Source organism: Laspinema sp. D2d (assembly GCF_025370755.1).
Classification (GTDB): Bacteria; Cyanobacteriota; Cyanobacteriia; order Cyanobacteriales; family Laspinemataceae; genus Laspinema.
Window position 1 is genome coordinate 1 of the sequence record NZ_JAMXFC010000034.1, and the last position, 57671, is coordinate 57671.

A 57671-nucleotide genomic window follows, 5' to 3' on the forward strand; every position below is an offset into this window, starting at 1 on the left:
TGCCAAGGGGAGCCTAGATGCAAGTCGGGCTCCCCTCTTTATTGCTTTCGTGTCACTGGCTTAGTCTAAACTCCAGTCGTCCCCTTACTCGTGGATATTCAAGGCATCGCCAGCACAATCACCCTGTCTGGATTCGCCCAATCCCTAGCGACTGCCATCCAGAAAGCAGCATGGAACGCGCGCCGACTGCAATTACCTCACCCGGATTTGGAGCAACTGCAAACCGATCCGTTTTTGGCATTGCAAACCTGGTTTACTCAAATTGAGCGCATGGCATCGGGTAAGCGGTTTCTCCTCTGTTTGGATGAATTTGAACGTCTCAGCGAACTGATTGACGCCACAAACAGTCGCGCCCCCCTAAACTTCCTCCGTCACCTGATGCAGCATTGTCCCCAGTGGATTCTGTTATTTAGCGGTTCCCATACTCCAGATGAATTAGACCCCTATTGGAGTGATTATCTGATTAATACTCAATCCCTGCACCTCACCTATTTGGAAGAACCGGAAGCGCGAGAGTTGATTCTCAAACCTGTAGAAAAATTTCCCGAGATTTACCATCCGCAAGCCGTTGATCGCATTGTCGAATTAACCGCCTGTCAACCCTATTTAGTTCAGTTAACTTGTTTGCTGGTCGTCGATCGCCTCAATCAGAAATCCCGAGAACTCACCGGGAAGCGAGGGACAGCGATTCCCGAGTTCCAAGCGACGCGGGAAGATATCGATGGGTTGATTTCCAAGGTATTAGAGGTGGGGGGAATGTATTTTAGAGAATTATGGACAAAAACCCTTTCTGACAGGGAACGGGACTTTATCCAGGATTTGATGGCGGGAACCGTGGACCCGGGTAATCAACGGCTGATTAAAAAACTGATTAAAAAACAGGTAATCGCCGAGGTAGAACCGGGAAATTATCAAATCAAAGTGCCATTAGTCCAGCACTATTTTCAATCTGTATTAACCGATGACTATCCCAGTTCGTAGTAACGACTTCAGTCGTTCTCTTGTGTTCGTAGTAACGACTTCAGTCGTTCTCTTCCTTAGTTCGTAGTTGCAACAACTGGGGGGGTTAAGCTAAGAACTAAAGTAGGTTAAAACCCCATTAAACTGTTTATCAGGTAAGGTTTTCAGTCGGATTTATCCGACTTTAGCTATTAGGCGGGGGTTTGAACCCCCGCCGTTGTGTCGGGAAGAACTAAGACAAGAGAACGACTGAAGTCGTTACTACGAACATAAGAGAACGACTGAAGTCGTTACTACGAACTTGGAATGCAAAAAAAAGGACAGTGCATTGCACTACCCTTTTTTTTATTGATGAAAATGGCCGATAAGAGTTACAATCGTTGGCTCTTACCTATGCCAATTTTTACAATTTAGGCGGTGACGGCCTTTTTGATCGTGGCGCTGAGTTCGCCTTTGGCGTACTTGGCGGCGAAGTCATCGAGGTTGACTTGCTTGATCTTGGAGGCGTTACCGGCGGTACCAAAGGCTTGATAGCGTTCGGCACAGACTTTTTGCATATATTGGATGGAGGGTTTCAGGAAGTGACGGGGGTCAAATTCCTTGGTATTTTGGGCCAGGGCCTCACGGACAGCGGCAGTGATTGCCAAACGGTTATCGGTGTCGATGTTCACTTTACGGACACCGCACTTGATTCCTTTTTGGATTTCTTCGATGGGCACGCCGTAGGTTTCGGGGATGGTTCCGCCGTATTTGTTGATCAGTTCGATCAAGTCTTGGGGTACGGAGGAAGAACCGTGCATGACCAGGTGGGTGTTCGGCAAGCGACGGTGAATTTCTTCGATCCGGCTGATTGCTAAGATTTCCCCAGTGGGTTTACGGGTGAATTTGTAGGCACCGTGGCTGGTTCCGATCGCCACTGCCAAAGCATCCACTTGGGTTTGCTCAACGAAGTCAACGGCTTGATCTGGGTCGGTCAGCAGTTGATCATGGGAGAGTTTTCCTTCAAACCCGTGACCATCTTCTGCTTCACCCATGCCGGTTTCCAAAGAACCCAAGCAACCGAGTTCGCCTTCGACGCTGACGCCGATGGAGTGAGCCACTCTCACGACTTCGCGGGTAACTTCAACGTTATACTCGTAGCTTGCCGGGGTTTTGGCATCTGCTTCCAAGGAGCCATCCATCATGACGCTGGTGAACCCTTGTTTCATGGCCGAGTAGCAGGTGGAAGGTGCGTTGCCATGATCTTGGTGCATGGCAATGGGGATATGGGGGTAGGTTTCCACTGCGGCTAAGATCAAGTGACGGAGGAAGTTTTCTCCTGCATATTTGCGTGCACCACGAGAAGCTTGTAGAATCACGGGGCTGTTGGTTTCGTCAGCAGCCTGCATGATTGCTTGGATCTGCTCCATGTTGTTGACGTTGTAGGCCGGAATGCCGTACTCGTTCTCTGCTGCATGATCCAGCATTAACCGCATAGGTACAAGCGCCATAGATGGTCCTCCTAATTACTTTTTTTTCAGCGATGGGGTATGGACAAGCTGAAATTGTTACAACAAGTTTAAGACAAATTTCAGATTTTTACGAATTATATCTAAAAATGAGAACTTTATAACGTTTTGATCTCAGAATTGCCAATTTTGACTCTCAAAGCCAAATCAATAAAGGGGCAACGGGAAGAAACGCAGGAAAAACAAGCTGAATTTTTAGCCTTCAGCCTTCTTCTTCAATGGCTTTGAGACTATAAAAGATATGATGTTTTGAATTTATGGGTCGCCCGGGATTCGAACCCGGAACTAGTCGGTTAAAAGCCGAATACTCTACCGTTGAGTTAGCGACCCGCGTGCTTTCTTTTTCAGCACCTTAGCTACATTAGCACAGCCTGTTAAAAAAAAGCAAGGGGTTTTTTAAAAAAAATCTACGCTTAGGCGAACTTGGGTTTCCCACTTGTCTCCGGGTTCCAAATTCATCAGATGTAGCCCGGTGTTGAGGGCGTTTCGAGGGGCGGTCCAAGGTTCGAGACAGTAGAAGTCTTTGTCTTTGAGGGTCCAAAAGACGACGTTGGAATAACTGGCTTTAAAGAGTAACCGGACTTGCAAGCGGCGACTGTGGTCGATCGCCGTGGCAGCAAGTCCGGTAATTTTGGTAAAGGCGGCATCGATTTCATCGACATTGAGATCGAAGCTACCGTTGAAGGGATGTTGAGTTTGGGTTTGTTGGTCCGTGTATTGGACGGCAGGAATTTTAAATTGGAGTTTGGACTTATCCGGGGCCCAAAAGTAGGGATGGAGTCCGGTAGAAAAGGGCATGGACCGATCGCCGGTGTTGGTGTAGCGTTGGTCGATTTCTAGGCTATTGCCTTTGAGCTTGTAGGTAAAGGCCAGTTCAAAATCAAAGGGATAAACGGCACGGGTGCGATCGCTACTATTGAGAATTAGGGTAATACTCGCCAGGTCCTTGGTCACTCCCTCCGTGACTTCCCAAGGTAAATCCCGGGCGAACCCATGTTGTTTAAGCTGGTACTCTTTGCCTTGATAGCTATAGGTGTTATTCGGCAAGTTGCCACAGATGGGAAACAAGATGGGGATGCCGCCACGGACACTTAAATCGGGGTTGGCAAAGCGTTCAGCATCCAGATAGAGGAGGTCATGACCTTGAACTTGCCAACTGGTGATGATGCCACCCCGTTCGGGAACGACTTTGACCCGGGATTGAGCGGGTTGGTCGGAGAGGATGTAGGTCTTGTATTGTTCTTCTTTTACTGCGATCGCAAACACTGTTTATCCTTTGTCCTTGAGTCGAATGATCGGGGGCGGCAATTATCTCAGTCTTTACGGTTGTAACGGACGGCGATCGGATAGTCAAGGGGAATTTGCCACGGGGTTGATTCAGAACCCTATTTTCAGACCCTTCTCCCCCTGGGGCGATCGCCGTTGCACTAGCTGGAAACCGTGCTTTTGGCGAACTGCGGCAGTTTGATTTTCTTGTTCCGACCCGCTACCCCAATGGCACCCCCTGCGGCTGCGGCTGCCAGGGCCATCCCCACGGCCCGAGAGGTCCCATTGGAGGGAGGTGGGGAGGGCGGTTCCACCTCGCTCAATTTATCAGCTTCTCCAAAAGTAAGAGGCGCGCCTAACTCATCGGTAAATGGGGAAGCATTAAACGCCTCATCTTCAGTACCGGGTAACTCTTCTGGAAGTGTCGGATTAGACTGACTTTCAGTCGCTTTTTGGGAGTCAAAGAGGGTCTCTCCGGAGGTGACTACTTTAGATTGGCGAGCATCCAGAATCATGGGGGAAGTCATGGGTTCTTCAAACACCCCAGAGATCATATCGATGTGTTCGAGGATGCGATCGCCCCTTTCCCCTTTGACCACTTTGGGTTGATACTTCCGGACCTCAACGGGTAAAAATTCCACCTTCATTTGTTCTTCTCGCAAGGACACTTTCAGAACGGCAGTATCGTAATCGCTGCGAGCATTCCCTCCAAAAATAAAATTCCCTAGAGAGTAAGCGATAGGCCGTCCCTTATAAATCTCTGCCCCCTGCAATACATGAGGATGATGACCTACGATCACATCCGCTCCTTGGTCAATCGTAAAATAGGCCAATTCGCTTTGCCAAATTTCGGGATAATTTGCCAGTTCTACGCCCCAGTGAAAATTCACCACCACCCAATCGACTTCATCCCGAACGGCCTTAATATCCTCAGCAATCCGCTGTTCCATGCCGTGATTAGTTCCCGGTACGCCTGCGGCTGCGGCATGATAATCCGCCGTATAGTAACCAAAATAAGCAATTCGCTGACCTTTAACATCAATAATTTTAGGACGTCGGGCTTCCGTCATCTCCATCCCGGATCCGATCGCATGAATCCCGGCTTTTTCTAAAGTTTTTAGGGTTTCCTGGAGTCCGGGACCCTGGTAGTCCATCGCGTGATTATTTGCCAGATTGACGATATCCACGCCTCCCGAGGTGAGAACCTCCACGGAGGAGGGGTCGGCTTTAAAATTAAAGGTTTTTTCCAGTTTGGTGTCGGCGGTGGTCAAGGTGCCTTCTAGGTTGACCATTGCCATATCTGCCTCGCGGTATTCCGGCATTTGGTCAAAGGCCCAGGTATAATCACTTCCGATGAGGTCTTCAAACCCATGACCGAGGGTGACATCTCCGCTCATCATCAGGGTAACCGTTGGGTCATTGGGGTTAATCACATCGGTATGTTCAATGACGGGAACGGTTTCTAAGGCGGCTTGGACCATTTTAGGACGTTCCTGCTCCCCGTTGACCGGATTGGAGGCAGTTTGGGGGGAAACAATGGCGTTGGGTTGGGATTGGTCGCGTAGTTGCAGGTAGCCGATCGCGCTGCCCATGATAAAGGCACTGACGGAGACGCCCGCTACTAAAAATAATCGGAAAACTTTATAGTTGATCCAAGAAGCGGCGCGGGAGACCCCATCAAGCAACTTCTGTAAATATTGATTTCTGCGTTGTTGGTTGGCTGGGGTGACAATGCGGATGGACTGCTGCCACAATAAGTCAGGATTTCCCACGGGGTTAGCACCTGTAGCAATGATGCGAACACCATCAATGACTTCTGAATTGAGCCGCCAGATTTGGTGACAAATAAATTTATTTAAGCCGGAACGCAGTTGCTGGTAAAGATCCGGTTGATGGTTTAAGCCATTGATTTCCAGGCGGATCGGCAGACATCCTTTTTGGACGGGTTCGACCCTAGCGTAAATACCTTGGGGGGCCAGGTATGAGTTAATCAGGTAGGCGATCGCCCGAAAATTTCCCGCCCGTGCTAAGTCGAGCATTGAGGGTTCGGCAAAGGTGCTGAAACTGGTCATCCTGTTCACTCCTATTTCTTGCTGGCAAGTCTAAATTTTAAATCAGGGATATCCCTGGAGAATTGATGTTTAGGGTTTATTTTGGGGAATTAATCCCTTTTGAACGATTCCCTCTGGGTTTCCAGAAGGGGTTTGAGTGTTAAAGGCGTTGTGATTTAACCGCTACTCCCAGTGAGCTTGTTTAAATTTGTCCTTTAATTGGGGAACGGATTGTTGTTTAAGGAACAATCTTTCACCCCTGCCTCATTGCGGTTGAGGTCTGAATGACCAAGACTGAGAGTCACCCTCTTTTAAGTTAGTTTACGGTGAGAAACCGCCAGAATCAGACGGGCTGGGGTGATTAAACGGGCGATCGCCCCAGAACTAAATTCTTCCCTTCTGCCGCCTGCATTGTTCACTCAACTCTGTTCCCGCCGATTTTCATCGATTTTCCCCGATTTTTCTAAGTCATCTTCAAGACGGAAATCGGGGAATTTCTTGGAAGGGATTGGCTTGACGATTGTAGCCCAAAACTTGTATGTTTTCAGTCTTTGACTTGACAAAATTATCTCAGATATGCATTCGCTCACTTTTGGGGGTCAAGGCGATCGCGTTGGGGGGTTTAATGTGAGCCAAAACCTGAAAAGGCGATCGCCTTGACCCCCCTTGCATCATCTCTTCAGGGTTTACCCTACGCTAAAACTGATAAGTTACGCCCACTTGCAAAACAGGGTAAAATCGGAAACGCCCTAACGACTCTTCCAAGTCTTCTTGCTCTCGCTGAAGTGCATTGTTTAGTACAGGATTGGATGCAGCACCAGGAGCGCTTAACGACACATCGGGCGATCGCTGAAACATCACCCCCAGGTCCATAAAAAAGCCCCATCGCTTTCCAAAAGCCACCGGATTACCCCAACCCAGCCCAATATAAGGTGCAAAATCTGGAAAATCAACCTCAGCTTCTAACGTACCTACTTCCGTCACATCAAAGCTAGTGCCACCAATCTCATAGGACGGAAGTCCGTCGTCATTGAAATCAGACTGACCGATTCCTGTTGCCTTATTCCCGTTATAAACTAGACCCCCGGTGATCCGAAATCCCGAGTCTTCGTCGGGAAAATAATCGACAAAAGCCGGTATGGTCCGCAAATCGACATCCGTATCGTAAGTAATGTCGTTTTCTGTAAATTCGCGGTTGAAGGATACGCCATTAAATCCAATTCTTGCGTTTAAATTGGGAAAAATCCGACCCGTAACCTGAGCGCCAATCCCCGGGGTTCCCACGCTACCTGAAACGGCAATCCCACTGCGTTCTTCCAGCAAGCGCAAGGTACGCGGTGGCAAGGGCGCAGGTTGAGATGGGGGAACGGGACGCGGTGCAGGGGGAAGCGTTTGAGTGGGGGGAAGGGGTTGAGTTGGGGGCAGGGGTGCCGGGGCCGGTGGGACCGGGGTTGGTCCAGGGACTTGTTGACAGCGAGAATTCAGCGGAAACAACCGACACAGGGTTTCTAAATCGGTATCTTGCGCTTGTAGAGGTTGGGAGAGAGTGGCATCGATCGCCAAAGTGGTTAAAATGCCAACCACCCCATAAAAAATTTTTATAGAAAGACCAATGTTTTGAGCCATGAGCTTTTATGTTCGGCTGGTGTTGGGCTGTTTGCGTTTGCCATCGCATCATATCCCATCCCACTGATGCCGGGGTAATGATTTTGTCTGGGACTGGGCGATCGCCCTTGGGCCCAGGATTGCCCTGGGTGCTTTGCCTTTCCCATCCCTTATCTCTATACTGGGTAAAATACTGTTTAAACTTTTAATAACTTTTTTAACGATTCTTAACTCATCCTGGAGTCGGCGATCGCGCCTGAACACCGCACTCCATCGCAATCTTGAGGCCCAACCATGACCGTTCGTAAAGACACCATTTTTGAGCAGTTTTTAGCACCCGTCGTCTGGCTATTCGTCGATCAAAAGGCGATGCAGCAAGTAAGTCGTAGCATCGACTGGGAAACCGAGAGCGATCGCCTCAGACGGCCAGATTTGGAGTACCCCGACTATTACATCACTCAAAATTTTCACGGCATTGAACGCGGTTATCTCAATCCAGGTGCGGCAGTCAGTTATGACCCGATTACCCAATATGCGCTTCCTCCCCATGAAGGCTGGATCCGTCAAGGGTTAATTGATGAAATTCGCACCCATCCGCGCCGAATTCTGGACCTGGGTTGTGGTACGGGTTCGACCACAATCCGGCTTAAGCAAGCCTTTCCTGATGCTGAAGTCATTGGGTTAGATTTATCCCCCTATATGCTGGTGATGGCGGAATACAAGGCTAAACAAGCGGGTTTAGAGATTCAGTGGGTGCATGGTCCTGCGGAACAGACGGGATTTGCCCCCAATTCTTTCGACTTGGTGACGGCTTCGTTATTATTCCACGAGACCCCTACAGAAATTGCCTCGGCGATCGCGCAAGAAAGCTTCCGACTGTTGCAACCTGGGGGACAGTTTTTGATTCTTGATGGCAATCAAAAAACCCTACGCCAGACAGAGTGGCTGACCCAAATTTTTGAAGAACCTTATATTCAAGAGTACGCCGGTGGCAGTGTAGATGCCTGGATGGGTGCGGCAGGATTTGAGGCGGTACAGACGAGGGAAGTTTGGTTACTCAATCAGGTAACCAGTGGGATCAAACCTTTGCCTCAATCTCCGATGGAGTCATCGAGGTGGACGGAACAACAGGAGTCCTGGGTTGTGGCTCCCAGTTACTAAGGAGAGAGGGACCATGAGTTTAAAGGCGATTTTATTTGATTTCAATGGGGTCATTATTAATGATGAGTCGATTCACGAAGAGTTAATCAATGAGTTGCTGCTGTCGGAGAACTTGCGCCCGAAAAAGGGGGAGTTCTGGCAAATCTGTTTAGGACGCAGCGATCGCGCCTGTATTGCGGAGTTATTTGCCACTCGGGGTCGGTTCCTGACGGATGCGGCGCTGGATGCCTTGGTTGCTCGCAAGGCGATCGCCTATCAGGAACGACTCGCTACCCTGGATAAACTGCCGATTTTTATGGGGGTGGAAGACTTGATCTATAAACTGCGCGGCGCTCAGTTAAAATTGGCGGTGGTCTCGGGTGCTTTGCGATCGGAGGTGGAACTGGTGTTAAATCGGGCAAATATGGCCCAATATTTCTCGGCGATCGTCGCGGGAGATGACATCACCGCCAGCAAACCAGAACCCGATGGCTATCTATTGGCGGTGGAACGGCTGAATCAGCAATATCCGGAACTCGACCTGACCCCCAGAGATTGTTTAGCGATCGAAGATACTCCAGCGGGGATTCAGGCGGCTCAACGGGCTGGAATTCAAGTGGTTGGGATTGCCAATACTTACCCGTTTCATATGCTCCAACGGCAGGCAGATTGGACGGTAGATTATCTACGCGATGTGGAACTCGATCGCCTCCGGGAGTTCTTTCAGCGTTGTTGGTCTCAACCTGTACCGGGTTAAGGAAACTCTCAATGCCAGAGGAGTTTGAGCCATTCTGAACCCACCCAAAATTTATCTGGGATTGCCTCTTCCCTTTCGGCATGGGTTCATGTTATGATGGTTCTACGAATGACCGGGGAATTAGCTCAGTTGGTAGAGCGCTGCGATCGCACCGCAGAGGTCAGCGGTTCGAATCCGCTATTCTCCATTTTTAGGGAAAAACTTAGAGATCGCGATTAAGTTGGGTTCAGAATTGCCGGGGTGGGATAACGTTACAATTCCGCGCTAGATGACTGGTTCAACATCGTTGATAAGCTTTATTTACAAAATCTTTACCGATTAGCACCCAATCTGGGGCAGAAACGGGGTGGGTTGTCCTGGGGATCTAATCCGATGCCGATAAGCTAGGCGATCGCGATTCGGGTTACAAAACGTTACTCGAAATTTGGGGAAATCCCTCAACTTCAATGAACTCAATCTTTGGGAGAATTCAGAGTGGGTTCGATGAGGTAACGAAGTCCCTTTTTAAGAAGAGGAACTCTTGATGAGCGCGATATAATCAATTGAGCATCCCATGAATGGGTGCATTTTTCAATCGCAACATAACGAGATATTGCTTGGTTTACCTTCAAAAAACTTAATATGTAGTCTCAACTACCAAAAACAGCCTGATTCGGTGAAAAATCACGGATTCAAGACTGAACAAGGGGTGAAAAGGTAAAGTTTGTAACAAACGAATTGTAAGGTTTTGGTAACTATTGTTGCATCTTATGTTGTGTCGATCCAATCCCGGATAAATACGGTATGGTGTAAATATAAAGGAATTATTAAGCTTACTGGAAGAACGGCGAGAGTCGTTTTTCGGGTAGTCGCGAAGTAAATCCGCATTTAGCCAATCCCCGACAAGAGATTGGTTTTTGTTGGCAGGAGGAAAGATGAATCCCTTAATGCTACGTCAAATTTGGTCCTTGATAGAAAAAACTCAGGTTAACGTTTTGTTAAGCCTAGATGATGCAAGCTTGGTGCAGTGGTTGCTAAAACAGTTCAAACAAGAGCAACCCCTCGATCCCGATCAAGTGAATGTGTTGAATGCATACTTGCGATCGCGTCTGTCTCTGATTCGTGATATCGCCAGCGAACGAATTGCCACGGAGATGGGATAACCCCTTGCTCAAGTTCAGGGTTCCCTTGGCCCTAATCTTTATTTCCCGCAATGGATGACCGATCGCGGTCCAGTTTGTCTGCCGCTTTCTTGGGGGAGAGGCACGCAATGGCGCAACCCACTCAACGGTTGAAACGGTTGATGAAATATCTACTGCGATCGCCACAGCAGTAGGGATTTTCAGTGGTCGAACCCGCAGGCTTTCCCCAGTCGTGTAAGATAAAGCACAGCCTTTAATTAGGATAATGGCACTGCAACCGGCCAATTCAATATAAGAAATTCATAGAGATGGGTAAAAAGGGATTATTGAAACTGGCGAGTCTAGGTTTGGCGATCGCCGTGACTGCTTGTGGGGGGACATCGGGTCAACCCAATGGAAATGTTGCCACGGGTTCGCAGAAGTTGGCTCAACTTCAAAATCAGGGTCAGATTGTCTGTGGAGTAAGTGGCGAGTTACCGGGATTTAGTTTTGTCGATGCCACGGGCAAATATGCGGGACTCGATGTGGATATCTGTCGGGCGATCGCCGCCGCTATTTTTGACGACCCCAATGCAGTGGAATTCCGCAATCTCAACGCTAAAGAACGCTTTACCGCTGTGAAAAGTGGGGAAGTTGATATCTTGAGTCGGAACACCACCTGGACCCTCAGCCGGGATACAGGGGCTGTCGGGATGGCATTTGCCCCCGTCGTCTTCTATGACGGACAGGGGATTATGGTTCAGAAAAATAGCGGGATTACCAACCTAGCCGGACTGAAGGATAAAGCAATTTGCACCCAAACGGGGACGACTAACGAGCAAAATGTCGCCGATCGCATGGCAAGTCTCGGTGTCAAGTATCAACTTGTGGTATTTGATGATATTAATGTTGCCTATGCCACCTATCTACAGGGTCGCTGTCAAGCGGTGACGTCCGATCGCTCTCAATTAGTCTCAAGGCGATCGCGCTTTCCTGACCCTGACCAACATTTAATTTTAGAAGAAACCATTTCTAAAGAACCCCTCGCCCCTGCCGTCGCCCCAGGAGACCCGAACTGGTCCGATATGGTGAATTGGATTATTTATACCACCATCTATGCCGAAGAACTGGGGATTACTTCCAAAAATGTCCAGGAAATGGTTAATAGTACCAATCCCGAAATTAGGCGCTTTTTGGGAACGGAAGGCAATTTAGGCCAAGATTTAGGATTAACCAATGATTTTGCAGCGCGAGTGATTCGCCATGTGGGCAACTATGGAGAAATTTATAATCGCAATTTAGGACCAGAAACCCCTCTCAATCTGGAGCGAGGATTAAATCGATTATGGACCGATGGTGGGTTGATGTATTCACCTCCCTTCCGCTAAAAGATGTCCATTTTTTAGCTAAATTTTTTAACAATTAGGAGAAGAAAAACGATGGGGCTAGGTTTATTAATTGATGGAAAATGGGTAACGGAACGGGAACAGGAAGATAGTGGCGGTCGATTTATTCGCCCTTCTACCACCTTTCGGAATGGGATTACTGCGGATAAGTCTGGTCAATATCCGGCAGTGGCTGGACGGTATCATCTCTATGTATCGTTAGCTTGTCCTTGGGCCCATCGGACGCTGATTATGCGATCGTTGAAAGGCTTAGAACAAGCGATTAGTCTCTCGGTAGTTTCCCCGGTGATTGACCAAAATAGTTGGGAATTTGCGGAGTATCCCGGGATGATTCCCGATACCGTGAATGACTGCGCTTATTTATGGCAACTGTATCTTAAAGCGGATGATAATTACAGTGGACGAGTAACCGTGCCGGTTTTGTGGGATAAAGAAACTCATCAAATTGTCAACAATGAATCTCGGGAAATTATCCGAATGTTGGATACGCAATTTGAGGGGATTTCAGAAAATTCTATTGACTTATATCCAGAGGATTTGCAAGAGGTCATTGATAAAACCCTGGACGAGATTTATCAACCGATTAATAATGGGGTATATCGGGCTGGATTTGCCACAACTCAGGGGGCGTATGAGGAAGGGGTTACAGATTTATTTGATGCTTTGGATCACTGGGAAAAGGTTCTGGAAAAACAGCGTTATTTATGTGGCGATCGCCTGACAGAAGCTGACATTTGTATGTTTACCACCCTGGTGCGGTTTGACCCGGTTTATTATGTGCATTTCAAATGTAATATCCGGCGAATTGTAGATTATCCTAATTTATGGAATTATCTCAAGGAATTGTATCAACATCCGGGGATTAAACCTACCTGCAATTTTGACCATATTAAGCAGCATTATTATCGGAGTCATCCGAAAGTCAATCCCACAGGAATTGTGCCTAAAGGACCGATGATTAATTGGGATGAACCCCACGATCGCAGTCGGTTTGGGTAAAGTTTCGGGAGGAGTTGAGGGGAACCATACATGAGAAGATTGTGGCGCGATCGCCGATTTTGGTTTATTGCCATCCAAGCTGTTGCCGTTGTCTTGATTGCGATATTAGGGGTAACCCTTTGGCAAAACTTGCAGCGCAATTTACAGCAACAAGGCATGACTTTGGGATTTAATTTTTTAGACTCTCAAGCGGCTTTTGATATTGGCGAAACCCTGATTCCCTACGATAGAAGTTCGACTTATGCTAGAGCTTTATTGGTAGGATTACTCAACTCCTTACGAGTGATGGCGGTGGGAATTATCCTGGCAACGGTAGTCGGGGTTACTGTGGGAATCGGGCGATTGTGGGATAATTGGCTATTAAGAAAACTTTCATTACTGTATGTGGAAATTATCCGCAATACGCCTTTATTGCTGCAATTATTCTTCTGGTATTCGGCAGTTTTCTTAAGTTTGCCGGGGTTAAAAGATGTCATAAAATTGCCGGGAATAATTTATTTAAGTCAGCAAGTTGTTGCTGTTCCCCTGCCTTGGACGATACCGGAAGTGCTAGAGAGTGGGCAAATTGTGGGGGGATTACAACTGTCTCCAGAATTATCCGCCTTGGTGCTAGGATTGAGTCTTTATACGGCAGCATTTATTGCAGAAATTGTGCGCGCCGGGATTGAATCCGTGCCAAAAGGACAGTGGGAAGCGGCAAAATCCCTAGGATTAAATCCGAGTTTAATGTTGCGTTTGGTGATTTTTCCCCAAGCGTTGCGAACGATGATTCCCCCCCTGACGAGTCAATATCTGAATTTAGCGAAAAATACCAGTTTAGCCATTGCGATCGGTTATCCGGATATTTATTTCGTCGCCTCCACCACGTTTAATCAAACAGGACGGGCGGTAGAAGTGATGATTTTGTTGATGGCAACCTATTTGACTATTAGTTTATTAATTTCCCTGTTTCTGAATTTTTATAACAAAAAAGTTCAACTGAAAGAACGCTAAAATTATAATTAATAATCTAGCTTTTCTCTGGTCAATGACGTACATTAAGGATCCCCCTAAGTCCCCCTTAAAAATGGGGACTTTTACTCGGTCCCCCCCTTTTTAAGGGGGGCTAGGGGGGATCAATTATAGATGTACTTCGTGAACATGAAAATTCCTATAACTGCCTAAATCTATTAAAAATGGTAATGAATGTATGGATAGCAAAGCCGAACTTCCACCTGTTACGCCAAAACTTTCTCCCTGGATCTGGGCCAGAAAAAATCTGTTTAATACATGGTACAACAGTATTCTGACGGTGATTTGTCTGGGGTTGATTTATCAACTTGTGGGGGGATTGTTGCATTGGGCGATCGCCTTAGCAGATTGGCAAGTCATTGGGGTCAACTGGCGGTTATTTTTAGTCGGAAGATATCCCCCCCAACTCTATTGGCGCGTCGGCATAGCAACCGGGGTAATTGTTGCCGCTGCTGCCTTTTCATTTGGGACAATTCGCTGGCGTTCCCGGTGGGTTCAATGGATTCCTTTAGCTTGGATTTTAGCATTTCCCGTGATTCTTTGGTTCATTGGCGGGGGATTCGGACTGCGACAGGTTCAAACTCAGTTATGGAATGGATTATTACTCACCCTGGTGACAGCAATTGTAAGTATTGTTTTGTCATTTCCCGCAGGTGTTTTGTTAGCATTAGGACGGCAAAGTTCTCTTCCCGTGTTGCGCTGGTTGTGCATCCTGTATATTGAAATTGTCCGGGGATTGCCGTTAATTGGGATTTTGTTTATGGCGCAGGTAATGTTGCCCTTGTTTTTGCCAGTAGAGATGCGTCTTGATCGCGTCATGCGGGCGATCGCCGGGTTGAGTCTGTTTAGTGCCGCTTACATGGCAGAAAATGTCCGAGGAGGGTTGCAATCTGTCCCTCGGGGACAAATTGAAGCAGCGAAAGCGTTGGGATTGGCAACCCCTTGGGTAATTTTACTGATTGTATTACCCCAAGCATTACGCGCTGTGATTCCTGCCATTGTGGGGCAGTTTATTGGATTATTTAAAGATACCTCTTTACTGGCGCTGGTGGGTTTAGTAGAATTAACAGGGATGGCGCGATCGATTCTGGCTCAACCTGAATTTATCGGGGACTACGCTGAGGTTTACATTTTTGTGGGCTTAATTTACTGGATTTTCTGCTATGGAATGTCCCTTGCCAGTCGCCGGTTAGAGCAAAAATTAGCGGGGGGAAAATCTTAAAGGCGATCGCCTCCTCAAAACCGCTAAATTTCTTTATGATAAAGAAATAAGCAAGTTTTGGATAAATCTCTTGCTTCACCCATTTAAACCCTATTTTTTTATTTATGTCTGATTGGAGTTTGCGAAAGGTTGCTGACCGTTTAGCGAAAACCCTAAACCAGGATTTATTAATTCAACAAACGACGTCTGAATTACGAGAAGTCCTTAATGTTAATCGGATTTTATTATATTACTTTTATTCCCCTTGGAAAGGACAAGTTACCTTTGAGTCCGTAAGTAAACCTGAATTTTCTATTATGGGACAAAGTGGACCCGACAAATGTTTCGGGGAGGAATATGCCGCTTTATATTTGCAAGGAAGAGTCCGGGCAATTTCTAACATTGAAACTGAACCCATTAACGAATGTCATCGGGAGTTTCTGCGAACCCTTCAAGTTCAAGCTAATTTAGTGGTTCCGGTTCTTTCCCCGATCGGACTGTGGGGATTGCTTGTAGCGCATCACTGCGAGGATACTCGACTTTGGTCCTTAGATGATATCAAACGGATGAAAAATGCCGCAGCCACTTTGGGAACTGCTGCCACCATTCGAGATAGTTAAAAATGCCCGGAATAAATGAACAATGACCCCAGATAAACGGCCTATTATTATTGCAGAAAATGTCCAAAAATGGTATGGACAATATCACGCCCTGCGGGGCGTGAGTCTAACCATTGACCCCGGAGAAGTGGTGGTCATTATGGGTCCATCAGGGTCCGGGAAATCAACCTTTATCCGGACTTTTAATGCCCTAGAAGACTATCAAAAAGGAAGGATTGAAATTGATAGCATTGAACTCTCCAATGACTTGAAGAATATTGATCATATTCGCCGGGAAGTGGGGATGGTTTTTCAGCAGTTTAATCTATTCCCTCACCTGAGTGTTTTGGAAAATGTGACCTTAGCGCCCAAATGGGTGCGCCGATGGTCTAAGGTTAAGGCAGAGGAAGTGGGGATGCAGTTATTGGAACGGGTGGGAATCCTGGAACAAGCGCGGAAGTATCCCGGACAGCTATCCGGGGGACAACAGCAACGAGTGGCGATCGCCCGCGCCTTGGCAATGCAACCGAAAATCATGCTATTTGATGAACCCACCTCCGCTTTAGACCCAGAAATGGTCCGGGAAGTCCTAGAAGTCATGCGGGATTTAGCAACCTCGGGGATGACAATGGTTGTGGTTACCCATGAGGTCGGATTTGCCCGAGAAGTGGCCGATCGCGTCGTGTTTATGGATGCTGGAACCGTCATCGAAGTGGCAACACCAACAGACTTTTTCCAAAATCCCCAAGAAGAACGAACCCGTCAATTTTTATCCCAAATTTTATAGGCAGTTGTGGACCGAATACAGAATTTATGAAGGAAAATATCATTACCGTTTTAGGATTGCTGGCTGGAACATTAACAACATTGGCTTTTGTCCCTCAAGTGCTTCACACTTGGAAATCTAAATCCACAAAAGATGTTTCATTAAATACATTTTTAATGTTCTGTACGGGAATTTTACTGTGGCTGATTTATGGTCTCTTTAAACAAGATATTGCGATAATTTTAGCCAATTTTATCACGTTTATTTTGGCTTCAATTATTTTAGGGCTTAAACTAAAATATAAATAGGCGAACCCCCGACGGATTTTGCTTTCAAATTATCCTCATTAAACCCCCTGCCTGTGACTCCTTCTATCTTTGATGCTGAACATCTGTTATTTACTCCGGCGACTGCGGATGCTGATGCAATTCCAGTGATTTATGCCTTTCCCAATGAGTACACGGTTGGGATTACTAGCTTAGGTTATCAAATCGTCTGGGCGACCCTGGCAACAAGGGGAGATTTGCAAGTGTCTCGCTTGTTTACAGATTTACATGAACCCTTACCTGGAGAGCCCGAATTGTTGGGATTTTCCGTATCTTGGGAATTGGATTATGTGAATATTCTGGGATTATTAGAGTCTCTGGATATTCCGATTCGCGCATCCGATCGCCAAGAATCACACCCCTTGATTTTTGGCGGGGGTCCGGTTTTGACGGCGAATCCTGAACCCTTTGCGGACTTCTTTGATGTGATTTTACTCGGGGATGGGGAAAATCTCCTGGGTGAATTTGTGGACGGGTATCAGCAGGTACGCAAGGCAGGGCGACTGCAACAATTGCGGCATCTGGCGCAAATTCCTGGGGTGTATGTCCCGAGTTTGTATGAAGTCACCTATAACAGTCCCGAGGGGGCGATCGCCTCTATTCACCCCATTGATTCAGACATTCCCCAAACTGTTACTAAACAAACCTATCGCGGTAATGTTTTATCCACCTCATCTGTGGTCACAGAAAAAGCCGCTTGGCCGGATATTTTCATGGTCGAAGTGGTTAGAAGTTGCCCAGAAATGTGCCGGTTTTGTTTAGCGAGTTATCTAACTTTACCCTTTAGAACCGCCAGCTTAGAAAACTCCTTAATTCCGGCCATTGAACGGGGTTTAAAAGTCACCCGGCGGATTGGATTATTAGGCGCTTCGGTAACTCAGCATCCGGAATTCAATCAATTATTAGATTACCTGAATCAACCGCAATTTGAGGATGTGCGTCTGAGTATTGCCTCAGTTAGAACTAATACCGTCACCCCAGAATTAGCCCAAACCCTGGCAAGTCGCGGGACCAAATCCCTAACCATTGCGATCGAAAGCGGTTCGGAACGGGTGCGGAAAATTGTGAATAAAAAGCTGGAAAATCAGGAAATTACCCAAGCGGCAGTCAATGCCAAAGCGGGGGGATTAACTGGGTTAAAACTGTATGGAATGTCTGGAGTTCCTGGGGAGGAACTGGAGGATTTGGAGGCAACGGTGCAACTGTTACAGTCATTGAAAAAATCTGCACCGGGTTTACGCCTGACCTTTGGTTGTAGCACCTTTGTCCCGAAAGCGCATACCCCATTTCAGTGGTTTGGGGTGAATCCGCAAGCGGAAAAACGGTTGAAAAAGTTACAGAAAGAATTAGGAAAATCGGGGATAGAGTTTCGGCCAGAAAGTTATAATTGGTCCGTGATTCAAGCCTTAATTTCCCGAGGCGATCGCCGCTTGTCTTCCCTACTAGAATTAGTCCGCCATTATGGCGAAACCCTTGGCAGCTACCGTCGCGCCTTTAAAGAATTGCGGGGAACATTACCAGACTTAGACTTTTACGTGCACGACAATTGGGAATCCACCCAAATTTTACCCTGGAATCATATTTTAGGACCCTTACCTGTCACCACATTGCAAAAGCATTTGGCGGAGGCAACAAGTTATTTTCCTACTGCGGAAAAAATCATGTCTCCGGTGAGTTAGTCTAGGGAGTGCGAGCATCTTGCTCGCTATCTATATGACCAATTCATTTAGAGGCGCGATATATCGATATCATTAGGGGGTCGGGGGTTTTCAAATTATGGATCACCCTGATTTTGCATTATGTTGAATATGTGGAGATTGTAAGTTATTTCTGCAATGAAAGTATCGATTCCCTCTAGTAAAGGAATATTTCTAGTGCTTCTTTCTGTCAACTCTTTAAGTATTAAATAATTACGCTGAACATTTATTTTGGTAAAATTCCAATGCTCTAAACTAGGTAAAATAGAGTATGAACTCCAAGAGTTGTCAATATGAGGTATCCACTCTTTTGGATAACTACTATCTTTTCTTTTTGATGTTTCACGAAAGACAAAAGCAAAAGCACCTGAAAAAATATCAGCAATTTGTATTCCAGGATAAGTTTTGGAACTAACTAATTGAGGTAAATTCACAAGATTAAACGTCAGTGGATACTGTGTCCCATTTATTTCAATAAAATTTTTTTCTGGGTTGTTAAGTATTGAATCAAAAAATTCTAATTGTTCTTTTAACGGCTTGGAGTCGTCACAGAATACCTCTAATTGGTTAAACTCTTGCCCCCATTCTGTTAAAAGTGAAACAATTGAAGTCACAGTAAGCTCCAAAATCCATTTGCCTACGCCTGTCCCCTTTAGCGACTCTAGCTCTTCGTTAATGACATCTCGTTGATGAATACAAAAAGTTCTAATTAGATCTAACTCATTTAATTCATCTAGCACCTCTCCAGAAGAATTAAAGAGACATGATAAACCTTGGTCGTCATATGTTTTCATAAAACGATAAAAATCCTGAAAAATCTCTTCTGCATTGTCCTTTTTTGCTTGAAAATAATAGTAAAGAAAATTGGAAATAAATTGATTAAAATTAAGTTTATAAAAAACAGAGTTGTGACTAGCCACAGTAGGTTCAACAATATATTCATAAAATTTGCAGGCCAGCGCATATTTTTTGTCATGGATAGAAACTTTAGCCCTTTCGCTAAAGTTTTCTAAAATATGACTAATAGCTTGTTTTCCTCTGGTAGACTTTATGAGATTTTTAAATTTTAGTTCAGAAGATTGTATTTTGTAATCTTTGATTAGCTTTTCCACAAATTCCTTGGCTTCTTCATGACTTACTGCTACTGCTGCGTAAGCAAAAAATGGGGTTTCCTGGTTCAGGAGATCATTTCCAGTAAATCCTGACTCATCACAATAAATTTGTTGTACTTTTTTTTGGGAAGTATTCATTTTTTTGCTATTAATTGGCTAGAGAATCGTAAAAAAGGATGTAATTGATTTATTTTCCTGAATGCCTGAGTAATAGAACCTATCCCTGTTGTAAATTGATAGCTTTTTTGGATAAATAAATTTTAACATTGTTCCATTTTAAAATTGTACAAAATAATCCTGTTAGAAACCGGCTTAAACCTTGTCAAGAAACCCGGTTTCTAACTTTTTCAATGCCATTCCCAAATCTTAATTGTCCCATCATCGCCGCCAGTGGCGAGGGTTTGTCCATCGGGACTGAAGGCGACTGCACAAGTGGCGCGGGTGTGACCCGGGAGGGTGCGAATTTCTCGGCCTGTTTTGACGTGCCATAATTTTACCGTGTTGTCGCGACTGCAACTGGCGAGGGTTTGTCCATCGGGACTAAAGGCGATCGCATAGACCCAATGGGTATGACCGAAGAGGGTGCAAATATGGCGTCCGGTATGGACTTGCCAGAGGTTGATGGTTTGGTCAAAGCTGCTGCTGGCAAGGATTTGGCCGTCGGGACTGAAGGCGATCGCACAGACTTGTTCTCCATGTCCCGTGAGGGTATAGAGTTCTCTGCCGGTTTCTCGATGCCAGAGTTTGATGGTTTTGTCACTGCTGCCACTGGCAACGAGTTGGTTATTGGGACTAAATGCCACTGCCATTGCATATCCCTGATGTCCGACAAGGGTTCTAACTTGCTGTTTTTTGGCGATATCAATCAGTTTGATGGTTTTATCCCCACTGCCACCGGCGATAAATTCTCCGTCGGGACTGATGGCGATCGCATAAATTTCGCTGTCTCCCGGGAAACTATGAAGTTCGCTTTCCCCCAAACGTTGCCAAAGTTTGATGGTGTAATCCCAACTGCCACTCACCAGAATCGGCGATCGCGGACTATATGCCACTGCGGAAACCCAATGACTATGACCCTTGAGGGTGTACAATTTTCGTCCCGTATCCCTCACCCACAATTTAATCGTTTTATCCTTACTGGCGCTGGCAATTTGCCGTCCGGTAGGACTAAAAGCAAGAGATAAAACCCAACTGCGATGCGCTTGAATGGTATGAACACATTCAAAAAAGCGATAGGCATTAAACTTTTTTAAAGCTGCGATCGCCGTCGGTTCTCTCCGATGTTTCAGCAACAAAAAGGCTGATCGCCGCACAGTATGAGAGTCATCTTTTAACGCATCAATGACTAATTCTAAACCCGCTTGACCATAATTTAATGCCTCTTTCAACGCCGAAACTTTCACCGGAATATCCACCACTGCTAAACGGGTTTGAATCCCCGTCAGTCCCCCCAATACTGCCGCACCCGGCGGCGGCGCATGGTGACCCCCCATCACTGCATCATAATATTTCGGACCCTCAAAATTCATTGACATAGTATTTAGTGATTCAAACTTGAATCAATTTTCCTTAATTTTTAATTAAAATTTCCCACGCTTGCCATAACAAAGACGCTCGTTCAGCATCTCGTTCTGGCATCAATTGTCTAGCTTGGTCTAAAGTGGTTTGAGCTTCTTTATTGTTGCCAGTTTGCTTAATTGCCATACTCATTAATAGCCAGACTAAGGCTTGATTGGGTTGAAATTGTAACGCTTTTAAATAGCTGGAAACTGCATCGGGATAACGGCGAAGTTTATAGAGCATAATACCTTTGTCGCGCCATGCATCCCAGCGGTCTGGCTTGAGTTCTAGGGTTGTTTCATAGCCGGATAATGCCTCGTCATAGTTGCCCATTTCCGCATAGAGACGGGCTTTTTTGTACCAAGCATCGGCATTATTGGGTTTGAGTGCGATCGCCTGGTCATAAGAGGCGATCGCTGCTTCAAATTTCCCAAAATTCTCCAAAATTGTCCCTTTAATCATTTGCGGTGTCGCCCCCATTAATCGGGAAACAATCGAGGGATTATTGGGCGGTGGCGGGGGTGAATTCCCCCGAACTCCGGGCGAGGGATTGGGTTTCGGATTCGTTCGATGAGTCACCGGGGGTAACCAATCTAAATCCGTGAGAACTTCTGTCGCAGAATGATAGCGCCGATTGAGATTTGCTTCTAATAATCGGTCTAAAACTTTGGCAAATTCCAGAGTAACGGGAGATAAGAGATAATCGCGCCAATGCCACACCCCTTCCTTAACATCAAATAAACTAAACGGTTCAGTTGCCGTGAGTAATTGCACACAAGTTACTCCCAAACAATACAAATCACTAGCCGGAACCGCTTGGCCTAAAAATTGCTCCGGTGCGACATATCCAGCAGTACCAATTACCGTCCCAGTCCGTCCCAATGCTGTTGCAGTGGCAAATTTAGCCGCGCCAAAATCTACTAACACCAGTTGTCCCGACTTAAACGGATTGGAGTCAGGTTTCTCATTATTGGCTGATTCTAAAAGTTCGGTTATAGTGGCGCGTCGAATAATATTTTCAGGTTTAATATCTCGATGAATTACTTTTTTTTCATGGACAAATTGTAAAACTGGCAATAAATCAAATAGCACCTCGCGAACTTTAAATTCCGAAAGTGAACCCTCGGTTTCCAACTCTTGGGCTAAGGTTTGTCCGTCGATAAATTCTTGAACTAAATATTGATAATTATCCGACTCAAAATGAGCAAATAAGGCAGGAATTTGGGGATGAGTTCCTAAATCATCTAAACGAACCGCTTCTTTCTGAAACAGTTGCGCTGCTTTTTGAGCATTTTGAGGCGTTTGGTATTGGGGAAAAAATTGCTTGATGACGCAGCGGGGTTTTGAAGGTTTGTATTCATCGATCGCTAAAAAAGTTCGCCCAAACCCACCCTGTCCAATAGATTTAAGCGCACGATAGCGATCGCCCAGCAGCAGCTTTGCACCGCAATTATGGCAAAAGTTATATCCTGCCGGGTTTTGAGGCTTTTGACAGTCGGGATTTAAACAATAGCTCATATATGGACAAGCCAGCAAGGGGATAACTTTATAGTAATCGGTTGGCCCAGAATAGACTTCTTGCAAAACTCTAAAAAGCCCCCCTTTTTAAGGGGGGTTGGGGGGATAAATTCGTTATTTGGCAGGCAGTCTAACTCTATCGAGTCCCTACTCACGTTGCCAAATCATCACGGTTTTATCGCTGCTGCCACTCACCAGGGTTTTGCCGTCGGGAGTGATGGCAATGCCGGTGACTCCGTTAGTATGTCCCTTGAGGGTTCGGATCAGTTCTCCAGTCTCGCGATGCCACAGTTTAACGGTTTTATCGGTACTGCTACTGATCAGGGTTTCGCTGTCGGGGGAGAAGGCAACAGCAGCGATCGCCCCGGTATGTCCCGTAAAGGTGCGAATTTCTTCCCCAGAGTTCACCTGCCACAGTTTTAGGGTCATGTCGGTACTGCCACTGGCGAGGAGTTGTCCATCGGGACTGAAGGCGATCGCATTTACGGCATCGTTATGCGTCTTAAAAACACAAATTTCCTGTCCCGTTTGTAACTGCCAAAGTTTAATCATCCCATCATCGGCAGCAGTGGCAAGAATGCGATCGTCGGGACTAATCGCTAAAGCGCGAATTATGGCATTATGAGCATTAAATCGGCGCAATTCTTCCCCAGTTTCTCGATGCCAAAAAGTAACTGACCCTCGGGTATCACTGGCGATGATTTGTTGACCGTTATTCAGAAAAATCACGGCATAAACTGCCTCAGAATTGCGAGTAAAGCGATGAAGTGGGCGACCCCCAGCAACATCCCACACCTCAACCGCTTCCCCAACTCCAGCAGCGATCGCCCCCCCATCGGGACTAAAGGCGATCGCATTCACCGAGGCAAACCAGTCTTCCCCATTAAAGTTGCGGATTTCGGTCCCTTCAGGAATCCCCCAGCGTTTCACCGTATTGTCCCCATCCCCAGCAGCAATGCTGTTGCCATCGGGATGAATTGTCAAACAATTAATAACATCTCGATGTCCGGCGATCGTGCGAATGCATCGCCAATTTTGATGGGGAAATCCGTCAGGATCTGGAACAGTCTCTGGAGACTCCAAGGAAGGTTTTTCTCCCCGCCATTTGCCCACAAATCCTTGCAAATCTCCCAACACTTCGCCGATGGAGGATTCGATTCCCCCCATTGCTTTGGTGAGAGATTCGGGTTTGGTAAAAGGTTTGATGGACAATTTCCGGATTAAAGGTTTGTTCCCTGTCGTTGGCGTAGACTCTGGGTTTTCCTCCGATGGCGCGATGATTTCTTCGTCCCACTCGTCCAAGTCATCCTCGGAATTGGCAGGCGGTGGGGTTAAGGGTTTCACGGAAAAGGCTTCTTTACGATATTCCGAGGGGACCCGAGGTGGTTCGCTGGGGTTTTCTGGAATGGGTGGATTGGCGTTGCTATCGTCAGCAGGAGGTGAGGATAGGGTTTGGAGTTCCGGGAGGGGAGAGGGGATGGCGCGGGATGAGGTTTCTAGGCGTTCCAGACGCTGGGTGACTGCCTCAATTACGCTATTCACCCGGGCGATCGCCTCTTGGTTTTGTTGGGTTAAAGTCGCTTGAATCTCCTGGAGTTCAGACGCTATTGGCGGTTCATTGAGTGCTTCTAATTGTTGCAGGCGATCGTAAATTGCCTCAAATTTCGGGGAATTGGACAGAGATTGGATTGCCTCTTGGAGTGCAGCAGCAGAAGTGCTGGAGGCGTCGTCGGGTTGGGATGAGGAGAGGGCGATCGCCTGAGTGGTAAGTTCCAGTTGACTCAGGCGATCGCTGAGGGTTGCCAGGGTTTCGGCAGTGGGAAGGGTGGCGAGGGATTGATAAATTTGCCCCACTGCCTTTTCCGTTTGTTCCCACAAGGATTTTGTAAACGCTTCGATTTGGCGTTCAGTTTCTTGGTTGACTTGTTCCGTAGCGGTTTCCAGTTGTTCGAGGCGATCGGCTAAAGGTTTGAGATTGGGGAAGGGGGGAAGGGATTCCAATGCTTGATGGATGCGGGCGATCGCCGTTTCATTTTCCTGGCGCAACGAGTCTTTCAACTCCAATTTCTGCGCTTCGATGCGATCGCGCTGTTGTTCCAGTTGGGATTCCAGGGCGTTAATCCGGGCGATAATTGGGTCCAGATTCGGCAATTCTGGAATAGCGGGGAAACTCTCCTCAACTTGGGCGATCGCCTCAAACAGTTCATCCCGTAAGGATTCTTGTAACTCAGTGATCCGTTCTTCCGTTTGGGAGTTTGCCTGTTGCTTGCTGGATTCGAGGCGATCAAACCGCTGGTTTAGAGGTTGGAGGGAATCATAAACTTGGGCGATCGCCTCTTCGCTGCGTCGTTGGTTGAGTTGGTACAGTCGCTGCCGATTCACCAGATTCAAACTCACCGACACCGTTAACGGGACCGCTGCATAGAGGACTTGTTGAGTCCCAGCAACGGCGATCGTGCCCAGCACAGAACCGGCAAGGGCCACAGATTCAGTAATTTCGAGCCAGTGGGGTTTGGTCATGGTTTTCACAACAGGAGAACAAAACTAAAACCGCAGGGGTTACATCGAAGGCTGTTGCAACTTACCTTTGGATTGCTTTCTTCTATGTTAAGGCTTCGGGGCCGAAATCCAGTCTTTCCCCAGGGCGGATCCAGGTTTAGGGGGAAAAAGTCCGCCACAGATTCTACCCTGTGGAAATTTGGGGAATCAACGGGCGATCGATACCGTCCGCATGGATCCTGGTCTGATTTTGGAAATTGTAGAATTCTTGGTTCTACTCTAAACTAGAAATAGTAAGGGATTATTAATCTCCCTCAAAAATTAGAAAAAATTCCCAATCCTCTGCCGGATCTAACAACAGATTGAAATCAAAAAGACCCCTACAGTAAGCTTACTGTAGGGGTCTTTATTCTCTCGCTATTTTTTAGTATTAATAGGTTTCTTCATAGACAACCTGATCGCCATTATTGGTTACCCGAAAATAGTCGCCCACAGTGTACACGAGTTCACTTCCATCGTTATCATAGGTCGTTACTATATAGTCTCCATTTCGGGTGGTGGTGACGTCATAGAATCTATTGCTCATCTCATTACCCAGGTTATAATCCACATAGTAAAGACTCCCAGCCTCATCCTCACAAATAGAGATGATATAGTTTTCAGTTACGTATTCGGCAACTGAAATGTCCTCTGGAACGCAAAGGCTATCACTCTGCGCGATCAACAAATCTTTAGACGGGGCAAAACTAGAATTCTCGACTAAACCAGAGATAGGTGCAGCTAATAAAGGCAGTCCTGGTAATAATACCCCAAAAATTGTGCCAACTACAGCAGAAACCTTCCAGTTTTTAAGCCAAATTTTTGAAGTCATTTTATTTTTTCCTAAGTGGGAATGTTTTAACTATAGGCTTATTTTTTTACTCTGTCAAGAGTATTTTCTATTGGTATTTATAAGCCTTTTATGAATTTTTCTTAAACTTTTAACTGAGGGGGAACATAGTTGAGAGAGAATATATCGGTTTTGCCGTCGCAAATATCCGATAAACCTTGCTTATTCGATAATTTTGGTAAATAATAAAACTCGGCAATGGCTCAGGATAAAAGCATCTCAATCAGGCTTGCCACAAGGGTTTGAGAATAAGCATCATGTACTCATAGCTGCCCGTTTCCTTTTTTGTCTTAAACGATGCTCAAAGGTGGTTTCTTGATTAAGGGCATTAAGGGCCATCGGTCTGATCACAGCCAAGTTTCGAGGGATATTCAACGATCAGACGCGAGATTTCTCCTCATTAAAATTAACATTTAAAACGCACTGTTCTTGATTTTCAATACTCTAATTTTCCCGGATAATAGAACCCTGTTTGTAGCCCTCTACGGTTAAAAAACTTAAATAAAACTGGACTTCATGAGAAGTTCCGTTCCAGATTGCGGAATTGAGATTTTGCGATCGCCTTTTGGGAAAATATACCCACCTCAATCACCGTAGTATGTAGCTTTACCTAATTTCGCAACTCGTCAATGTGTAGAATCCTTCCGAGGACTCTACACATAAAAATTGAAACAGCTTATTTTTTACGGTATATAGCGAGCATAAATAAAAGAGAGCAAGATGCTGTTCCCTCCTTCCGGGAAGAGACCCCAATCTCAGTCTCCTCATCTCGTCGCTAAAACCCGGACCCTTGAGGGTGCAGGATCCTAACCCGCAGAATTTCGCCATAGCTTAATCGTGCCATCGTGAGATGCACTGGCTAAGGTGGTGCTATCGGGACTATAGGCTAGGGAACTGACTGTCATGGAATGTCCCGATAGGGTTGCCACGTGTTCTATGGTGTCCACAGTCCAGAGTTTGATGGTGGTGTCGTGACTGGCGGTGGCAAAGGTTTTTCCGTTGGGACTGATGGCAACTGCGGATCCGGGTAAGACATGGGGAGAAAGGGTTTCTCGCAATTCGGGATAATTATCCGGTGCCGTGGGGAGGGTCCAAATTTTTAAGGTGCGGTCCCAACTACAACTGATTAAGGTTTTGCCATCTGGGGCGATCGCCAAGGCATGAATTGCACCAGAATGGCCGGGAAAATCCTGGAGTAATTCCCCTGTATCCGCCTGCCAGAGGTGAATTGAGCCATCGGCACTTCCCGAGGCGAGAATGTGCAATCGCCCAGGGTCGGAGGTGGCCCATTTTGGATTGTAGGCGATACAAGTCACGCGATCGCGATGTCCGGTGAGGGTAAATTGCAATTGTCCGGTTCCCAGGGACCAAATTTTGACTGTGCGATCGCGACTGGCGGTGGCGACTCGCTGTTTATCGGGACAAATTGCCACCGATGACACCAAGCTAGTATGACCCGTGAGGGTTTGGGTTGGGATGGGGGGGATGCCATCTCGCAAATCTTTGGGGCTCAGTTGCCACAGGTTCCAGAGTTTCACTGTTCCATCCATGCTGCCACTGGCAAGGATTTGTCCATCGGAAGCAATGGCGATCGCCAGCACTCCCTGATCAGATGCCGAGATTTTTTGCACCAATTCCCCAGTTTCTAAATCCCAAAAGGCGACTACACCCTTGTCATTGCCACTGGCGATCGTCCGGGATTGGGCGCTAAAGGCGACGGCATTGATGGGGGTTTTTCCAGCCGTTTCGGAGATCGTTTGCACGCAGTTCCAACCCACGGGTGCCGGTGGGGAATTGAGGTGGGATGGGGAAGGCGGTTTGGGAGAAAGTGACTTTGTTTCTAACTGGGGTTCGGTGGTAGAGGATTTCTGGATTGGTGGAAAATATTGCGACACTATCACAACTTTTCCCTTAGACATTGCCGAGTTTACAGAAGTTTGAAGCTGAATTTTTGGATTGAGCGCTTTTAAAGCAACTGCTGCTGAAGCATAGCGCTTTGATAAACTTTCGCTCACCATTTTATCGAGAATCGTTGCTAATTCATCACTCACGGGATTGAGTAAATAATCTCGCCAAATCCAACGCCCTTCTAAACTATCCCATAAATCAAATGGGGACATATTGGTTAGCAAATGAATACAACTAACGCCCAAACTATACAAATCGCTGGCAAATCTTGCTTGTCCCCGGAGTTGTTCCGGTGCCGTATATTCAGCACTGCCGATGGTTGTTCCCGGTTGGTATAATGTTGCTCCTGGAGCATATTTAGAACCGCCAAAATCGACTAAAACCAGGCGTTGAGTGGGATGAGGACGGCGAATAATATTTTCGGGTTTGATATCGCGATGAATTAGGCTGTGGTGGTGGATGAAATGTAAGATAGGCAACACTGACTCTAGTAATTCTCGAATCTGAGATTCAGTAAATGTCCCCTGTTCGGCAAGTTCGGTGGCTAAATTGGTCCCTGGAATATAATCTTGAACCAAATACTGGCGATCGCCTTGTTCAAACCAGGCTAATAAGTTGGGAATTTGGGAATGGTTACCAATGACTTTTAAGCGCGCAACTTCTTCGCGAAATAACTCAACAGCGGGGCGAGAAGCACTCGGACTGGGGCGAAATTGTTTAATAATACAGGGCGGTTTTCTGGGGTGAGACTCATCCACCGCCAAATAGGTCTTAGTAAATCCACCGACCCCAATTTCTTTGAGGGCGCGATAGCAACCCGGGAAAGGGGAATTCTCAGAACTTTCCAGTCGTAATTTAGCACCGCAACTTTGACAGAATAGATTGCCATCTGGATTTTGGGGTTTGGGGCAATTGGGATTGAGGCAATGTGTCATCATAAACAGCACCACCAAGGCATGAGGAATGGTACGTTTAATTGTACGGCTTCAGGGTGATGTTTGAATAGGGTTGGGTTGTTTTTACCTGCAAATGAAGAAGGACAGAGCAAATGCCCTGTCCCTAGGATGCCCCATGAATGGTGGGGTTTCAATCGATTTAAAAGGGTCGAAGTTTGGGTAAAATAAACCGAATTGGACAAGATTAAATCGATTAAACGGGTGAGGATTGCCATCCTAAGTGGGAACTAATTCCCCTGGACGTAATCGCGCCCATTTGCCCATTTCTTCTTTAAAACTTTCACAACCGACCACATCCCATTCCATCTCAATGGCATCCGGCGTATTGCGGATATTGACATTGATGGTAGGTTCTAGGGGTTCAAAATCAGGTGTTTCAGTTAAGTGGGGCTGTTGATGCTGATATTCCACTGCGTTATAGGTTAAGCAGCGATCGACATAGTGGCAGTTTACGCAAATACACATCGTAAACACTCCATACGGCTTTTTTGTTACTCTAACGTAATCAGCAGAGATATTGCCCACCCGGTAGGTTGATTTTTTTATGAAACAAAGCGACTCTATTCGTACTCTGGGTCCCGAAACTTGGCCGTTTAGCGTCGAAATGCTGCCTAATGATGCCTATCTCGTTGGCGGTTCGGTTCGAGATGCCTTGCTGGAACGGCAGTCCCCCTATTTAGATTTAGATTTTGTTTTACCGGGGTATGCGATTAAAATCGCCAAGCAGATTGCCGATCGCTATAAAGCAGGGTTTGTGGTCTTGGATGATGAACGCAAAATCGCCCGGGTGGTGTTTCCCAATGCCACGGTGGATTTTGCTAAACAGGAGGGAATGACCCTGGAAACCGATTTGCAACGCCGGGATTTTACGATTAATGCGATCGCCTACCACCCTACAACGGGTCAGATTGTAGACCCCCTGAAAGGGCGGGAAGACTTACAAACCCGCACAATCCGGATGATTTCCCCCACGAATCTCGCGGATGATCCCCTGCGGTTGTTACGCGGATATCGGCAGGCGGCGCAATTGGGATTTACCCTAGAACCTCAAACCCAAGCAGCAATCCGACAATTAGCGCCCTTGTTGCGGCAGGTGGCAGCAGAACGGGTAAATACCGAGTTATGGTATCTGCTGAACTGCCGGGGGGGGAGTCGTCATCTGGTGGCGGCATGGGAGGATGGTTTGTTGCGCTATTGGTTGCCCGATGCCACAAAAGATTCCCTAACTATTTTAACCCGGATTGATGAAGCCGCGATCCAACTGGCGGAAAAATGGCCGCAGTTGGGGGAAGAATTTTTGTTGGATTTGCGCGCAACTTTGAGGATTTCGGGATATTTAAGTGTTGCCAAATTAGTTTGTTTGTTACCGTTAGAACCGGGTCTAGCCCAATCGCAATTAATGCGATTAAAGTTGAGTCGGGTGGAAATTAAAGCCGCAATTCAGGTGATAAAAAGTTGGCAGTTAATCCAACAGCAACCGGAGTTAACAGACTGGACGGTGCGATCGCATTATTTTTTATTTCGTCAGGTGGGGTCATTGTTTCCTTCCTTAGCGGCGATCTTGACCGCTTCGGGAATTTCTTTGGATCTACTGGGAAATGCAGTTGAGCGCTATTTAGACCCCGCAGATCTGGCGGCACATCCGAAAGTTCTAATTACGGGGACCGATTTAATCAGCGAATTAGGAATTCCTGCCAGTCCACAAATTAAGGAGATTTTAAATCAAATTCAGTTAGCGACCGTGGAGGGAGAGATTGCTACAAGGGAAGAGGCGATCGCATTAGCTGATAAAATCAGGCAATCTATGGGGTGATTAAATGAACCCCAGTTCAAGAATAAGAAACCGGGTTTCTGACCCAAATGCTGGCAAGAAAGCAGCTAATCGTGTGAGAAACCGGGTTTCTGAACCCCAGGTAAAGAACGAAAAACCGAGTTTTTCACATTATTTGCCACAAAGCAGCCCTTAATGTGAGAAATAATTTATCTCACATTAAGTAAAAGATGAGACAAGGACTACAGCACTTCGGCACAACTTATACCCTAACCCCGATCAATCCCCTGCCTTCTGCTTGAACACCAGTAAGGTGATATCATCATAAACTTTTTGTTGACCAATATATCCTTTAACATCAGAAATTACCGCCTCTTGAATTTCTTGGGCAGATTTGTGGCAGTTGTGCTGGACGACCTCAATTAAGCGTTCTAATCCATATTCTTGTTTATTCATATCAAACGCTTCTGTAATCCCATCGGTGTAAAGCACTACCACATCCCCGGGATTTAACTCGATGCGGGCGGTAGTGACAAACTCCGCCATTTCTTCCACCATTGCGATGGGAAATCCTAAATCAATCGTATCAATTCGTTCTACGACCCCGTGCGATCGCACTACGAGTACCTCTTCATGTTGTCCGCTGATTTGCAAAACACCATCGGCATAATCCAACAGGGCCAACGTCATGGTTTTATCACAATTCATCCGTTGAGCATTGTAATAAACCGTGCGATTCAGAACATCTAAAAAGTCTGAAGGATTGGTAAAATTACCTTCCAATAAAGTTCGTACTGCCGTTTGAGCCATAATCATCAACACCCCGCTTTCTAACCCATGTCCCGTCACATCCCCGATGCCAATTTTCACTCGGTCCTGATATTGCAGCACATCATAATAATCCCCTCCGACTTCCTCCGCTGGTTCCATAAATCCCGCAATATCTAACCCGGAAATCGCATTCAGTTCCGCCTGTTTCGGTAAAATCATTTGTTGCAGACGACGGGTGACATCTAATTCGGCTGCCATGCGAACATTATCCGCTTTAAGGCGCTCATTCAGAATAGTAATTTCTGCATTTGCTTGCGCCAATTCAGCAGTCCGTTCTTCCACCTTTTGTTCCAAGGTGCGGTACAGTAAGGCGTTTTCTAAGGAAATAGCAGCTTGGGAAGCTAAGACTTGTAGAACTTCGAGGCGATCGCCTGTAAAGGCATCAGTCGTTAAGTTATTCTCAAAATAGAGAATTCCCGTCAGTTTCCCTTGATGGCGAATCGTTGTACAAAGTACCGATTTGGGTTGATGTTTGAGAATGTAAGGGTCTTGGGTAAATAGTCCCTCCCTTGTCGCATTATTTAACACCACATCAGACTGAGTTTTGGCGACATAGTTGACAATCGCGGATGAAATATCATCGCATTCTTCTACGGAAATTGATTGCAGGACCATCCTTTCTTCCCCAGAAACTACCGCTGCTTCAACGGTTAATCGGTCGTCGGTTTGTAAAATCAAAAAAGCTTTAGATGCACCAGCATTCTCTTGGAGAATTTGAATTAACTTTTCCAGCATTTTGCTGAGGACAATTTCGCTGGAAAAGGCTTCGGAGGCTTTCATCACCGTAAATAAATCCAGGGAACTGCCGCGACTGCTTCCTGTCGAGGAATTAACGGTTTGGAACGAATCTATCGTTGAACCTGATTTCCCCGTCCTTCGTAACAATTTAGGATATTTAGTTTCTAACTGTTGAACTTTGGCTTCTGCCCCCCATTTGGTGTAATTGTAGGTGGCTTCTCGGATATAAACTTTGCCAACTTCATCCCATCCTTTGTGGAAATAAAATTGCGCCGCTAGTTCATTCGCGAGGGCTTCATTTTGAGTGAATCCTGATTCTTTTGCCTGGGCGATCGCCTGTCGGTAAAGTTCCATCGCTTCTAGTTCTTTCCCAGAAATTCGCGCTATTTCCGCCGATACCAACAGGAATTTATCCTGGTAATTCTCCGGGCAGTTTTCCGCCCAGATTTGAAGTTGTTGCTGCTGTTTTTCAAGGAGTTGCCAATATTCTTGCTGGTCCGTTTCCGATGCGGTAGGATAAACCGCTGCTAAAACCAAGCCATAATAAAATGGATGTTTCGTTTGGGGGAAAAACCCAAAGTTAGCCGGGAAGAGGGGTTCGGCCTCCTGACAGATAGCGAGGGCTTCTTCATAGCGTTCAAACGTATATAAAACTTGAGTTTTTAAATAATAGTACCAGTTTACCCCACTGATTAAATTTCCCTCGCGCCACAACCGCAATCCCTCCACTTCATCAAACTCGTCCTCAATCCCCTCAAACTGCTTGATGACGTGCTGCAAATTCAGGCCAGCATAGACCATACTCTGATAATTGGTCTGGCGAATTGTTATCAGAGATTTCTCAACTTCTTTGGAAATTTCGGCTAGATTGTCTCCAATTTCTAACCGGATCCAAAGTCTCAAAAATAAAGCCCATACTCCATAAATCACATCCCCGAAAGACCGGCAAATGAAATAAGAGCGATCATAGAGGGCAAGATTACTTTTGAAAGGTTTTCGGTACGGATTGACGGCATTACAAAACAAATTAATCACTTTGCCTCCAAAAATAGGAGTCTTGGATTTATCCAAGAGTTTTAACGCCACTTCTCCAAATTCATACCCGATTTGATAGTAGTTTTGTAGCGCCAGCATCAATCCGTAGGCCGAGTAAGCAAAGGCCGAAGTTTCCGCATGACCAAAGGTTAAAGAAAGCCGAGTCATAGTTAACATACACCAGACATTATAATTGATGTAACCTCCGCCAAATGAAGCTCCCCAAAAGTTAGCTAATAGAGTCATGCAGACCTGTTTTTCCGGGTCTTCCATCGGGGGTTGGTGCAAGAGGTCGGCAATATTAACTTCGCTCAAATTGGCTTGCACTTCCTGCATTTGGATGCCGATCGCCTCTTGCAATTCCTCCTCAGTTTCCGGAACCTCTAACCCCATCAGCTTCATCCCCGCTAATCCTGCTTGCACCGATTCCTGAAATCGCTCCTGAGTAATCGTCAGCAGCACAATCAGGTTATAAATTTCTGCTCGGTCAAATTTATCCAGGACTCGTTCTAATAGGATGGTAAATAACTCGTCAGCCTTCTGAAAATTCCCGGCTAAATACTCACATTCTGCCAGTTCTCGATAGAGCGTAAAAGTGAGGTCATAAGTCGTCTCCCAAGCCGTTTCAGGTAATAAAATCCGGGCAATATTCAAATGTTTGACGGCTGCTTGATAAGCCGTAGAAGCTTTCGCTTTTTTGCCAGCAATCCGATTCAAGCGAGCGACTTCTAATTTAAAATCTAGGTCAAAAATAGATTCCCGACCCGCATTCAAATGAGTTACAATGTCAAATATTTTAGACTCTAACTCCTCAGAACTCGTGTGACCAAGAATTAACTGACCAATTTGTAAATGAGTAATAGATCGTTCTGATTCAGGAATTAACGAGTAGGCTGCCTGTTGGACGCGATCGTGCAGAAACTTGTATTCTATCCTAAAATCGCTATCTTGTAAAGAGGCGGCAGTTTCTTCACTGCTTTCCGGTAAAAAGCTGTAATTCTTACTAGAAAATATAAAGCCTTCCCGCACTGCAGGCCATAAATCCCGGGCGACTGTAATCTGGGACTGTTCACGAACCACTGCCAAGGTTTTTAAATCAAAACTATTCCCAATACAAGCAGCTATTTTTAAACTTTCCTGTACTGTCGGCGCAAGTTTTTGAATATTGTTGGTCATTAATTCGACCACATTATCGGTCATCCCTACCGCTTGAATTTGGTCCATTTCCCAGGACCACTCCCCCTTGCTTTCTCCATCGGGAAACCGAAAGGTTAACAGGTTGCTATCATAAAGTGATTTAAGCAATTGGTTGATAAAAAACGGATTACCTTGGGTTTTATTAGAAATTAACTCTCCTAGAGGTAGGCTTTTAGTTTTAGAACAGCGCAGCGTATCTGCAATCAATTCATTGATATGTTCTAATTTCAGCGGTTGCAGTTCAATCCGATTAATAAGGGCTCCCTGTCCCTCCATCTCCTCCACTGCCGAGATTAAGGGATGAGCCGCATCTACTTCATTATCCCGATAGGCCCCAATAATCAGTAAAGCCTGACTTTCTGAAGCCGTCGCTAATCGTTGAATTAGTTTCAAGGAAGCTAAATCCACCCACTGTAAATCATCCAAAAATAGCACGAGGGGATGTTCTTTTTGGGCAAAAACTGCTATAAACTTTTGAAAAAGTAAATTAAATCGGTTTTGGGTTTCCGTTGGCGGAAGTTCTGGAACTGTAGGCTGTACCCCTATCAGTAACTCTAACTCGGGAATCACATCAGTGATTACCTGTCCTTCCGTTCCTAATGCTTCGCTAATCCGCTGTTGCCAACGCGCTAATCGTTCTGGGGTTTCTGTTAAAATTTGGCGAATCAAATTTTGGAAGGCTTGAATCAGGGATTGATAGGGGATATCGCGGTTGAATTGGTCAAATTTTCCCGAGATAAAATAGCCCCGTTGTTGGGCGATCGGTTTATGAATTTCTTGAACAATTACCGATTTGCCAATGCCGGAAAACCCTGATACTAACATCAGTTCGATTCCCGCTGCATCGGTTTCTGGAGTGTCTACACTTTGGGCTGTTCCGCTAACTCGTGCAAAAGCCGCCATTAATGCCGTAATTTCCGCTTTTCTACCGTACAGTTTCTGGGAAATTTGAAATTTGTCCGAAGTGTCCTGTTCCCCAGGCGTAAACTCATCTATCTGACCTGTTTCTTGCCATTGCTTCCAGCATTTTTCTAAATCATAGATTAACCCATAAGCACTTTGATACCGCTCTTCTGCGGTTTTTGAGAGCAATTTCATCACAATGGCACTGACAACTGGAGGAATTCCAGGATTAACTTGATGAGGGGGAATCGGTTGTTTGGCAATGTGAGCATGAACCATTTCCACCGGGTCCGTAGTAGGAAAAGGAAGCTCCCCGGTTAGCAGTTGATAAAATGTGATTCCCAGAGAATAGAAGTCTGTGCGATAGTCAATGGAGCGATTCATGCGCCCGGTTTGTTCCGGGGACATATAAGCCAGAGTCCCTTCAAGTAAATTCGGATTACTCAACGTTTGGTGAGAGCGTTCCACCCGAGTAGAAATACCAAAATCGATTAAGGTAACTCGGAATGGATCGACATTGACCACAATATTTTGTGGTTTAATATCTAAATGAATAATGGATTGTTTATGAATTTCTCCCAAACTTTTTGTAACAGTAATCGCGATCTTAAAAAATGTCTCTAAATCTAGGGTTTGAGTAGATAGCAGTTGCTCCGCTGAGAAAGGTCCAGCATCTTCCATCGTTAAGACTAGGCCCCGACCCCAGCTTTCTAGGTGTAATGGCTTAACGATGCCGGGGATATCCAACGGCTTGACGATTTCATATTGATGCCGGAATTTAGCAAGTTCCGTAGGGGTAGGATATTCAGTTTTTAAGAATTTGAGAATTTCCGTCTGGACTTGGCCTTCCTTGCGGCCTCGACAAACAATCGTATGATTACTTTCGTGAATTTCTTCTAAGATTTCATAACCTGCAAAAGAGAGCATAGTTTTTCCGGTTAAAGTTAGTTTGAGTGGTTTTTGAATGGAAGTAAGGTGTCTGATCTAAAATTAGGGTAACAGTTTTTCCTAGAGAGGGGGAGGAATTCCCTTCTAACCTACTGAGCTAAAGAACTGCAACCCGCAAAATGTTTCTATTACTCCTTTTTAGCATAGGGGATGGTCCTACCCCTAGAGGAAAAGTTCCCGTCCAGAGAGGCGTTATCAAAACTTAACAATTAAATTAGGGCGATCGCCCAGGCAACTCGCATAGAATAATAGCCACCACTGAACTCAGCGATCGAGAGAGTTCCTTCAACTCGGATCCAAGTTACAATTGAGCTAAACCCATGTCAAGTCAGGGACAGAAACGAGAACTTTACTAAATTAGAGTAATTTTCTCTCCCCACAAATTAGCACGGAGAACCCTTCTATATATAAGGGTCATCTCGTTCGTTTTACAGGATGATTATTAAGGTTTTGGATTCAAATTCATGGGGTTATTTCTCCTGAGCGATCGCCTCCCATAAACTCGCCAAAGGTGGCATCGGTCCTCCCCCCAGGCGATCGCTTACCCATTCGGCAGCGGCTAAACCGGATTGCAATGCGGTTTCCAGTTGCCGATCGCCACACCAATCTCCTGCACAAACCATTGGTAAGGGTGTCGTTGCTGTCAATAAGGGTTGGGTTAAGGGACGCCGACAAAAGGCATAGCGCCAACGATGGACCTGAATCCATTCTGGGTCCTTGAACCAGGGAAGCACGGCTTCCCCCGCCCAGTCGCACAATTCTCTCCCCACAGTTTCGAGGTCCATGGCGTCTAAATGCTGTTCGGCAAAGTGGGCGCTACTGTGCAAGACAAACACAGGTTGAGTCGCACCTAGACCCTTGCTACTCTGCCAAAATAGTCCCCGCAAGGGACTTGAAGGGGGAAATACCAGCGATCGCCCCCGATATTCTGCCTGGACCAACTCTCGTTGTTTCGATGCCGGATACCCCGCCATTACACTGATGCAGGGGTCAAACTCCACTGCTTTGAGGCGATCGAGGAATGGACGAGGCAATCCCGACTCCCCCGACTCTAACAACATCACCGCTTGGGGGGCTGGGATCGCCATTACCACTGCCTTTGCCTGAACTGCCAAGGGGACAGCAGCATCTCCGGAGTCGGCGATCGCTTCTAACTCCAGATGCCAATACCCCTGGTCCGTGGGGGTAACCGTTTGGACTCGACGGGAACGCCAAATCTCTAAATGACGGGCCAAAAACTTCCCTACCGCATTGATCCCCGTCGGGGCCACATAATAAGGTGCAGATAGGGTTGCAGCCGGATTCATACCCGATTTGATTGTCAAAGAACGGTTTTCGCTAGTAGTCTGCGGAGGTAGGCTTTGTCCGGATAACCCCACCTGATCGGGTGGGGGTTCTATCTGATAAACCGTATCCGTCCAAGGGACCACCAGTCCCGCCCGAGACAGGACCTGCACCAACTGTTGAGAAAGCATTCCCCGGGGATCTAAAAACGGTGCGCCAAAATCAGCCTGAGTATCATATAATCGACGGGTAGCAACTCGTCCGCCCACGCCGCGAGATTTTTCGAGGACGACCACGGTTTGACCCAGACTCCGCAACGATTGGGCAGAGGTCAATCCCGCGATCCCCGCACCGATCACGGCAATATCAAATTCAACGATGCGATCGCTCATCGGTTTGTCCTCATCCGGTTTTAAAAAAGGGGTTTGACTAATCTACCGGATTTGGGACGGTTTCGAGTAAGCTAACAGCAATCGGTCCACTTAACAGCCAGGAACAGACGGTAAATATTTCTGGCCCTAAAATCGGCGGATCAATCGCCAACATCACGATTATCGATCTGTCGAAACCGCAGGGTTTACAAGAGAAGCACAGGGGAGGAAGCCAACCTTGGACGAACTGAGAGCAGCGCTAGAGTTAGCCACAGAAGAGGAATTACAGCAAATCACGGATATCTTATTCCGTCGTCGCTTTAATCCGATTGATTACCTACAAACTCCAGAACCGATCGATATCCAAAGTCGCGATCGCGATTTCTGGCTGGATGCGATCGAAGAGAGATTTCGCTATCTCGCCGCCGATGGATTAACCGTTTTAAGGGGCAAAACCCGCAAAGTCACCTACCGACAAACCCTCATCCAAGTTTGCCGCTATTTAAAAATTCCCTATTCTCAAACCTTGTCCACCACGGATTTAGAAGCTGAGGTATTTCTCGGTTTGTTGGGAAAAGCATGGCGACAACTCCCGGTTTCGGAACAAAATGCCTTGACTGTGAGGGTCCAGCGATCGCTGGCAGCGGCAACCATTCCCAAACCTCTGCCCCTGTCGGTCCAAAAAGACCCCCTGGGCTTACTCTTCAAAGGGGGAAGTGCCGTTGCTTTTACCTCCGTCGTCAAGCCGATCGTCCTTAAACATATTGCCCATCAGTTTGCCCTCCATTTTGCCCGTTATCAAGTCGCCCAAACGGCGATCGTCCGAGGGGGCGCAGTGGCAGCCGGTCAAGTTCAGACTTACCTAACCACCCAAACGGCCAAACGCGGAATGGCCCTTTCTGTTGCCCGCTATGGGGCCGCCCGCAGTGCCTTAGCCTTACTCGGACCTGTCCTCTGGGGTTGGTTCTTCGCTGATTTAGGCTGGCGAACCATTGCCACCAACTATGGACGGATTATCCCCACCATTTTTACCTTGGCCCAAATTCGGTTGACACGCAGTGAGTGTTGGGAATTTGCGTAATGAGTGGAGTGGTGGGTTGGAGATTGGGGAGAGGGGGAGATGGGGGAGATGGGGGAGATGGGGAAGATTGGGGAGATGGTTACTAGCTGATGTTTGTAGTAACGACTGAAGTTGTTATGCCCCGTTTGTTGTTTCCCTAATCCTTCTTGTCACTTAATCCTGCACTCTGCCCATGACGAAATCGTTACCCCTGCGGACCATTTGCCATCCCGATCGCCAGTTACAAGTCTGGTGGAATAGCGCCCAAGTTGGACTGTTGTTCTTACCCATGAGTCCGTTACTGGGGGGGATGGGTTTGTTGTTGGCCCTGTTTGGTACCTGGAAACAACGGTATCGGGAAATTCAAGGGCGATCGCTTAACCAAGGATTCGCTGTTCTGGCCCTATGGTTAATTTTGACCACGGTTTTTGCCCCCGATCGCCTCTCTGCCTTCCTGGGATTATTTAATTTTCTGCCCTTCTTTGCCTTATTTGTCACCTTTAGTCTGCTGATCCAAACTCCGGCACAAATGCGGCGAATGGCTTGGATTGCGATCGCCACCTCAGTCCCCATCGCTGTGATTGGCTGGGGGCAACTCTTTTGGGGATGGGCGGGACCTGTGAAATTAGGATTAATCTTAGATTGGCGCTTGGATGCCACCGGCGCACCTCCGGGACGGATGGCTTCGGTGTTTGAATATGCCAACGTGTTGGCAAGTTATTTTTTAATGACCTTTATTCTGGGTTTAGGACTGTGGTGTGAGAGTTTTCAGGCATGGCGAACCCTGAAACAACAGCCGAAAAAACCGGAAAAAATCCGTGATCCCCGTGATCCCCGGGTGGTGAAAACCATTGATCTCTCGGTGACAGGAGAGGAAGGAAAGGTAGGGTGGGGATTAGTGTTTTTGACCCTGGCGCTACTGGTGAATGGGATCGCCTTGGTGTTGACTAATTCCCGCAATGGTTGGGCGATCGCCTCGATGGCTGGGGTGGGGTTTATCCTGTATCAGGGATGGCGTTGGCTGCTGCTGTTCGTGTTCGGGGCCCTGTCTGCGGTGTTGGGGTCGGCGTTTGGTCCTCACCCCCTGCGCCAAGGATTACAGGCGATCGTTCCCGCTTATTTTTGGATGAGAATCACGGACCAGTTATATCCCGATCGCCCCGTGGCAACCCTCCGCAAGACGCAATGGCAATTTGCCTGGGATTTGACTCGCATTCGCCCCATCACCGGATGGGGGTTGCGAAGCTTTAGCGAACTTTACGAAGCTCAAACTCAAGTCTGGATGGGTCATCCCCATAACCTGTTTTTGATGCTGAGTGCAGAAACGGGAATTCCCGGGATGCTGTTCTTGTCCGGTTTAGTCGCTTGGATCCTGGCACAAGGGGTCTTAGCATTAAAGAATTGGCACGATCTACCTTTAGAGGGAAATTCCGAGACGACTGCCTCTGTCCCTTCTGTCCCTGGAGTGCTCACAAACGATCGCTTGATTTTTTTCACCTACCTTGTTACCTTTGCGGGTTGTACCTTATTTCACCTCTTTGATGTCACCCTGTTTGACTCTCGGGTGAACATTTTGGGATGGTTGATCCTCGCTGCAATCTATGGGGTAGCAGACTCCCGGCGATCGGCGGTTTATTAAGTTATTTTACCCCTGTCCGAAGAAATACGAGAATCTACGGATCCGCATCTCCGAGAAATTACGGAGAATGGATTTCTATAGATCTGCGGTGGTTGAATCAAGACGATCGCGTTTATGGTAGCTTCAGATGCCCATAGAAATCTTGAAGCTTTGAAAAATTCTTATGATGATCATAGATGCGATTTACCAGTTCCCGAATCTGACCATAACCGATATTTTTTCTCATATTTATTCCGTGGGTCGGATTACCCAACGCGATCGGCACTTTATCAAGGTTGCCCTTTTAGAACAGGACCTCAGTGATGAAGAAATTACCCTTATTGATCGCCTTGTTTATGCAGTCCGGCGCGGTTGGCTGCAAATGATTGACTAATTTCTATCCCCAGTCGGAATTAACTCAATCTTAACTGTAATCCTGGATACAATTGTTCGGTTAATTCGCTTCATCCGCGTCATTCTCTGCCTTTTTTCCCTTCGCTATATCAGGAGAATCCGCAAACCCAACTATGCCACAATCGTTATGATTTCTTTACATTGGGCAACCCTCTACTGGAACTTTTACCTCACTTGCCCTCAATTAATTTTGAAGGACAAGGCACTGCCTTGTCCTTCCCTTCTGGGGACCAGAAACCGGGATTTTTCCGGAGTTTGTTGCGGGTTCTCACCGAGGGGGTGAACAAGGCGATCGCCTCCCCTTGACCAGAACCCGCTACAATACACTTACCCCCTAAACTTGCACGGATAAAATGGACGACGAACCGACAACCTTAGCCTTTTGGGACTATCTTGAATTGGAGAAAACCAGTTCCGTTCGCCATGACTACATCGCCGGTCAATTATTTGAAATTGAAACCCTCAGTCCCCAACACGATCGCCTTGCAATCAATATCGGTTCCGGACTATATGATCGGCTGCGGGGTACAAACTGCCAAGTGTTTACTGCCGACATGAAACTTTGGATTCCCTCGGCAGATGTTGCCTATTATCCTGATGTTATGGTCATTTGTGAACCCGAGGACTCCAATCCTAATTATAAAACTCAACCTCGATTAATTGTAGAAGTTCTCTCTTCTAATACCGTCGCTACGGACCGTCAAGAAAAGTTTTTTGCCTATCAAACCTTACCCAGTTTCCAAGAATATATCCTCATTCCTCAAGAGAAAATGGAGATTGAAATTTATCGCAAAACAGCAGAAGGTGACTGGGACAAAACTCTTTTAAATCTAAAAGAAGACCTATATTTGCAATCCCTGGGATTAACCCTACCCCTGCCAGAAATTTATGAAGATTCTTTGATGGAATAGCCTAACCCGTATAACCACCGAGGCAGGGGTGAATCTAGGGTCATGATTGACAAGATACAGTCTCTCACTGGGTTAGGTTAAAGGCTAAAGGACGCGAAATATTGTGGAATCCTGACTCGAAGTGGGTGCATCTGAGGGGTCAGGGGAACAGGGAATGGTGATGCAACGGGGACAAAACAAAAGGGGTGGCAATCTTATCTAAGGGCAGTTTGATATTTAGTATCTAGTCTATGAAAAGAATGTTGACTCAAGGGATCACCCGATGCCGATCGCGCTGGAATCACTGGAAATTTCGGATTTGTACTCGGCGGGGATACCGGCTGCTGCTAAGGGGTCTAGCTTTCCTGATGGCGTTGGGATTCGTCACCGGGGTGTTACCGGCGATCGCCACGGGTCCGGGTCCTCTCCCCTCACAAATTCTCACATTTACTCCCGTCAAGGAAAATTATAGCTCACCTCTGCCCTTGTCTCAACTCCCAGTTCCGCCAGTGGAGGCGGAAGGGGAGACTCTCGTTAACCAGGGACGGGAGCTTTATCAGGGGGGACGGTTTGCAGAAGCAGTCAGGGTTTGGAACCGCGCTGCTGAAGGGTATCAACAGGGAGGCGATCGCCTCAATCAAGCCCTCTGTCTCAACTATCTCACCCTGGCGTATCAAGCATTAGGAGAGTGGGAGAGCGCGCAAGGAGCAATTCAAGAGAGTTTATCCCTCGTAGATTCCCCAGAAACTCTCGCTCACAGGTCCGGAAATTCCGTTTCCCAACGGATTCGGGCCCAAGCGTTGAACAGCAAAGGGAGTCTGGAATTGGCCCGGGGAGAACCAGAAGCCGCTCTCGACAGTTGGAAACAAGCGGAAGCCTTGTATCACGCTCAAGGTGACCTCACCGGGGCTTTGGGTAGTCAAATTAACCAAGCTCAAGGGATGCAAACCTTGGGATTATACCGGCGATCGCGACAGTTATTAGAGCAGGTGAACCAACAATTGCAGTCCCAACCAGATTCCAGTCTGAAAATCACCGGCTTACAAAATCTGGGGAATGCTTTACAACTCGTGGGAGATTTACCCGAAGCGCAACGGGTGTTAGCACAAAGTTTATCCATTGCCCGGAATCTGCGCGCTGCGGCGGACATTAGTAACACCCTGTTGAGTTTGGGTAATACCTCCCGCGCTTTAGAGGATTGGGACCAAGCTCTCACCTACTATCGCGAAGCCGCAGCAACGGCGACTGTCCCGATCACTCAACTTGATGCGGAACTCAATCAGCTCAGTTTATCCATAGAAACCCAGCAATGGGAAACCGCCCGATCGCTCTTGAACCCCATCACTGAGCAACTGGCAACGCTCCCAGCCAGTCGTTCCGGGGTCTATGCGCGGGTGAATTTCGCGTTTTCAGCCCTGAAAATGCTAGAGAGTTTATCCGCAACCGGAGAGGGGGATTCGACCCTGAGCGCGCCCGAAATCGCCCAAATCCTGGCAACGGCAGTTCAAGAGGCGAATGCGCTACAAGATCCCCGATCGCAATCCTACGCCATTGGGGAGTTAGGGTATTTGTACAAACGCACCGGACAGTTTTCCGATGCCCGAAAATTGACCCAGCAAGCCCTGGCTCTTGCGGTTAGTATTAATGCCAAAGAGATTGCAGCGCGTTGGCAATGGCAACTGGGACGTATTTTGAAGGAAACTGGGGAGACTCAAAGTGCGATCGCCGCCTATAGTGAAGCGGTTCGCACACTCTCTCTCCTGCGCCGAGACTTAGTGGCGATCGCCCAAGAGGTGCAATTTTCCTTTCAAGAACGGGTCGAACCCATCTACCGGGAATTGGTCAGTTTACTCTTAAGTGGTACTCCCACTCAAGAGCACCTTAAACAAGCCCGAGAAACCCTGGAAGCCTTGCAACTGGCTGAATTAGAGAACTTTTTTCGCCAAGCCTGTTTAGATATCCAGCCGGTGCAAATCGACCAAGTGGATGCTAAAGCCGCAGCGATTTATCCGATTATTTTACCCGATCGCCTGGAAGTGATTCTCTCCCTCCCGGGACAGCCTCTGCGTCATTATGCCACCGAGTTACCGCAAAGTGAGGTGGAACGCATTCTGGAACAGTTACTGGGTGCTTTCAATCCCTTTTTCTCGGATCAAGAGCGGTTGAAGTTATCAGAACAGGTATATGACTGGCTGATTCGACCGGCAGAAGGGAGTTTAGGTGAGGCAGAGATTCAGACTCTGGTGTTTGTGCTGGATGGTTTGTTGCGTAATCTCCCAATGGCCGCACTTTATGATGGAGGGCGGTATTTGGTAGAAACCTATAACATTGCCCTCACACCCGGATTGCAATTGCTGGCTCCCCAGGCGATCGCCCAGAACCAACTCCGCGCCTTAACGGTGGGATTGACGGAAGCGCGGCAGGGATTTAGTGCCCTGCCTGGGGTTGCACGGGAACTGGACGAGATTGGGTCTCATCTCCCCGCGCAGATGATTTTAAATCAGGGGTTTACGGCGGATGCGCTCAAGGAGGAGATTCAAAAGAGTTCTTTTCCGGTGGTCCATTTGGCAACCCACGGCCAATTTAGTTCCAATCCAGAGAACACCTTTATTCTCACTTACGATCAAAAAATTAATGTGACCCAACTCCAAGAGATTTTGCGATCGCGAGAAACGGGCCGTTGGGGGGTCACTCAGTCGGAGATTCCCCCCATTGAATTGCTGGTGTTTAGTGCTTGTCAGACGGCAACGGGGGATAAACGGGCGGCATTGGGTTTAGCGGGGGTTGCAGTGCGATCGGGGGCGCGATCGACTTTAGCGACCTTGTGGTCTGTCAAAGATGATTCTACCTCGCAGTTAATGGCTGATTTTTATCGGGAATTCTCTCTCGGTCAGATGAGTAAAGCTGAGGCCCTTCGTCGTGCTCAAGTCGCTTTATTGCAACAACCCGAATACCAACATCCGTTTTATTGGGCCGCGTTTATTTTGGTGGGGAATTGGCTTTAAATTCGAGACGACCAGGAGGGGGAGTCTCTTACTCCCTGATTAGCTCAGGGGAGCAACAGGCTCCCACTCCTGAATGTTCAGGTCCGTGATTGAGACGGGCCTCTAGTCTGAGCGCAAGGGTAGCCGTCCCAGGCAATCCGAGCATATCGCTTGGCAAAGAATGCAGTATTTTGATCAATTTATCCGGTGATTTATCCGCTGTGAACTGACAATTGCAGACTCATTTCAGAGAAAATAATCCCTTCTATCTGGTCGGAGAAAATTTAAGCAGAAAAGCAAAATTCTCGGGATTGGGGGATGGAAACCCCGAAATCAATAATAGCAATGCAGAGGCTGAACTGAATTCGCAAGAAAACTTTATAAAAACTCCCACATTTTAGTTGAACTGGACTCAAAATATAGAGTACAGTGAAATAAAGCGGCACATTATCCTAGAGGGGTAACTGTAATATGGCAAGGCAACAGACTAATGTACCTATAACCCTCTTGTTCACCCTATCTCTAAATTTGGCATGGGTGGGAGGCATTCTTAATCCAGCTCAGGCTCAGACTAGCAGCAACGCGCAACGGATACAACCCGGGGCGATCGCTCAAGTCACTTTCAATCCCCCAGGCAAGGGGCAACCTCGCAATACTGCTGGGGGTGCATCTCGGGATGGAAATTCCTGTTTACAAGAACCACAGTTGTCCAGTGGATGCGTCACACCACTCACCCCAGAAGCAGATCAGGGGTTGACAGTAGCACCGCGCCCGACGTTTTATGTTTATGTTCCTCAAACCTCTGCGAGGGAGCTATTTTTCGCCCTCAAAGATGAAAATAATCAGCATCACTACCAAACCAATATCCCCGTGCCTGAAGGCGAAGGTGCAGTCATGGCGATCGCCTTACCTGATGATGCACCCGCTTTAGAAATCGGCCAAACCTATCGCTGGACCTTTATCCTCATCGATGAAACCGGACTTAAGCCCGATAGTCCTGGTGTCCAGGGAGATATTCGCCGTGTGGAAGCCAACTCCCTAACTCCGGATTCCCAGCAGGCTGATCCTACCCTGGAACTCGCCCAGCAGTATGGAAACGCCGGGATTTGGTATGAAATGATGAGCACTTTAGGCCAGCTTCGGCAGTCGAGTCCCAATGACCCGACCATTCTAGCGAGTTGGACGGGCTTATTAGCCTCCGTTGGGTTAGAGGAAATTGCCTCTAAACCGATTGCACGGCCTTAGATGGAGTCCGAGGGGATTTAATCCAGTTCAGGATTCCCCTTACTCCAATGTTTGCTCAACCATTGCCATTTTATCAAGCCGGGAAATACCCTTCCCGGCTTTTCCGATCCCGTTTACAACAGCCCCACCCGGCAAGGGGTGTGGGTTGTTCTTCTATGCATCGGATTGGGTGCCACTCTATGGGTAGGCAATTATAGAGTTTCCCCCAGTGACAGCCGGGAACTCAACCCATGCCGTTGAGCTCATCATCGGTATCTCTTTCAACTGGATTGGCTGTGGTCAATGGGTGTCGCTTTTCTCCACAAACCCAAGGAATTCTTCTAAAATTTGGGATAAACCTAGAGTCTTTCATCCTTTCTGGGTACCAATAAAAGATGTGGCTAAAGCTCAGAAAGCAAGTTTGGAAATGGCGTGGCGTCTTGATGACGGCCCCCACGGTTGCTGCGATCGTGATTTCGGCCAACTCAGCGGGGCTCTTTCAACTGTTAGAGTGGGCCACGTTAGATCTATTTTTTCGTCATCGGCCCCCGGAGCCCACAGACCCTCGAATTGTGGTGGTCACCATTGATGAGGCCGATATTACAGAAGTCGGACAATGGCCGATGCCTGATGCAGTTTTAGCCCAATTATTAGAAACCATTACCACATACCAACCCCGCGTCATTGGTATTGATTTATATCGCAATTTTCGCGTAGAACCGGGTTCGGAAAGATTACGACAGGTGTTTGAATCTACCCCGAATTTAATTGGGATAGAAAAAGTGGTGGGCAATTCAGTCAAAGCCCCACCCATTTTAGAGAAGCTGGGCCTCGTGGCAATGGCGGATTTAGTCCTAGATCCGGATGGGAAAGTTCGTCGCAGTTTACTCTCAGTGATTACCGATGAGGGGGAGAATAAATTAAGTTTATCCGCCCGAGTGAGTTTAATGTATTTGCAAGCAGAAGGGATGGCCTTAGAGGCGGTAGACCCCGATACTTCCGAATTGCAATTGGGTAAAGCGCGGTTTCTCCCCCTCCAAGGAAATGAAGGGGGATATGTCCGGGCGGATACGGGAGGCTATCAAATTTTTCTGAACTATAAGGGGACAGAACAGAATTTTAAAACCATTTCCATGACTGATATTTTGAACGATCGCATTCCCCCGGATTTAATCCGCGATCGCGTCGTGTTAGTCGGGGTGACTGCTGAGAGCATAAATGACCTATTTTTAACCCCCTACAGTGCCTATGGCAACAGTCTAATCCGAATGCCTGGAGTGGTGATTCATGCTAATGCGATCGCTCAAATTTTAAGCGCTGCCCTCGATGGTCGCCCTTTCATTCAAGTCTGGTCTGATTCTTTAGAATGGTTCTGGATTGCCTTCAATTCCCTATTTGGTGCCACCGTCTCCTATTCCTTACTTCAAGCTCGAATTTTCAAAAACAATTCCAGCGGACGATGGGCGATCTTTGCCGTCTGGTTGGGGTTGGGGAGTCTGGGACTTTTAATGGGTGCCTATGTGGCGTTTTTAAATAGTTGGTGGGTTCCCATTGTCTCTCCAATGGTTGCTTTAACCACTTCCGCCATCACGATTGCCGGATATTATAGCCGGGGACTCCAGCGCGATAGTCAAAGTCAATTGACTCAATTTTTAGAAGCAATGCCGGTGGCGATCGCTGTTCTTGATGCCAAGGGCAAGCCCTATTATACCAATCAAAAAGCCAAAGAGTTATTAGGAAAAGGACCGATAACGACCACACCGACCCAGCGCTTATCCGAGGTCTATCAAATCTATTTTGTAGGGAGCGATCGCCCCTATCCTGCTGAAAATTTACCCATCGTCCGGGCACTTCAAGGGGAGCGAACCACCGCCGATGATATGGAAATTCAACGCCCTGATGCCACCATTCCCATTGAAGCCTGGGGTACTCCCATTTATGACGACAATGGGAATATTTCCTACGCAATGGCTGCCTTTCAAGATATTACCGATCGCAAACAAGTCGAAGCGGAACGAGAACGGTTTACCAAAGAACTCTTTGAACTGAATCAAAACCTAGAAGATGCCCTGGATGCAGAATTAGAACTCACCGATGCCTATGGGCGGTTTGTTCCCCATGAATTTCTCTATTTTTTAGGCTATGAAAGCATTGTCGAAGTTAAACTCGGCGAAGCTGTCGAAATGGAAATGTCTATTTTATTCTCAGATATTCGCGATTTTACCACCCTTTCCGAAGGCATGACTCCGGAAGATAATTTTAAATTTATTAACTCTTATCTGTCCAGTATGGAACCGGCGATCGCCGATAATAATGGCTTTATTGATAAATATATTGGCGATGCAATTATGGCCTTATTTAGCGGCAGCGCTGATGATGCTGTTAAAGCAGGAATTACCATGTTAAACCGACTCGCCGAATACAACCAAGGACGGGAAAAAGCCGGTTATATCCCGATTCATATCGGCATTGGCATCAATACAGGATCCTTAATGCTGGGCACCGTTGGCGGACAGAAACGGATGGATAGTACAGTGATTAGTGATGCGGTTAATTTAGCCTCCCGGATTGAAGGCTTGACTAAAAATTATGGGGTAGCTTTGTTAATTGGCGATCGCACCTTTTGCGGTTTGAAGGACCCAAATTCTTATGATATCCGACATATCGACCGGGTTCAAGTCAAAGGCAAATCAGAAATTGTTTCCGTCTATGAAGTCTTTGATGCCGACCCCCCTGCGATCCGCGAGGGCAAATTAATTACAAAAAGCATCTTTGAAGAAGCCATCCAGCTTTACAATAAAGGCTCCTATACCGAAGCCGCCCGGTTCTTTCAAAAATGTCTAAAAATCAATCCCGGAGATCAAGTCGCCCAAATCTATTTAGAACGCACTCAGTCCCGGTAATCAATCTATTTATTTTGAAGGTTTGTAGGAACGACTTTAGTCGTAATGTTGAAGTAATACAAACTCTCTTAACCGAGGGTGGGAGACTTGGTTGGTAATAGCCACACCCTCGAATGGGTCAGTTTTGAGTGAAGTCAGAATAGAATTTTCAAAAAAGAGCCAATCCATGTCATAATTTTTCTGATATGTCCCCTCCTCTCTGGTGGCCTGATGACCCTCCGTAAGAAAACATTACTGGCGATCGGCTTGACCCTGGCTGGGTTATTGGGAGTCGTGCATCTAACCTCCTCAACGATTTTACTCAATGGCTTTACCGCCTTAGAACAAAAAGAAGCAAAGCGGAATATCCAAAGAGTTTTAGATGCCTTCTCTAATTATCAACAGGAATTACAAGCCCTTAACTTTCAGTGGGGGGTGTGGGATGAAACGTATCAGTTTATCGAAAAAAGCAATATTGATTATATTGATAGAAATTTAGGAGAAGTAAATTTAGCTGCCCTCCGAGTCAATGCGATTCTATTTATTAATTCAGAAAGTCAACTGGTTTTTGGTCAGGGTTTTGATTTAATTCGGCAGCAGTTAGTGCCGATTCCGGAAGAAATTTCTCAGCAGATTGCCGCGACTTCAATTGAGGTGTTGAAACCCAAAAGCTCTTGGGTAGGAATTGTCACCATTAATAACCGTCCCATGACGATCGCCGCCGGACCGATTCTCAACAGTCAGGGAAATCTTCCGACTCGGGGAACCCTGGCGATCGCCCGCTTTCTCGATCGCGAAGAAATCCAACGGTTGGCTAAACTTACCCATTTGGATGTAAGGGCTTATGGAATCATGGACCCGACTACTCCTGTTGAGTTACAGGGGACGATCGCCCGCTTATCCGAGATGTCCGCTAATCCTCCTATTCTGATTGAACCACTGAGTCAGGAATGGATGGCTGGGTATAGTTTATTACGGGATATCTATGGTAAACCGGCAGTTTTATTAGAACTGAATATCCCTAGAGATATTTACCATCAAGGTCAAGCCAGTGGACGCTATATGATGGTATCTCTCGCGATCGTCGGGCTGGTTTTTGGAGTTTGTACCCTATTGTTGTTAGAAAAAATGGTGTTAGCTCGGTTATTCTATTTGAGCAAAGATGTCAAGCAAATTGATAACAGTCGAGATTTAGCCTTGCGGGTTTCAGTTTCTGGAAAAGATGAATTATCCAGTTTATCCCAAACCATTAATGCCATGTTAGACACCTTAGAATCTTCAGCAAAAGCCCTAGAAATCGAACGGGAAAAGGCGGAAAGGTTGTTGCTCAATATTTTACCCGAGGTCATCGCCGATCGCCTCAAGGGTCACGAAGAAAACATTGCCGATACCTTTGCCGAAGTCACCGTATTATTTGCCGATATTGTTGGATTTACTCAACTCTCCGCTCAAATTGAAGCAGCGGAATTGGTCCACTTGCTCAATAATATTTTTTCTCGCTTTGATCGCGCCTTGGAACGGTATCAGTTAGAAAAAATTAAGACCATAGGCGATTGTTACATGGTTGTAGCGGGAATGCCCATTCCCTCTGAAAATAGTGCAGTTGCGATCGCAGAAATGGCCCTAGAAATGCAAGAAGAAATCGCCCGATTTAACACCGAATTTAATCAATCCTTAAAAATGCGCATGGGGATCCATACCGGCCCTGTCGTCGCTGGGGTGATTGGGATTAAAAAATTTATCTATGATCTCTGGGGAGATACCGTGAATACCGCCTCCCGAATGGAATCCCACGGCATTCCCGGCCAAATTCAAGTGTCTAAGACTACCTATGATTGTTTGAAAGATCAATACCGCTTTGAAGAAAGAGGGGCGATCGAAATTAAAGGCAAAGGCGCAATGCAGGTGTATTTGCTCAAAGGTCACTTGTAGTCGGGAGATGGGGAGGATGGGGAGGATGGGGAGGATGGGGAGGATGGGGAGGATGGGGAGGATGGGGAGGAAACGACGGAAGGCAGGACCTTGAATGGGCAATAACAACGTCAGTCAATCTCCCCTATCCTCCCCATCTCCCCTATCCTCCCCATCTCCCCTATCCTCCCCATCTCCCCCATCTCCCCCATCTCCCCCATCTGCCCCATCTGCCCCATCTCCCCCATCTCCCCTATCCTCCCCATCTCCCCCATCTCCCCTATCCTCCCCATCTCCCCCATCTTCCCCATCTCCCCAATCTTCCCCATCTCCCCCATCTCCCCATCTGCCTGCAAAATTCTGTCTGGCAAGTTAAAATACTAACCAATAACCACAACGGGAACAGAGGTCTAGGTTGGCTGGGGATTTCAGCATTCCTGGTTTCCCTGGGGTTAAGTCCCTCCAGTTTGACTGATTTAGGATGAAGGAGGGATAAAATTTTCTTCACTTCAATCCAGTCTATTAAACCCGCTTTTTTAACGGGCTTAGGCATAGAGTCATCGGTAATCAGCCATAGACTTGGATGCTTTGTTTTCGTAAACATTATTAGGAGTAAACAAAATGACCCAAGCCAAGCAGGGCGATATGGTGACAGTTCACTACACGGGTAAATTAGACGATGGGACGGTTTTTGATTCCTCCCTCGATCGCGACCCTCTGGAATTTGTCCTGGGGGAAGGACAACTCATTGCCGGTTTTGAACAAGCGGTTTTAGGGATGACTCCGGGGGAATCCAAAACCGAAAAAATTCCAGCGGATGAGGCATACGGTCCTCATCGACAAGAAATGGTAGTGGAAGTTGAACGGCAGCAACTGCCGGATAATATCCCCTTAGATGTGGGACAACAATTACAAATTCAACAAGCCCCGGATCAAATTATTCCTGTAGTTATTACGGCGATTTCTGAGTCAAAAGTGACTTTAGACGCTAATCCCCCCCTGGCGGGAAAAGATTTGATTTTTGAAATTGAGTTGGTTGGCATTGCTTAAGGGCAAGAAAGACCCTTTGAGTTTTGTAAAACCATAAAAGATTTAGAGGTTTTTAAACCGTTAGTACAAAAAGACCGGCGGGGGTTTGTATCCCCGCTGGTTTCTGAGACTCTGGGGGAAATTTAAACTCAGTGCGATCGCCCTTTAAAAGTCGGATTAAGGGGATCTATCCTTTTGCTCTCCCTGGCGATATCTAACCATTCTCAGGAATAGGGGAACTGCTAAAGTTCAGCTTTTAACCCGAGGAGAAAATAAGTATTCATTTCTCCTTTTCCTTTCACTGCAATGGGTCCGCGTTTTTCAAAGTAGTAATCATCCTGCAATAAATAATAGGTGGTTTCGCTGACTTGAATTCGTCCGGGTAAACTGTGAGATTCCATGCGGCTGGCAATGTTTACCGTGTCCCCCCACAGATCATAAATAAACTTTTTGATACCAATCACGCCCGCTACAACTGGCCCGCTATGAATGCCAATTCGGATGCTAAAAGACTGCTGGGTTTGCTGATTAAATTGGGTCAAAGCAGTTTGCATATCCAGGGCCATATCTGCGATCGCTTCGGCATGATCTTCCCGTTCGGTGGGCAATCCCGCAACCACCATATAAGCATCCCCAATGGTTTTAATTTTTTCCAGTTGATGTAATTCGGTGAGGCGATCGAAGGCAGAAAAAATTAAATTCAGCAACTCTACTACTTCTAGGGCTGAAAGTTCCGAAGCAATTTCTGTAAACCCCACCAAATCGGCAAACAAAACCGTAACATTCGCATAAGTTTCGGCGATACTGTTGGGTTCCAGCTTGAGGCGATCAACGATGGGTTCGGGTAAAATATTGAGCAGCAAATTTTCAGTTTTCTTTTGTTGCTTTTGCAAGGCTTTTTCTACCTTAATGCGTTCGGTGATATTCCTGAAAATTCCCCGAATTGCAACTGGATTTCCTTCTAAATATTTACAATTCATACTCCCTTGCAAAGAGATTTTCTGACCGGATTTTGTCATAAATTCAGCGGTGACTTCATCCAAGGTTTCTCCAGCAAAGATGCGGTTAAAACGGTCTTGATACTGGGGTTTACTCTGAGGATGCAGCAGTTCAAACACCGTCAGGTGTTCTAACTCTAGTTCACTATATCCTAGGGTTTCTTTCCAGGCGCGATTGACATATAAAAAGCGACCTTCAATAGAAACACTTTGAATTAAATCGCTGGCATTTTCAAATAAATCGCGATAGCGTTCTTCGCTTTCTTGAAGGGCAATTTCAGCTTGTTTGCGCTTGATAAATTGACCAATCTGGCTGGCGATCGCACTACAAGTTCCCATCAAATCTTCATCAATCGTCTGGACATCCCGGCTATAAAACCCGATCACCCCGAGTAATTCCGAGGATGAATCCACCAGGGGTTCAGTTTCCGAAGCGTCACCCAAAATAGGGAAAACGAACCCACTATTCAAACCCGCTTGCACTAAGTATTCTGTCTCGGGCCAGGTCATCCCTTCCCCAGCGAGATCCGCTGTCCACACCGCCTCATGAATCGCCCACACATGACCGGGTAATCCTTCACCCTTGGCTAACTGGGTCTTTCTGTTCTGTCCCAACCCTTCCCAATCCAAGGTCTGGCTGTGCCACAGTTGCAGACAAGTGAGACAATCCGCTTGGCGTTCTGACTCCCGGGACTTCTTGGACAGGGGATAGCCGTTCCCTTCATCCCCTCTTTGTACCTGCCAAATTTCGCCGACATCCCACTCTAAACTATCACATAAGGCAGGCAACAGTTTGGGTGCAGCCTCGACCAGATTTGCCGATTCCGACAAAATCCGAATCGTCGCCGATTGTGCTAAATTCCGTTGTTGTTTGCGTTTGCGTTCGGTGATATCCCGACCGATATAAACTAAATCGGGAATATCGGCGGCGGAAACATCAATCACGGCACAGGAAAATCCCACATATACTTTTTTACGAGTTTTGGTATGGCAAACGATTTCTACTGGGGATAATCCGGGTTCATCGCGCTCTATTTGGCACAGGAAAAAATCTTTAACCAAATCCTGATGCTCTCCCACAATTTGGGAAATCCCTTTTCCGAGTAATTCGGCTTCAGAATACTCAAATAAATCCAGGGTACTTTGATTAACTTTTTTAATTAAACCCGTTTCAGTAGTGACGATTAATGCTTCCGCCATTGAGGCGAGAATTTGCTCAATATATCGTTTGGATTCGGAGAGGGCGGCCAAAAGAAGATGGGTTTCATTGGTGGCTTGGACTAATCGCTGTTCCAAGCTCATGCGATCGGTGACATCTTCTAAAAAAACGATGAGTTGTTGTCCCTGGCTCTCTTCTTTTTGAACGACATACATATCAAAATAAACCGGCGTACCCGCTTCGGTAAACCGGCTCAGGGATTTTAAATCAAAGCTGATCTGCCGCCCTTCTAAAACCTCTTGTAACAGGTCCTCTACTCCAATCAATTCGGGAAAAGCAAGACCCACTTCATCATTGACCTGAATGGGACCGGGAGAATCAGAAAATCGGTCCACTCCGGCGGAAGTTTTACGGATGGTTAAGGCGGAATCGAGGATGAGGTACTCAATGCCGTGGACAACTAAAAATTTTTTAAAGAAGGGGTTCATTCTCCCAGGCTCGCTCTACAAAAATAACGAATGCTTGATAGGCTTCAGTTAATTGAGCGAATAAATCAGATAGATTATCTGCTTTACCTTGCTTGGCGTCTCGTTCCAATTGGGCGGCAATGCTACAAATTTGTTGAGCTCCCACATTCCCACTGGCACCCTTAATATAATGCGCTTCTTGTTTGAGGGTTGTAAAGTCTTCCACTGAAACGCTTTGGAGTGATATGATATGGGTTTGGAGTTCTTCAATAAATGTTTCTAGCAGCTCTTTCCGAAAAACCGAATCTCCTTGAGAAATTCGTTCAAGACGCTCCAGATCCAGGATCTGGTCTCCGGAGGAGCGATCGCCCGAGTCAACGGGTTGAAAGCTAACTCTTGCTCCGCTCAGTTGATTTACCCATTTTGATAGTATAGCCTGAAGTTGTTCCGGACAGACTGGCTTACTAATATAATCATCCATTCCTGCGGCTAAACATTTTTCCCGGTCCTCCTTCATGGCATGAGCCGTCATGGCGATAATCACCGTATGCTGAGGGTTAGGGACTGGAGAATTCCCAGTGCTCTGTTCTATGCGGCGGATCTGTGCGGTGACTTGATATCCGTCAAGGACTGGCATTTGGCAATCCATCAAAATGATCGGATAAGCATGAGTCTGCCACAATTTCAGCGCTTCTTCCCCTTGATTGGCAATATCAGCTTGATACCCTAATAGTTCCAGTTGTTTAATGGCTACTTTTTGATTAACGGGATTATCTTCAGCCAACAGAATTTTGATGGGAGTTTGACCGATATTAATTTTATCTTTGGGATAGGAAATAGGTTCGGGTTTGGTGGCAACCGATAAACCGACTGCGCGACAGATGACTTCTAAAAATCGTGCGGGTTTAATGGGTTTAATCGGGCAGTCACAAAATCCACTATTTAAGGCTGTTTTGACGAGATTGCGCTGATGAGTGGCGGCGATCGCAATCAAGGGAATAGTAGTAAATCGGGAATCCTGTTTAATTTGTTGCCCTAAAGCAATTCCCGTAATATCCGGCATTTCTAAATCAATAACGATTAGGTCATACTCGATGCCTTTCTCCCATTGGGTTTGCAAGAAATTGAACGCGGTGTTACCCTCGGTTTCTTCGACTTGAATTCCCCAACTGGTAACGCGATCGCGAATCACCATTCGCACCACTTCACGGTTGGCTATGACTAACAAAGAGAGTCCCCCTATCTCCCGGGGTGCTGATAGCTTTTCAATGGGAATTTCGGGCTTTTTAAACGGAACTCTAAACCAAAAATTAGACCCTTCTCCTTCCCGGCTTTCTACACTAATTTCTCCCTCCATGAGGGTAATCAACTGTTGACAAATTGCCAGTCCTAAGCCGGTTCCTCCATATTCCCGAGTCGTTGAAGAATCTACTTGAGAAAAGGGTTGAAAAAGCTTACTTTGGTTTTGAGGTGCAATCCCAATCCCCGTATCAATGACCGAGAATAACAAAATTGTTGAATCGGGAGTTTCGGCCACTCGTTCGACTTGCAGGACGACATATCCCTCATCGGTAAACTTAATGGCATTCCCCATCAAATTCGTGAGAATTTGCCGCAAGCGGGAGCTATCTCCCCGCAACCCTAGGGGGATATCTTCCTCGATAAATGAGGCAACTTCTACGGATTTTAAATGGGCTTGGGGGGCTAATAAATCGATGACTTCTTCCACGCTAGTGCCGAGGTTGAAATCTAATTGTTCTAAGTGCATCTCTCCCGCTTCGAGTTTGGAGAGGTCTAAAATTTCATCAATCAAGGTTAAGAGAGCATCTCCACTGGTCCGAATCGTGTCAATAAAGTCGTGCTGTTCAGCGGTTAAAGTGGTTTCTAGTAATAACCCCGTCATCCCCAAGACGGCATTCATGGGAGTGCGAATTTCATGACTCATATTGGCTAAAAAGTAACTTTTGGCAATGGAAGCCTGTTCTGCTTCTCGACGGGCGCGATCGAGTTCTGCCGTGGCCCGTTGACGCTCGGTAATATCTCGGCCAATATAAACTAAATCCCCATAATCATCGAGTTCGGTCCCAATCGCTGCAATGGAGAAAGAAACAATCATGCTTTCTCCGGTTTTGGTCCGACAAATGCCTTCAGCCGTGGTGAAAAGGGTGGGTTCAGTGGGGTTATGGTTGTCCCGGTCATGGGTTAAGATTTCTTCACTTTCAATCAGCAAAGAAATGGGCTGACCGATGAGTTCAGAGTCCTGGGAATACCCAAATAAATTAACGGCGGCGGGATTGACATTTTGAATCCGACCCCGGCGATCGGTTACCAACAAGGCATCGGCCATTGAAGTGATAATTTTATCGGTGTAGGATTTGGCGGCCTCTAGGGTAGAAAGGAGGAGGTTTGCTTCATTAATGCGTTGCACCAATTCTTGCTTTAATACCATCGTTTCTGTGGTATTTTCTAAAAGAATTAGCCATCGCTGTTCTTCAGTTTCAGATTGAGTCGGATCCGCTATCAAGTACAGGTCGAAATAAAGCGGATTGTGCGATTCTCTAATCCGGGTAATTCCTTTGAGTTCAAACCCTTCCTGTTGTCCTTGAATAATTGCCCGGAAGACCTCTTCGAGTCCGATGAGTTCGGGAAATCCGCACCGGATATCCTCTCCCACCCCGACTTTAGCGCCTCCTGATGCAAATTCCATCGCGCCAGCAGATGCCTCAACTATGTACCAGTTGCGATCGACGCCTAGGTACTCCATGTGGCGAGGAGTGAGTAGTTTATTGAGAATCGAATTCATTTGGCGTTTCAGGTTCACTAGGGAAACAGTCTGGGCTATTTATTTAGAATGCTCAATTGGCTGAGTGGGTTCTAAACGGTGATTCAAAGGATATAAAAGGGTGCGATTTCACGGACTGATACCGCCACCATCCCCAGCCCATTGCTTCTGTATTTTATCCGAGCTTTTCAATTTTTCATCAAAAAGTTTCAAGGGTGATCAGTTTGGGATTGATAGTTAACTCGGTTTGGGATTGAACCTCCTCTGGACTTAGGGAACAGATATGGTAAAATAAAATAATATTTGTTTTGATCCTTAAAAGTTCAGGGACCTAAGAATAG

Annotated in this window: 40 protein-coding genes and 2 tRNA genes; 25 read left to right on the forward strand and 17 right to left on the reverse strand. The window is 46.7% G+C overall.

Annotated features, from left to right (window positions below; all coding sequences use genetic code 11):
* The first annotated feature begins 90 nt into the window (after positions 1 to 90).
* Entirely contained in the window at positions 91 to 981 is an 891-nt protein-coding gene (locus NG796_RS19955) for a hypothetical protein (RefSeq protein WP_261208707.1), read from the forward strand.
* A 389-nt stretch (positions 982 to 1370) separates the two neighbouring features.
* Here the strand turns inward: NG796_RS19955 and fba are convergent, their stop codons facing one another.
* The 5 genes from fba to NG796_RS19980 form a co-directional block, all read right to left on the reverse strand.
* Positions 1371 to 2450 carry a class II fructose-bisphosphate aldolase gene (gene fba, locus NG796_RS19960; protein ID WP_261208708.1) on the reverse strand — a complete coding sequence of 360 codons (1080 nt, stop codon included), beginning with the start codon at positions 2448 to 2450 and terminating at the stop codon, positions 1371 to 1373.
* Between the two features lie 276 nt (positions 2451 to 2726).
* Positions 2727 to 2798: transfer RNA gene (locus tag NG796_RS19965), tRNA-Lys, on the reverse strand.
* 66 nt (positions 2799 to 2864) lie between these two features.
* Positions 2865 to 3734, reverse strand: coding sequence for an aldose epimerase (locus NG796_RS19970; RefSeq protein WP_261208709.1), 870 nt, complete (start codon positions 3732 to 3734; stop codon positions 2865 to 2867).
* Positions 3735 to 3895: 161 nt separating this feature from the next.
* On the reverse strand, positions 3896 to 5806 hold the full coding sequence (locus NG796_RS19975) for a CapA family protein (RefSeq protein WP_261208710.1): 1911 nt from the start codon (positions 5804 to 5806) through the stop codon (positions 3896 to 3898).
* A gap of 675 nt (positions 5807 to 6481) precedes the next feature.
* Positions 6482 to 7411, reverse strand: a complete 930-nt coding sequence (locus tag NG796_RS19980) for a hypothetical protein (protein ID WP_261208711.1) — start codon at positions 7409 to 7411, stop codon at positions 6482 to 6484.
* 273 nt (positions 7412 to 7684) lie between these two features.
* Here NG796_RS19980 and NG796_RS19985 point away from each other — a divergent pair, with 273 nt between their 5' ends.
* From NG796_RS19985 to NG796_RS20045, 13 genes are all read left to right on the forward strand, one after another.
* A complete protein-coding gene (locus NG796_RS19985) occupies positions 7685 to 8551 on the forward strand; it encodes a class I SAM-dependent methyltransferase (protein ID WP_261208713.1) in 867 nt (288 codons plus the stop codon).
* Positions 8552 to 8564: 13 nt separating this feature from the next.
* Positions 8565 to 9287, forward strand: a complete 723-nt coding sequence (locus NG796_RS19990; RefSeq protein ID WP_261208714.1) for an HAD family hydrolase — start codon at positions 8565 to 8567, stop codon at positions 9285 to 9287.
* Positions 9288 to 9401: 114 nt separating this feature from the next.
* Positions 9402 to 9474, forward strand: a tRNA-Ala gene (locus NG796_RS19995).
* A 727-nt stretch (positions 9475 to 10201) separates the two neighbouring features.
* Positions 10202 to 10429 (forward strand): hypothetical protein, encoded by a 228-nt coding sequence (locus NG796_RS20000; protein ID WP_261208715.1) that lies wholly within the window; start codon positions 10202 to 10204, stop codon positions 10427 to 10429.
* Positions 10430 to 10479: 50 nt separating this feature from the next.
* Positions 10480 to 10602: a hypothetical protein gene (locus NG796_RS20005; protein WP_261208716.1), complete on the forward strand. Its 123-nt coding sequence runs from the start codon at positions 10480 to 10482 to the stop codon at positions 10600 to 10602.
* A gap of 114 nt (positions 10603 to 10716) precedes the next feature.
* On the forward strand, positions 10717 to 11775 hold the full coding sequence (locus NG796_RS20010) for an amino acid ABC transporter substrate-binding protein (protein ID WP_261208717.1): 1059 nt from the start codon (positions 10717 to 10719) through the stop codon (positions 11773 to 11775).
* A gap of 51 nt (positions 11776 to 11826) precedes the next feature.
* The gene (locus tag NG796_RS20015; RefSeq protein ID WP_261208718.1) at positions 11827 to 12792 is read left to right on the forward strand and encodes a glutathione S-transferase family protein; all 966 of its coding nucleotides are present in this window, start codon (positions 11827 to 11829) and stop codon (positions 12790 to 12792) included.
* Positions 12793 to 12822: 30 nt separating this feature from the next.
* On the forward strand, positions 12823 to 13785 hold the full coding sequence (locus tag NG796_RS20020) for an amino acid ABC transporter permease (protein WP_261208719.1): 963 nt from the start codon (positions 12823 to 12825) through the stop codon (positions 13783 to 13785).
* 196 nt (positions 13786 to 13981) lie between these two features.
* Positions 13982 to 15025 carry an amino acid ABC transporter permease gene (locus NG796_RS20025; RefSeq protein WP_261208720.1) on the forward strand — a complete coding sequence of 348 codons (1044 nt, stop codon included), beginning with the start codon at positions 13982 to 13984 and terminating at the stop codon, positions 15023 to 15025.
* Positions 15026 to 15129: 104 nt separating this feature from the next.
* Positions 15130 to 15624, forward strand: a complete 495-nt coding sequence (locus NG796_RS20030; protein WP_261208721.1) for a GAF domain-containing protein — start codon at positions 15130 to 15132, stop codon at positions 15622 to 15624.
* Between the two features lie 22 nt (positions 15625 to 15646).
* On the forward strand, positions 15647 to 16390 hold the full coding sequence (locus NG796_RS20035) for an amino acid ABC transporter ATP-binding protein (protein ID WP_261208722.1): 744 nt from the start codon (positions 15647 to 15649) through the stop codon (positions 16388 to 16390).
* A gap of 26 nt (positions 16391 to 16416) precedes the next feature.
* Positions 16417 to 16677 carry a SemiSWEET transporter gene (locus NG796_RS20040; RefSeq protein ID WP_261208725.1) on the forward strand — a complete coding sequence of 87 codons (261 nt, stop codon included), beginning with the start codon at positions 16417 to 16419 and terminating at the stop codon, positions 16675 to 16677.
* Positions 16678 to 16730: 53 nt separating this feature from the next.
* Positions 16731 to 18374 (forward strand): B12-binding domain-containing radical SAM protein, encoded by a 1644-nt coding sequence (locus NG796_RS20045; RefSeq protein ID WP_261208727.1) that lies wholly within the window; start codon positions 16731 to 16733, stop codon positions 18372 to 18374.
* A gap of 95 nt (positions 18375 to 18469) precedes the next feature.
* On the opposite strand, the gene NG796_RS20050 is transcribed toward NG796_RS20045, so the two are convergent.
* The 7 genes from NG796_RS20050 to NG796_RS20080 all read right to left on the reverse strand — a co-directional run bounded on the left by NG796_RS20050 (position 18470) and on the right by NG796_RS20080 (position 29299).
* Entirely contained in the window at positions 18470 to 19642 is a 1173-nt protein-coding gene (locus tag NG796_RS20050) for a DUF3800 domain-containing protein (protein WP_261208729.1), read from the reverse strand.
* Between the two features lie 209 nt (positions 19643 to 19851).
* Positions 19852 to 21039 (reverse strand): WD40 repeat domain-containing protein, encoded by a 1188-nt coding sequence (locus tag NG796_RS20055; protein WP_261208730.1) that lies wholly within the window; start codon positions 21037 to 21039, stop codon positions 19852 to 19854.
* 34 nt (positions 21040 to 21073) lie between these two features.
* Positions 21074 to 22582, reverse strand: a complete 1509-nt coding sequence (locus NG796_RS20060; protein WP_261208731.1) for a protein kinase domain-containing protein — start codon at positions 22580 to 22582, stop codon at positions 21074 to 21076.
* A 147-nt stretch (positions 22583 to 22729) separates the two neighbouring features.
* On the reverse strand, positions 22730 to 25102 hold the full coding sequence (locus tag NG796_RS20065; protein WP_261208732.1) for a WD40 repeat domain-containing protein: 2373 nt from the start codon (positions 25100 to 25102) through the stop codon (positions 22730 to 22732).
* A gap of 409 nt (positions 25103 to 25511) precedes the next feature.
* Positions 25512 to 25952: a hypothetical protein gene (locus NG796_RS20070; protein WP_261208734.1), complete on the reverse strand. Its 441-nt coding sequence runs from the start codon at positions 25950 to 25952 to the stop codon at positions 25512 to 25514.
* Between the two features lie 824 nt (positions 25953 to 26776).
* Positions 26777 to 28816, reverse strand: a complete 2040-nt coding sequence (locus tag NG796_RS20075; RefSeq protein WP_261208736.1) for a serine/threonine-protein kinase — start codon at positions 28814 to 28816, stop codon at positions 26777 to 26779.
* Positions 28817 to 29050: 234 nt separating this feature from the next.
* Entirely contained in the window at positions 29051 to 29299 is a 249-nt protein-coding gene (locus NG796_RS20080) for a Ycf34 family protein (RefSeq protein ID WP_261201950.1), read from the reverse strand.
* A 79-nt stretch (positions 29300 to 29378) separates the two neighbouring features.
* On the opposite strand from NG796_RS20080, the gene NG796_RS20085 reads away from it, so the two are divergent.
* Positions 29379 to 30647 carry a CCA tRNA nucleotidyltransferase gene (locus NG796_RS20085; protein WP_261208737.1) on the forward strand — a complete coding sequence of 423 codons (1269 nt, stop codon included), beginning with the start codon at positions 29379 to 29381 and terminating at the stop codon, positions 30645 to 30647.
* Positions 30648 to 30884: 237 nt separating this feature from the next.
* Here the strand turns inward: NG796_RS20085 and NG796_RS20090 are convergent, their stop codons facing one another.
* The gene (locus NG796_RS20090) at positions 30885 to 36236 is read right to left on the reverse strand and encodes an AAA family ATPase (RefSeq protein ID WP_261208738.1); all 5352 of its coding nucleotides are present in this window, start codon (positions 36234 to 36236) and stop codon (positions 30885 to 30887) included.
* A 491-nt stretch (positions 36237 to 36727) separates the two neighbouring features.
* On the reverse strand, positions 36728 to 37933 hold the full coding sequence (locus NG796_RS20095; protein ID WP_261208739.1) for an NAD(P)/FAD-dependent oxidoreductase: 1206 nt from the start codon (positions 37931 to 37933) through the stop codon (positions 36728 to 36730).
* 217 nt (positions 37934 to 38150) lie between these two features.
* Here NG796_RS20095 and NG796_RS20100 point away from each other — a divergent pair, with 217 nt between their 5' ends.
* The 9 genes from NG796_RS20100 (at position 38151) to NG796_RS20140 (ending at position 50916) form a co-directional block, all read left to right on the forward strand.
* Positions 38151 to 38993: a YaaW family protein gene (locus NG796_RS20100; RefSeq protein ID WP_261208740.1), complete on the forward strand. Its 843-nt coding sequence runs from the start codon at positions 38151 to 38153 to the stop codon at positions 38991 to 38993.
* A 172-nt stretch (positions 38994 to 39165) separates the two neighbouring features.
* Positions 39166 to 40611 carry an O-antigen ligase family protein gene (locus NG796_RS20105; RefSeq protein ID WP_261208741.1) on the forward strand — a complete coding sequence of 482 codons (1446 nt, stop codon included), beginning with the start codon at positions 39166 to 39168 and terminating at the stop codon, positions 40609 to 40611.
* 163 nt (positions 40612 to 40774) lie between these two features.
* Positions 40775 to 40984 carry a hypothetical protein gene (locus NG796_RS20110; protein WP_261208742.1) on the forward strand — a complete coding sequence of 70 codons (210 nt, stop codon included), beginning with the start codon at positions 40775 to 40777 and terminating at the stop codon, positions 40982 to 40984.
* A 194-nt stretch (positions 40985 to 41178) separates the two neighbouring features.
* Positions 41179 to 41310, forward strand: a complete 132-nt coding sequence (locus NG796_RS20115) for a hypothetical protein (protein WP_261208743.1) — start codon at positions 41179 to 41181, stop codon at positions 41308 to 41310.
* Between the two features lie 47 nt (positions 41311 to 41357).
* Positions 41358 to 41915, forward strand: a complete 558-nt coding sequence (locus NG796_RS20120) for a Uma2 family endonuclease (RefSeq protein ID WP_261208744.1) — start codon at positions 41358 to 41360, stop codon at positions 41913 to 41915.
* Positions 41916 to 42154: 239 nt separating this feature from the next.
* Positions 42155 to 44899 carry a CHAT domain-containing protein gene (locus NG796_RS20125; protein ID WP_261208746.1) on the forward strand — a complete coding sequence of 915 codons (2745 nt, stop codon included), beginning with the start codon at positions 42155 to 42157 and terminating at the stop codon, positions 44897 to 44899.
* A 450-nt stretch (positions 44900 to 45349) separates the two neighbouring features.
* The gene (locus NG796_RS20130) at positions 45350 to 46123 is read left to right on the forward strand and encodes a DUF928 domain-containing protein (protein WP_261208747.1); all 774 of its coding nucleotides are present in this window, start codon (positions 45350 to 45352) and stop codon (positions 46121 to 46123) included.
* A 374-nt stretch (positions 46124 to 46497) separates the two neighbouring features.
* The gene (locus NG796_RS20135; RefSeq protein ID WP_261208750.1) at positions 46498 to 49005 is read left to right on the forward strand and encodes a CHASE2 domain-containing protein; all 2508 of its coding nucleotides are present in this window, start codon (positions 46498 to 46500) and stop codon (positions 49003 to 49005) included.
* Positions 49006 to 49215: 210 nt separating this feature from the next.
* Positions 49216 to 50916: an adenylate/guanylate cyclase domain-containing protein gene (locus tag NG796_RS20140; protein WP_261208752.1), complete on the forward strand. Its 1701-nt coding sequence runs from the start codon at positions 49216 to 49218 to the stop codon at positions 50914 to 50916.
* Between the two features lie 110 nt (positions 50917 to 51026).
* Here the strand turns inward: NG796_RS20140 and NG796_RS20145 are convergent, their stop codons facing one another.
* Positions 51027 to 51224: a hypothetical protein gene (locus NG796_RS20145; protein WP_261208753.1), complete on the reverse strand. Its 198-nt coding sequence runs from the start codon at positions 51222 to 51224 to the stop codon at positions 51027 to 51029.
* Positions 51225 to 51516: 292 nt separating this feature from the next.
* Here NG796_RS20145 and NG796_RS20150 point away from each other — a divergent pair, with 292 nt between their 5' ends.
* On the forward strand, positions 51517 to 51945 hold the full coding sequence (locus tag NG796_RS20150) for a peptidylprolyl isomerase (protein ID WP_261208755.1): 429 nt from the start codon (positions 51517 to 51519) through the stop codon (positions 51943 to 51945).
* Between the two features lie 221 nt (positions 51946 to 52166).
* Here NG796_RS20150 and NG796_RS20155 read toward each other — a convergent pair whose 3' ends face one another.
* A complete protein-coding gene (locus NG796_RS20155; protein WP_261208756.1) occupies positions 52167 to 54569 on the reverse strand; it encodes an adenylate/guanylate cyclase domain-containing protein in 2403 nt (800 codons plus the stop codon).
* A complete protein-coding gene (locus NG796_RS20160; RefSeq protein ID WP_261208758.1) occupies positions 54553 to 57351 on the reverse strand; it encodes a response regulator in 2799 nt (932 codons plus the stop codon). The genes NG796_RS20155 and NG796_RS20160 overlap by 17 nt, the downstream gene beginning before the upstream one ends.
* Between the last annotated feature and the right edge of the window lie 320 nt (positions 57352 to 57671).

Coding starts and splice junctions, on each gene's coding strand:
- fba (WP_261208708.1), bottom strand. CDS start 2,450: ATGGCGCTTGTACCTATGCGGTTAATGCTGGATCATGCAGCAGAGAAC.
- NG796_RS19975 (WP_261208710.1), bottom strand. CDS start 5,806: ATGACCAGTTTCAGCACCTTTGCCGAACCCTCAATGCTCGACTTAGCA.
- NG796_RS19980 (WP_261208711.1), bottom strand. CDS start 7,411: ATGGCTCAAAACATTGGTCTTTCTATAAAAATTTTTTATGGGGTGGTT.
- NG796_RS19985 (WP_261208713.1), top strand. CDS start 7,685: ATGACCGTTCGTAAAGACACCATTTTTGAGCAGTTTTTAGCACCCGTC.
- NG796_RS19990 (WP_261208714.1), top strand. CDS start 8,565: ATGAGTTTAAAGGCGATTTTATTTGATTTCAATGGGGTCATTATTAAT.
- NG796_RS20000 (WP_261208715.1), top strand. CDS start 10,202: ATGAATCCCTTAATGCTACGTCAAATTTGGTCCTTGATAGAAAAAACT.
- NG796_RS20005 (WP_261208716.1), top strand. CDS start 10,480: ATGGATGACCGATCGCGGTCCAGTTTGTCTGCCGCTTTCTTGGGGGAG.
- NG796_RS20010 (WP_261208717.1), top strand. CDS start 10,717: ATGGGTAAAAAGGGATTATTGAAACTGGCGAGTCTAGGTTTGGCGATC.
- NG796_RS20015 (WP_261208718.1), top strand. CDS start 11,827: ATGGGGCTAGGTTTATTAATTGATGGAAAATGGGTAACGGAACGGGAA.
- NG796_RS20020 (WP_261208719.1), top strand. CDS start 12,823: ATGAGAAGATTGTGGCGCGATCGCCGATTTTGGTTTATTGCCATCCAA.
- NG796_RS20025 (WP_261208720.1), top strand. CDS start 13,982: ATGGATAGCAAAGCCGAACTTCCACCTGTTACGCCAAAACTTTCTCCC.
- NG796_RS20030 (WP_261208721.1), top strand. CDS start 15,130: ATGTCTGATTGGAGTTTGCGAAAGGTTGCTGACCGTTTAGCGAAAACC.
- NG796_RS20035 (WP_261208722.1), top strand. CDS start 15,647: ATGACCCCAGATAAACGGCCTATTATTATTGCAGAAAATGTCCAAAAA.
- NG796_RS20040 (WP_261208725.1), top strand. CDS start 16,417: ATGAAGGAAAATATCATTACCGTTTTAGGATTGCTGGCTGGAACATTA.
- NG796_RS20050 (WP_261208729.1), bottom strand. CDS start 19,642: ATGAATACTTCCCAAAAAAAAGTACAACAAATTTATTGTGATGAGTCA.
- NG796_RS20055 (WP_261208730.1), bottom strand. CDS start 21,039: ATGTCAATGAATTTTGAGGGTCCGAAATATTATGATGCAGTGATGGGG.
- NG796_RS20060 (WP_261208731.1), bottom strand. CDS start 22,582: ATGAGCTATTGTTTAAATCCCGACTGTCAAAAGCCTCAAAACCCGGCA.
- NG796_RS20065 (WP_261208732.1), bottom strand. CDS start 25,102: ATGACCAAACCCCACTGGCTCGAAATTACTGAATCTGTGGCCCTTGCC.
- NG796_RS20070 (WP_261208734.1), bottom strand. CDS start 25,952: ATGACTTCAAAAATTTGGCTTAAAAACTGGAAGGTTTCTGCTGTAGTT.
- NG796_RS20075 (WP_261208736.1), bottom strand. CDS start 28,816: ATGATGACACATTGCCTCAATCCCAATTGCCCCAAACCCCAAAATCCA.
- NG796_RS20080 (WP_261201950.1), bottom strand. CDS start 29,299: ATGTGTATTTGCGTAAACTGCCACTATGTCGATCGCTGCTTAACCTAT.
- NG796_RS20085 (WP_261208737.1), top strand. CDS start 29,379: ATGAAACAAAGCGACTCTATTCGTACTCTGGGTCCCGAAACTTGGCCG.
- NG796_RS20090 (WP_261208738.1), bottom strand. CDS start 36,236: ATGCTCTCTTTTGCAGGTTATGAAATCTTAGAAGAAATTCACGAAAGT.
- NG796_RS20095 (WP_261208739.1), bottom strand. CDS start 37,933: ATGAGCGATCGCATCGTTGAATTTGATATTGCCGTGATCGGTGCGGGG.
- NG796_RS20105 (WP_261208741.1), top strand. CDS start 39,166: ATGACGAAATCGTTACCCCTGCGGACCATTTGCCATCCCGATCGCCAG.
- NG796_RS20110 (WP_261208742.1), top strand. CDS start 40,775: ATGATGATCATAGATGCGATTTACCAGTTCCCGAATCTGACCATAACC.
- NG796_RS20120 (WP_261208744.1), top strand. CDS start 41,358: ATGGACGACGAACCGACAACCTTAGCCTTTTGGGACTATCTTGAATTG.
- NG796_RS20125 (WP_261208746.1), top strand. CDS start 42,155: ATGTTGACTCAAGGGATCACCCGATGCCGATCGCGCTGGAATCACTGG.
- NG796_RS20130 (WP_261208747.1), top strand. CDS start 45,350: ATGGCAAGGCAACAGACTAATGTACCTATAACCCTCTTGTTCACCCTA.
- NG796_RS20135 (WP_261208750.1), top strand. CDS start 46,498: ATGTGGCTAAAGCTCAGAAAGCAAGTTTGGAAATGGCGTGGCGTCTTG.
- NG796_RS20140 (WP_261208752.1), top strand. CDS start 49,216: ATGACCCTCCGTAAGAAAACATTACTGGCGATCGGCTTGACCCTGGCT.
- NG796_RS20145 (WP_261208753.1), bottom strand. CDS start 51,224: ATGGGGAAGATTGGGGAGATGGGGAAGATGGGGGAGATGGGGAGGATA.
- NG796_RS20150 (WP_261208755.1), top strand. CDS start 51,517: ATGACCCAAGCCAAGCAGGGCGATATGGTGACAGTTCACTACACGGGT.
- NG796_RS20155 (WP_261208756.1), bottom strand. CDS start 54,569: ATGAACCCCTTCTTTAAAAAATTTTTAGTTGTCCACGGCATTGAGTAC.
- NG796_RS20160 (WP_261208758.1), bottom strand. CDS start 57,351: ATGAATTCGATTCTCAATAAACTACTCACTCCTCGCCACATGGAGTAC.